Annotated in this window: 54 protein-coding genes (1 of these 54 only partly in view); 27 read left to right on the forward strand and 27 right to left on the reverse strand. The window is 74.7% G+C overall.

Going from position 1 to position 55,045, the window contains the following annotated elements:
* Positions 1-119 precede the first annotated feature (119 nt).
* The 6 genes from efeB to ACFV61_RS02215 all read right to left on the reverse strand — a co-directional run bounded on the left by efeB (position 120) and on the right by ACFV61_RS02215 (position 8,153).
* On the reverse strand, positions 120-1,373 hold the full coding sequence (gene efeB / locus ACFV61_RS02190) for an iron uptake transporter deferrochelatase/peroxidase subunit (protein ID WP_380424889.1): 1,254 nt from the start codon (positions 1,371-1,373) through the stop codon (positions 120-122).
* A gap of 173 nt (positions 1,374-1,546) precedes the next feature.
* Positions 1,547-3,490: an FtsX-like permease family protein gene (locus tag ACFV61_RS02195; RefSeq protein WP_380489580.1), complete on the reverse strand. Its 1,944-nt coding sequence runs from the start codon at positions 3,488-3,490 to the stop codon at positions 1,547-1,549.
* A gap of 73 nt (positions 3,491-3,563) precedes the next feature.
* Positions 3,564-4,304, reverse strand: coding sequence for an ABC transporter ATP-binding protein (locus ACFV61_RS02200; RefSeq protein WP_380489582.1), 741 nt, complete (start codon positions 4,302-4,304; stop codon positions 3,564-3,566).
* A 91-nt stretch (positions 4,305-4,395) separates the two neighbouring features.
* Complete coding sequence (locus ACFV61_RS02205; protein WP_380337872.1) at positions 4,396-4,851, reverse strand: GNAT family N-acetyltransferase; 456 nt, start codon at positions 4,849-4,851, stop codon at positions 4,396-4,398.
* A 121-nt stretch (positions 4,852-4,972) separates the two neighbouring features.
* Entirely contained in the window at positions 4,973-6,532 is a 1,560-nt protein-coding gene (locus tag ACFV61_RS02210; RefSeq protein WP_380489584.1) for a carboxylesterase/lipase family protein, read from the reverse strand.
* Positions 6,533-6,878: 346 nt separating this feature from the next.
* The gene (locus ACFV61_RS02215; RefSeq protein WP_380424896.1) at positions 6,879-8,153 is read right to left on the reverse strand and encodes an SAV2148 family HEPN domain-containing protein; all 1,275 of its coding nucleotides are present in this window, start codon (positions 8,151-8,153) and stop codon (positions 6,879-6,881) included.
* A 445-nt stretch (positions 8,154-8,598) separates the two neighbouring features.
* Between ACFV61_RS02215 and glgX the strand changes: the two genes are divergently transcribed.
* From glgX to treZ, 3 genes are all read left to right on the forward strand, one after another.
* Positions 8,599-10,836, forward strand: coding sequence for a glycogen debranching protein GlgX (glgX, locus tag ACFV61_RS02220; protein WP_380489586.1), 2,238 nt, complete (start codon positions 8,599-8,601; stop codon positions 10,834-10,836).
* Positions 10,837-10,906: 70 nt separating this feature from the next.
* On the forward strand, positions 10,907-13,432 hold the full coding sequence (gene treY / locus ACFV61_RS02225) for a malto-oligosyltrehalose synthase (protein ID WP_380489588.1): 2,526 nt from the start codon (positions 10,907-10,909) through the stop codon (positions 13,430-13,432).
* 8 nt (positions 13,433-13,440) lie between these two features.
* On the forward strand, positions 13,441-15,198 hold the full coding sequence (gene treZ / locus ACFV61_RS02230; protein ID WP_380489638.1) for a malto-oligosyltrehalose trehalohydrolase: 1,758 nt from the start codon (positions 13,441-13,443) through the stop codon (positions 15,196-15,198).
* A gap of 13 nt (positions 15,199-15,211) precedes the next feature.
* On the opposite strand, the gene ACFV61_RS02235 is transcribed toward treZ, so the two are convergent.
* Positions 15,212-16,105 carry a transketolase family protein gene (locus tag ACFV61_RS02235; RefSeq protein WP_380489590.1) on the reverse strand — a complete coding sequence of 298 codons (894 nt, stop codon included), beginning with the start codon at positions 16,103-16,105 and terminating at the stop codon, positions 15,212-15,214.
* 106 nt (positions 16,106-16,211) lie between these two features.
* Positions 16,212-16,925 carry a transketolase gene (locus tag ACFV61_RS02240; RefSeq protein WP_380489592.1) on the reverse strand — a complete coding sequence of 238 codons (714 nt, stop codon included), beginning with the start codon at positions 16,923-16,925 and terminating at the stop codon, positions 16,212-16,214.
* A 57-nt stretch (positions 16,926-16,982) separates the two neighbouring features.
* Here ACFV61_RS02240 and soxR point away from each other — a divergent pair, with 57 nt between their 5' ends.
* Positions 16,983-17,522, forward strand: a complete 540-nt coding sequence (gene soxR, locus ACFV61_RS02245; protein WP_363368653.1) for a redox-sensitive transcriptional activator SoxR — start codon at positions 16,983-16,985, stop codon at positions 17,520-17,522.
* Positions 17,523-17,628: 106 nt separating this feature from the next.
* Here the strand turns inward: soxR and ACFV61_RS02250 are convergent, their stop codons facing one another.
* Together ACFV61_RS02250 and ACFV61_RS02255 are read right to left on the reverse strand one after the other, a co-directional pair.
* Positions 17,629-18,150, reverse strand: a complete 522-nt coding sequence (locus ACFV61_RS02250; protein ID WP_380489594.1) for a GNAT family N-acetyltransferase — start codon at positions 18,148-18,150, stop codon at positions 17,629-17,631.
* Between the two features lie 66 nt (positions 18,151-18,216).
* Positions 18,217-18,861, reverse strand: a complete 645-nt coding sequence (locus ACFV61_RS02255; RefSeq protein ID WP_380489596.1) for a formylglycine-generating enzyme family protein — start codon at positions 18,859-18,861, stop codon at positions 18,217-18,219.
* A 76-nt stretch (positions 18,862-18,937) separates the two neighbouring features.
* Between ACFV61_RS02255 and ACFV61_RS02260 the strand changes: the two genes are divergently transcribed.
* The gene (locus tag ACFV61_RS02260; protein ID WP_063347118.1) at positions 18,938-19,582 is read left to right on the forward strand and encodes a CatB-related O-acetyltransferase; all 645 of its coding nucleotides are present in this window, start codon (positions 18,938-18,940) and stop codon (positions 19,580-19,582) included.
* Positions 19,583-19,677: 95 nt separating this feature from the next.
* The gene (locus tag ACFV61_RS02265; RefSeq protein WP_380424906.1) at positions 19,678-20,109 is read left to right on the forward strand and encodes an SRPBCC family protein; all 432 of its coding nucleotides are present in this window, start codon (positions 19,678-19,680) and stop codon (positions 20,107-20,109) included.
* 22 nt (positions 20,110-20,131) lie between these two features.
* Here ACFV61_RS02265 and ACFV61_RS02270 read toward each other — a convergent pair whose 3' ends face one another.
* The 3 genes from ACFV61_RS02270 to ACFV61_RS02280 form a co-directional block, all read right to left on the reverse strand.
* The gene (locus ACFV61_RS02270; RefSeq protein WP_380480585.1) at positions 20,132-20,593 is read right to left on the reverse strand and encodes a hypothetical protein; all 462 of its coding nucleotides are present in this window, start codon (positions 20,591-20,593) and stop codon (positions 20,132-20,134) included.
* A 92-nt stretch (positions 20,594-20,685) separates the two neighbouring features.
* Entirely contained in the window at positions 20,686-20,973 is a 288-nt protein-coding gene (locus tag ACFV61_RS02275; protein WP_380489598.1) for a hypothetical protein, read from the reverse strand.
* Entirely contained in the window at positions 20,970-21,419 is a 450-nt protein-coding gene (locus ACFV61_RS02280; RefSeq protein ID WP_380489600.1) for an ATP-binding protein, read from the reverse strand. The genes ACFV61_RS02275 and ACFV61_RS02280 overlap by 4 nt, the downstream gene beginning before the upstream one ends.
* Positions 21,420-21,738: 319 nt before the next feature.
* Here ACFV61_RS02280 and ACFV61_RS02285 point away from each other — a divergent pair, with 319 nt between their 5' ends.
* The 3 genes from ACFV61_RS02285 (at position 21,739) to ACFV61_RS02295 (ending at position 24,232) form a co-directional block, all read left to right on the forward strand.
* A complete protein-coding gene (locus tag ACFV61_RS02285; protein ID WP_363368636.1) occupies positions 21,739-22,584 on the forward strand; it encodes a helix-turn-helix transcriptional regulator in 846 nt (281 codons plus the stop codon).
* Positions 22,581-22,802: a DUF397 domain-containing protein gene (locus ACFV61_RS02290; RefSeq protein WP_380372504.1), complete on the forward strand. Its 222-nt coding sequence runs from the start codon at positions 22,581-22,583 to the stop codon at positions 22,800-22,802. Before ACFV61_RS02285 ends, ACFV61_RS02290 begins: the two co-directional genes overlap by 4 nt.
* Before the next feature lie 170 nt (positions 22,803-22,972).
* Positions 22,973-24,232, forward strand: a complete 1,260-nt coding sequence (locus ACFV61_RS02295; RefSeq protein ID WP_380489603.1) for an alpha/beta hydrolase — start codon at positions 22,973-22,975, stop codon at positions 24,230-24,232.
* A 722-nt stretch (positions 24,233-24,954) separates the two neighbouring features.
* On the opposite strand, the gene ACFV61_RS02300 is transcribed toward ACFV61_RS02295, so the two are convergent.
* Both ACFV61_RS02300 and ACFV61_RS02305 read right to left on the reverse strand, forming a co-directional pair.
* On the reverse strand, positions 24,955-25,509 hold the full coding sequence (locus ACFV61_RS02300) for a hypothetical protein (protein ID WP_380337910.1): 555 nt from the start codon (positions 25,507-25,509) through the stop codon (positions 24,955-24,957).
* A gap of 156 nt (positions 25,510-25,665) precedes the next feature.
* Complete coding sequence (locus tag ACFV61_RS02305) at positions 25,666-26,562, reverse strand: LysR family transcriptional regulator (protein WP_380489605.1); 897 nt, start codon at positions 26,560-26,562, stop codon at positions 25,666-25,668.
* A gap of 70 nt (positions 26,563-26,632) precedes the next feature.
* Between ACFV61_RS02305 and ACFV61_RS02310 the strand changes: the two genes are divergently transcribed.
* Complete coding sequence (locus ACFV61_RS02310; protein ID WP_380489607.1) at positions 26,633-27,418, forward strand: hypothetical protein; 786 nt, start codon at positions 26,633-26,635, stop codon at positions 27,416-27,418.
* Positions 27,415-28,056 (forward strand): HD domain-containing protein, encoded by a 642-nt coding sequence (locus tag ACFV61_RS02315; protein WP_063347128.1) that lies wholly within the window; start codon positions 27,415-27,417, stop codon positions 28,054-28,056. Before ACFV61_RS02310 ends, ACFV61_RS02315 begins: the two co-directional genes overlap by 4 nt.
* A 59-nt stretch (positions 28,057-28,115) precedes the next feature.
* Here ACFV61_RS02315 and ACFV61_RS02320 read toward each other — a convergent pair whose 3' ends face one another.
* Complete coding sequence (locus tag ACFV61_RS02320; protein ID WP_380486528.1) at positions 28,116-28,655, reverse strand: GNAT family N-acetyltransferase; 540 nt, start codon at positions 28,653-28,655, stop codon at positions 28,116-28,118.
* 101 nt (positions 28,656-28,756) lie between these two features.
* On the opposite strand from ACFV61_RS02320, the gene ACFV61_RS02325 reads away from it, so the two are divergent.
* The gene (locus tag ACFV61_RS02325; protein WP_380489609.1) at positions 28,757-30,043 is read left to right on the forward strand and encodes a sensor histidine kinase; all 1,287 of its coding nucleotides are present in this window, start codon (positions 28,757-28,759) and stop codon (positions 30,041-30,043) included.
* 3 nt (positions 30,044-30,046) lie between these two features.
* Here ACFV61_RS02325 and coaE read toward each other — a convergent pair whose 3' ends face one another.
* On the reverse strand, positions 30,047-30,649 hold the full coding sequence (gene coaE / locus ACFV61_RS02330) for a dephospho-CoA kinase (protein ID WP_063347131.1): 603 nt from the start codon (positions 30,647-30,649) through the stop codon (positions 30,047-30,049).
* Positions 30,650-30,703: 54 nt separating this feature from the next.
* On the reverse strand, positions 30,704-31,345 hold the full coding sequence (locus ACFV61_RS02335; protein ID WP_380489611.1) for an MBL fold metallo-hydrolase: 642 nt from the start codon (positions 31,343-31,345) through the stop codon (positions 30,704-30,706).
* 62 nt (positions 31,346-31,407) lie between these two features.
* On the opposite strand from ACFV61_RS02335, the gene ACFV61_RS02340 reads away from it, so the two are divergent.
* Positions 31,408-31,833, forward strand: coding sequence for a MarR family winged helix-turn-helix transcriptional regulator (locus tag ACFV61_RS02340; RefSeq protein ID WP_380486521.1), 426 nt, complete (start codon positions 31,408-31,410; stop codon positions 31,831-31,833).
* Here the strand turns inward: ACFV61_RS02340 and ACFV61_RS02345 are convergent.
* Positions 31,813-34,074: an MMPL family transporter gene (locus ACFV61_RS02345; RefSeq protein WP_380489614.1), complete on the reverse strand. Its 2,262-nt coding sequence runs from the start codon at positions 34,072-34,074 to the stop codon at positions 31,813-31,815. The genes ACFV61_RS02340 and ACFV61_RS02345 overlap by 21 nt on opposite strands.
* Before the next feature lie 230 nt (positions 34,075-34,304).
* Positions 34,305-35,186 carry a DUF3027 domain-containing protein gene (locus ACFV61_RS02350; protein ID WP_063348204.1) on the reverse strand — a complete coding sequence of 294 codons (882 nt, stop codon included), beginning with the start codon at positions 35,184-35,186 and terminating at the stop codon, positions 34,305-34,307.
* Positions 35,187-35,768: 582 nt separating this feature from the next.
* On the opposite strand from ACFV61_RS02350, the gene ACFV61_RS02355 reads away from it, so the two are divergent.
* From ACFV61_RS02355 to ACFV61_RS02370, 4 genes are all read left to right on the forward strand, one after another.
* A complete protein-coding gene (locus tag ACFV61_RS02355; RefSeq protein WP_380489640.1) occupies positions 35,769-37,136 on the forward strand; it encodes an MFS transporter in 1,368 nt (455 codons plus the stop codon).
* A 72-nt stretch (positions 37,137-37,208) separates the two neighbouring features.
* Positions 37,209-37,739: a hypothetical protein gene (locus tag ACFV61_RS02360; protein ID WP_063348205.1), complete on the forward strand. Its 531-nt coding sequence runs from the start codon at positions 37,209-37,211 to the stop codon at positions 37,737-37,739.
* Between the two features lie 10 nt (positions 37,740-37,749).
* Positions 37,750-38,514, forward strand: coding sequence for a futalosine hydrolase (locus ACFV61_RS02365; protein WP_380489616.1), 765 nt, complete (start codon positions 37,750-37,752; stop codon positions 38,512-38,514).
* Positions 38,507-39,358: a 1,4-dihydroxy-6-naphthoate synthase gene (locus tag ACFV61_RS02370; RefSeq protein ID WP_380489618.1), complete on the forward strand. Its 852-nt coding sequence runs from the start codon at positions 38,507-38,509 to the stop codon at positions 39,356-39,358. Before ACFV61_RS02365 ends, ACFV61_RS02370 begins: the two co-directional genes overlap by 8 nt.
* A gap of 10 nt (positions 39,359-39,368) precedes the next feature.
* Here the strand turns inward: ACFV61_RS02370 and ACFV61_RS02375 are convergent, their stop codons facing one another.
* Entirely contained in the window at positions 39,369-39,752 is a 384-nt protein-coding gene (locus ACFV61_RS02375; protein ID WP_063348207.1) for a cold-shock protein, read from the reverse strand.
* A 472-nt stretch (positions 39,753-40,224) separates the two neighbouring features.
* Here ACFV61_RS02375 and ACFV61_RS02380 point away from each other — a divergent pair, with 472 nt between their 5' ends.
* On the forward strand, positions 40,225-40,467 hold the full coding sequence (locus ACFV61_RS02380) for a hypothetical protein (protein WP_063348208.1): 243 nt from the start codon (positions 40,225-40,227) through the stop codon (positions 40,465-40,467).
* A 47-nt stretch (positions 40,468-40,514) separates the two neighbouring features.
* On the opposite strand, the gene ACFV61_RS02385 is transcribed toward ACFV61_RS02380, so the two are convergent.
* Entirely contained in the window at positions 40,515-41,141 is a 627-nt protein-coding gene (locus ACFV61_RS02385) for an HAD family hydrolase (protein ID WP_380489620.1), read from the reverse strand.
* Between the two features lie 100 nt (positions 41,142-41,241).
* Between ACFV61_RS02385 and ACFV61_RS02390 the strand changes: the two genes are divergently transcribed.
* The 4 genes from ACFV61_RS02390 (at position 41,242) to ACFV61_RS02405 (ending at position 45,218) form a co-directional block, all read left to right on the forward strand.
* Positions 41,242-42,273, forward strand: a complete 1,032-nt coding sequence (locus ACFV61_RS02390; RefSeq protein ID WP_363377332.1) for an iron ABC transporter permease — start codon at positions 41,242-41,244, stop codon at positions 42,271-42,273.
* Positions 42,270-43,373: a FecCD family ABC transporter permease gene (locus tag ACFV61_RS02395; protein WP_380489622.1), complete on the forward strand. Its 1,104-nt coding sequence runs from the start codon at positions 42,270-42,272 to the stop codon at positions 43,371-43,373. Before ACFV61_RS02390 ends, ACFV61_RS02395 begins: the two co-directional genes overlap by 4 nt.
* Entirely contained in the window at positions 43,373-44,179 is an 807-nt protein-coding gene (locus ACFV61_RS02400) for an ABC transporter ATP-binding protein (protein ID WP_063348212.1), read from the forward strand. The genes ACFV61_RS02395 and ACFV61_RS02400 overlap by 1 nt, the downstream gene beginning before the upstream one ends.
* A 67-nt stretch (positions 44,180-44,246) precedes the next feature.
* Positions 44,247-45,218, forward strand: a complete 972-nt coding sequence (locus ACFV61_RS02405) for an ABC transporter substrate-binding protein (RefSeq protein ID WP_380341668.1) — start codon at positions 44,247-44,249, stop codon at positions 45,216-45,218.
* On the opposite strand, the gene ACFV61_RS02410 is transcribed toward ACFV61_RS02405, so the two are convergent.
* On the reverse strand, positions 45,181-46,014 hold the full coding sequence (locus tag ACFV61_RS02410; protein WP_380489624.1) for a DUF6597 domain-containing transcriptional factor: 834 nt from the start codon (positions 46,012-46,014) through the stop codon (positions 45,181-45,183). The two genes, ACFV61_RS02405 and ACFV61_RS02410, sit on opposite strands and share 38 nt — an antisense overlap.
* Positions 46,015-46,115: 101 nt before the next feature.
* On the opposite strand from ACFV61_RS02410, the gene ACFV61_RS02415 reads away from it, so the two are divergent.
* On the forward strand, positions 46,116-46,559 hold the full coding sequence (locus ACFV61_RS02415) for a MarR family winged helix-turn-helix transcriptional regulator (RefSeq protein WP_079135691.1): 444 nt from the start codon (positions 46,116-46,118) through the stop codon (positions 46,557-46,559).
* On the opposite strand, the gene ACFV61_RS02420 is transcribed toward ACFV61_RS02415, so the two are convergent.
* Positions 46,556-47,965 carry an MFS transporter gene (locus tag ACFV61_RS02420; RefSeq protein WP_380489626.1) on the reverse strand — a complete coding sequence of 470 codons (1,410 nt, stop codon included), beginning with the start codon at positions 47,963-47,965 and terminating at the stop codon, positions 46,556-46,558. The two genes, ACFV61_RS02415 and ACFV61_RS02420, sit on opposite strands and share 4 nt — an antisense overlap.
* Before the next feature lie 235 nt (positions 47,966-48,200).
* On the opposite strand from ACFV61_RS02420, the gene ACFV61_RS02425 reads away from it, so the two are divergent.
* Positions 48,201-48,824 carry a TIGR03086 family metal-binding protein gene (locus ACFV61_RS02425; protein WP_380489628.1) on the forward strand — a complete coding sequence of 208 codons (624 nt, stop codon included), beginning with the start codon at positions 48,201-48,203 and terminating at the stop codon, positions 48,822-48,824.
* Positions 48,825-48,892: 68 nt separating this feature from the next.
* Here the strand turns inward: ACFV61_RS02425 and ACFV61_RS02430 are convergent, their stop codons facing one another.
* Entirely contained in the window at positions 48,893-49,771 is an 879-nt protein-coding gene (locus tag ACFV61_RS02430) for a LysR family transcriptional regulator (protein WP_063348217.1), read from the reverse strand.
* Positions 49,772-49,841: 70 nt separating this feature from the next.
* Here ACFV61_RS02430 and ACFV61_RS02435 point away from each other — a divergent pair, with 70 nt between their 5' ends.
* Positions 49,842-50,204, forward strand: a complete 363-nt coding sequence (locus ACFV61_RS02435; protein ID WP_380341650.1) for a nuclear transport factor 2 family protein — start codon at positions 49,842-49,844, stop codon at positions 50,202-50,204.
* Between the two features lie 153 nt (positions 50,205-50,357).
* On the opposite strand, the gene ACFV61_RS02440 is transcribed toward ACFV61_RS02435, so the two are convergent.
* Positions 50,358-51,008 carry a hypothetical protein gene (locus ACFV61_RS02440; protein ID WP_380423876.1) on the reverse strand — a complete coding sequence of 217 codons (651 nt, stop codon included), beginning with the start codon at positions 51,006-51,008 and terminating at the stop codon, positions 50,358-50,360.
* 102 nt (positions 51,009-51,110) lie between these two features.
* Here ACFV61_RS02440 and ACFV61_RS02445 point away from each other — a divergent pair, with 102 nt between their 5' ends.
* The gene (locus ACFV61_RS02445) at positions 51,111-51,845 is read left to right on the forward strand and encodes a TetR/AcrR family transcriptional regulator (protein WP_380341644.1); all 735 of its coding nucleotides are present in this window, start codon (positions 51,111-51,113) and stop codon (positions 51,843-51,845) included.
* On the opposite strand, the gene ACFV61_RS02450 is transcribed toward ACFV61_RS02445, so the two are convergent.
* Complete coding sequence (locus ACFV61_RS02450) at positions 51,742-52,575, reverse strand: hypothetical protein (RefSeq protein ID WP_380423877.1); 834 nt, start codon at positions 52,573-52,575, stop codon at positions 51,742-51,744. The two genes, ACFV61_RS02445 and ACFV61_RS02450, sit on opposite strands and share 104 nt — an antisense overlap.
* 343 nt (positions 52,576-52,918) lie before the next feature.
* Here ACFV61_RS02450 and ACFV61_RS02455 point away from each other — a divergent pair.
* Positions 52,919-55,045 carry part of the coding region annotated (locus tag ACFV61_RS02455; RefSeq protein ID WP_380489630.1) for a helicase-associated domain-containing protein on the forward strand (this coding region is incomplete at its 3' end). Its footprint extends 377 nt past the window's final position, so 2,127 of the 2,504 annotated nt are shown.

The following is a 55,045-nucleotide window of genomic DNA, read 5'->3' on the forward strand; positions in this document are numbered from 1 at the left end:
GCGCTACGCTAAACCATCGCGCCCGCAGGGGGGGTTGGTGGCTCCCCCGGGGGTTTTAGGGGGGGGGTGTCCGTTTTGCGCCCGGGTCCGCTCGGGCGGACCGGGGCGAACACGGGCGTTCAGGTGGTGGTGAGGAGGGTGCGGCCGAGCCAGTCGGTGGTGTCGTGGGCGCCGGGGAGGACGTAGAAGTAGCCGCCGCCGGTGGGGCGGAGGTGGCGGGCGAGGGGTTCGGCGTTGAGGCGGGTCTGGACGGCTTCGAACTGGCGGGCCACGTCCTGCTGGTAGCAGCAGAAGGCGAGGCCGAGGTCGGGTTCGCCGTCGGGGTCGAGGCCGCGGTCGTAGTTGAAGGCGCGGCGCAGGATGCGGCTGTCGCGGGTGCCGTCGGTGCGGGGGTTGGCGAGGCGGATGTGGGAGTCGAGGGGGATGACGGCGCCGTCGGGGTCGTTGCGGTAGTCGGGGGTGTCGGTCTCGCCGGCGGCGCCGAGCGGGGCGCCGTCGTTCTTGCGCCGGCCGATCAGGCGTTCCTGCTGCTGGAGCGGCACCTCGTCCCAGCCGGCGACGAGGGTGCGGATGGCGCGGATGACCTGGTAGCTGCCGCCGGCGGCCCAGCGCGGTTCGTCGCCGCCCTCGCCGACCCAGACGAGGGCGTCCAGTTCGCGGGCGTTCGCGGTGTCGGGGTTCTCGATGCCGTCCTTGAAGCCGAGCAGGTTGCGGGCGGCGCCGGTGGGGCGGGAGCGGTTCTGGAAGCCGTCGAGCTGCCAGCGCGGGCGGATCAGGCCGTGGGTGCTGCGCAGCAGGTCGCGGATGGTGTGCTGGACGGTGTCGCGGTTCTCGGCGCAGATCTGGAGCGAGAGGTCGCCGTGGCATTCGGCGGGGCGCAGCGCGTCGACGGGGAAGGGGCGCATGGCGGTGAGCCGGCGGGGGCGGTGGCGGGTGAGGCCGTAGCGGGTGTCGAAGAGGGAGGCGCCGACGGCGACGGTGACGGTGAGGTCGTCGGTGGGCAGGTCGGGGCCGAGGGTGCCGCTGTCGGAGGGGGCGGTGGCGGGGCCGAGGTCGGGCGGGGTGCCGCCGGTGGTGAGGAAGCGGATGCGGTCGGTGAGGGTGCGCAGGAGGGTTTCGAGGGCCTTACGGTCGCGGGCCTTGACGTCGAGGGCGAGGAAGGTGCCGTAGCCGGGGGGCGGGTTGGTGATGCCGGCCTGGTGGCGGCCGTGGAAGTCGATGCGCCGGGTGGCGGGGCGGGGCTCGGCCTGGGCTGGGTGGGCGCCGGTGAGGGTGAGGGCTCCGGCGGTGGTGGCGCCGAGGGCGGTGCGCAGGAGGCCGCGGCGGGTGGCGCGGGGGTGTTCGGAGCCGGTGGAGTGCGGGCTGTCGATCATGGACGGGACGCTAACAAGCGGTCGGGCCCGGTGCTCGGGTGAGCGCCGCGCCCGACCGCCGGTCACCATCCGTCCGGCCTACTCCCCTCACCCGGGCGAGGGTCACCCGGGTGAGGGCCGCTGAGCGAACGTCACCAGGAGACCGCCACCGGGCGAAGGTCACCGGGCGAACGTCACCGGGCGCGGGCGAGGGCGATCCGGCTGGGCAGCACGCTGGCGGCGACGGCCAGGGCGAGGCAGACGGCCGCGGCGGCGCCGAGCGGGAGCCAGGGCAGCTGCGGGTCGATGGCGGCCTGGCCGGCCAGGATGCGGTGGTTGAGCAGGGCGGTGGTGCCGTACTGGGTGAGGGCGGTGACGGCGAGGGCCAGGACGGCGGCGGTGGCGACGACCAGGACGGCTTCCAGGGCGACCATGTGCAGCACCTGGCGGCGCAGGGTGCCGGCCAGCCGCAGGACGGTGAAGTCGCGTCGGCGGTCGGCGGCGGACATCACCATGGTGTTGGCGATCGCGATGAGCGCGTACAGCAGGGCGGGGCCGAGGATGGTCGTGGTGGCGATCCACGCGTAGTGGGCGCCGGGGTCGGGGCCGGGGGCGCGGGCGTCGATGAGTTCGCCGCCGAGCCGGTCGGCGGCCGGAGGTTCGGCGGAGAGGTGGACGGCGCCGGGGTGGGCGCCGGCCAGGTGGGCGGTGGTGGCGTCGCCGCTGAGCAGGATCTCGTCGAGGCCCAGCTGGGTGCGGTAGACGAGGGCGAGGCGCAGGGTGGTGACGGTGCCGTCGGCGAGGCGCAGGTGGACCTGGTCGCCGAGGGTCCAGCCGTGGCCGCGGGCCTGGTCGGTGGAGGCGGCGAGGGTGGCGCCGTGCAGGTCGGCGGCGGCGCCCTGGACGACGGGCAGGGTCCAGGCGGTGGCGAGGTCGCCGTCGACGACGGTGGCGGCGGAGGGGGCGGAGGCGGGTGAGTCCTCGCCGGGGTCGGCGAAGTCGGCGGGGGCGGCGCCGAGGCCGGTGACCACGGTGGGGGTGGTGGCGGTGGCGCGCAGGCCGGGCCGGTCGGCGGTGAGCCGGTGTGCGGCGTCGTCGGGCAGCGGGGTGGCGCCGGGGCGCAGCACGTACCGGGCGGCGGTGGTGGCCCGGTTCTGGGCGGTCATGGCGTCGGCGAAGGCGGCGGTGGAGCCGATGACGGTGCCGGTGAGGGCGATGGTGAGGAAGGCGGGGGTGGCGGTGGAGACGGTGCGGCGGACGGCGGTGAGCGCGTTCTGCCGGGCGAGCAGGGGTGCGGCGCCGACGGCGCGGGCCAGTGGCGCGCTGAGCGCCCGGACCAGGGGCGGGACGATCAGCGGGGCGAACAGGGCGAGGGCGGTGATCGTCAGCAGGTCGGCGCCGAGGACCCACTGGGAGGCGAGCTGCGGGTCGGCCGGCTGGTCGCCGGGGGCGGCGGGCATGGTCGGGGCGGCCAGGTAGTAGCCGACGGTGCCGGCCAGGGCGAGCAGTCCGGCGAGGGCGCAGGCCCAGCGCACGGGCGTCATGACCGTGCGGTCGACGGCGGCGTCGCCGAGTGCCTCGACGGCCCGGACCCGGCCGGCGCGCAGGGCGGCGGTGACGGCGCCGAGCAGGGCGACGAGCAGGCCGACGGCGGCGGCGGTGAGCAGCGGGGCGGGGGCCGGGTGCGCCGCGAAGCCGTCCGGGGCGGCGCCGCGGGCGACCAGCCAGGCGGCGAGGGCGGGCGCGCCGGGCAGGGCGAGCAGGCAGCCGGTGACGGCGGCGGCGAGGGCGACGACGGCGGCCTCGCCGGTGATCAGCCCGACGACCTGGCGGGGGGTGGCGCCGACGGCGCGCAGCATCGCGATCTCCTGGCGGCGCTGGGCGACGGCGAAGGCGAAGGTGCCGGCGACGACGAAGACCGCGACGAAGGCGGCCATCGCGGCGCTGAACAGGAGCACCTTGTGGAGGGAGGGCGCGCCGAGCGGGGAGTCGTCGCCGGCGGTGTTGTCGAGCAGGGTACCGGTGGTGGCGACCAGGGTGACGCCGAGGGTCAGGGCGAGGTAGGAGCCGGCGAAGGCGGCCTTGCGGCGGCGCAGTGCGGCGGCGGCGACGGGCAGCAGGGTGACGAGGGAACTCATGCGCCCACCTCGCTGCGCTCGGCGGGGGCGTTCGCCCACGCGCACCTCTCGATGATGAACTCGCTCCGCTCGTTCATGCCGCCGTCTCCAGGGCGGTCATCCGCTCGGCGATCTGCGGGGCGGTGGGGTGGTCGAGGTCGGCGACGAGGCGGCCGTCGGCGAGGAAGAGCACGCGGTCGGCGTAGGAGGCGGCGACCGGGTCGTGGGTGACCATGACGGTGCTCTGGCCGTCGCGGTCGACGAGTTCGCGCAGCAGGGCGAGGACGTCGCGGCTGCTGGCGCTGTCGAGGGCGCCGGTGGGCTCGTCGGCGAAGAGCACCTGCGGGCGGGTGATCAGGGCGCGGGCGATGGCGACGCGCTGCTGCTGGCCGCCGGAGAGCTGGGAGGGCAGGTGTCCGGTGCGTTCGCCGAGGCCGACCTGGGCGAGGGCGCGGTGGACGTCGGCGCGGTCGGGGCGGCGCCCGGCCAGGCGCAGCGGCAGGCCGACGTTCTGTTCGGCGGTCAGCGAGCCGACCAGGTTGAAGGCCTGGAAGACGAAGCCGAGCTTCTCGCGCCGCAGGACGGTCAGCCGGCTCTCGGTGAGTGCGGCGAGGTCGGCCCCGTCGAGGACGACCCGGCCGCCGTCGGGCCGGTCGAGCCCGGCGGCGCACTGGAGCAGGGTGCTCTTGCCGGAGCCGGAGGGGCCCATGACGGCGGTGAAGGTGCCGCGGGCGAAGTCGACGTCCACTCCCCTGAGCGCGTGGACGGCCTCCGGCCCGGTCCCGTAGGTGCGGCGCAGTTGTTCGAGGCGCAGTACGGCCCCGTCATCCCCCATGATCATCACGGGGGCTATGACTACCACGGCCGCCCCTGCTCCGACCAGCCCTGACCGCCGGGGCGGGCCCGGTTCAGGCGGCGGGCCCGGTTCAGGCGGCGGGCTCGCGGACCAGGTAGACGTCGATCGGGTCCTCGTGGTCGAGGACGAAGCCGTGGCGTTCGTAGAGGCGGCGGGCGGGGCTGCCCTGGAGGACGTCGAGGCGCACGGGCTCGCCGGCGGCGTCGGCCTGGGCGAGGAGGTGGCGCAGGACGGCGCTGCCGAGGCCGCGGCCCTGGTGGGCGGGGGCTAGGTAGAAGTGCTCGATCCAGCGGCCGCCCTGCTCGGCGGGGCGGACGGTGACGGAGCCGGCGAAGGCGCCGTCGACGAGGATGACGGAGCTGTGGCGGCTGGAGAAGCCCGCCCGCAGGCGCCGGCGGACCCGGTCGTCGTCGTAGCGGCCGAGGCGTTCGAGGTCGGCGCGCAGCACGACGGCCTTGAGTTCGGCGACGGGTTCGACGTCGGCGGCGGTGGCGGGGCGCAGGGTCCAGGCGGGGAGGCTGTTCACGGCCCGCAGTGTGGCAGCGGCCGCACCGGCCTGGCCAGCGGGTTTCGGGGGCCGGACGCCGGGGCGGGGCGCGCCGAGGGGCCGGGCGGTGGCCCGGCCCCCTCTTCCGACGGCGGTTCGGCTAGCGGGTGCCGAGGTCCAGGGCGGGGAAGGAGTAGTCGTCCCAGAGGGCGCGTTCGTCGTCGTGCGGGGCGTACTGGACGCCGGGGTTCAGGTCCCAGATCCGGGTGGCCCGCGCGTCGGCGGTGTAGGACGGCCAGCCCGGGTCGCCCTGGCGGGCGAAGGAGGCCCAGGCGTCGGCCACCCGCTCGGACAGCCGGGTGAGTTCGGGCCGCTGGGCGGCGACGGTCTGCGCGCCGCGCGGGATCGCGCCGAGGTCCAGGCCGCCGAAGACGAAGGGCAGTTCCAGGGTGTGCATGGCGCCCAGGTTCTGGGCGGCGGGCAGGCCGGGGACGTAGGGCACGTGCCAGTCGAACTGGTAGACGTAGGTGGGCCGCCAGCGGGACTGGGCCTCGGCCAGGCGCAGGGTGGGGATCCGCTCGGTCTGGTCGGTGAGCATCGCGTTCACCACCCGGCCCTCGGTGGCCCCGGGGCGGTCGGCGGCGTACCGGTCGTACATCTGCTGTTTGCGGTCGGCGAGCACCGGGGGCAGGGTGCGGTAGGCGCTCAGCGGGAGGTCGGGCAGCGTGGGGTCGAACAGCGCCCAGTAGTCGGTCTCGTTCTCGGTGGTGCCGGTCATCACGTCGACGTCGCGGGCGCTGCCGGCGGCGATCCGTTCGACGACCGGGCCGGGTACCAGCGCCCCGTCGATGGAGGGGCCGAAGAAGACCGCGGAGGACAGCCCGGAGAGCCCGTGCTGGACCTGTTCCTGGAGTTCGAGGACCTGTTGGGTGCTCAGCCGGTCGAGGTCCGCGACGGTGTGGATGCCGCCGGTGGCGAAGACCTTTCCGGCGGTGGCCTGCGCGGCGGCCGCGGTGTGCACCAGGTAGCCGGGCCCGCTCTCGACGATGGCGCGCTGGAAGAGCTGCTCGGGGTGGTCGCCGGCCAGCAGGGCGCTGATCGAGATCGCGCCGGCCGACTGGCCGAAGACGGTGACGTTGCCCGGGTCGCCGCCGAAGGCGCCGGCGTGCCGGCGCACCCAGGCCAGCGCGGCGCTCTCGTCGCGCAGCCCGTTGTTGCCTGAGCCGGCGTAGGACGGGTCGAGCGCGCCGAGTTCCGTCCAGCCCAGGATGCCGAGCCGGTAGTCCAGGTTCACCACGACGGCGTCGCCGCGCTCGGCCAGCAGGCCGCCGTCGAAGACGGGCTGGCCGGCGGCGCCGAGTTCGTCCGCGCCGCCGTGCAGGAAGACCATGACGGGTTTGCGGGCGCCGCCGCCGTGCGCCGACCACACGTTGAGGTACAGGCAGTCCTCGGTGCCGCCGCCGCCCGCGCTCAGGTCCTGCGGGCAGCCGGGGCGGGCCCGGGTGGCGCGCAGCGTTGCGGGCCAGGGCGCGGCCGGCTGCGGCGGGCGGAACCGGCGCTCGCCGGTGGGCGGCGCCGCGTACGGGACGCCCAGGTAGGCGCACCGGCCGTCCTGGGACACCCCCTGGAGGCGGCCGACGGAGGTCGCCGTACGGCAGCCGCCCGTCTCCCGGGCCTCGGCGGGGACGGCCGGCAGCAGGCCCAGCAGGGCCGCCGCCACACCGGCCAGTGCGAGCGGCCAGCGCGGGGGGACGGTTCGGCGGGCCTTGCCCGGCCGCCTTGCGCGCAACCCCGCCCCGGGCCCTTCGCGCAGCCTTCCGCGCGCGTCCCCCCATGCTGTTCCGCGCACTGTCCCGCGCTTTGTCCCGCGCTTCGTCCCGCGCTTCGTCCCGTACACCACGGCGCACTCCCCTCGGCATCGTCGCGCCGCTCGTGCGGCCGCGACCCCGCCTCCAGCTTGCGCGGCCCGGCCCGGGGGTGTCGCCGCCGCACGGATGGATTTCCGGGCCTCCACCCGGGGGTGGAGAAGGGAAATTGACGGTCCATCAGGAACGGGGGGTGCGGGTTCAGGACACCGGCCGGGAGTCGCCCCAGGCGCCCTCGAACTCCTCGCGGTAGACCTCCAGCAGGCCCTGTTCGCTGCCGCCGGGCTGCTGGCCGGCGCCGCCGCGCAGCACCAGGGCCGGGGACTCCATGCCCCGGGCGCGGCGCAGGTAGGGCTGGATGACGCCGAGGTCGCGGCTCTGGCGGCGGCCGCCGACCTGGCCGGTCGGGCGGGGGCCCTCGACGAGGTAGGCGGTGAAGCGCGGGGTCTCGTCGAAGACCCGGATCTCGAAGCCGCCCTGGTCGCGCAGCCGGGCCCGCACCCGGCGCACGTGCATGATGTTCATCTCGATGGAGCGCGACAACTCGCCGCGCCCGAGGCCGAGTTCGCGTTCGCGGCGGCGGACGGCGCTGCTCGCCGGGTTGAGGAAGAGCAGGCGGACCCGGCAGCCGTCGCCGGCCAGGCGCACCAGCCGCTTGCCGGTGTAGTTCTGGCAGAGCATGCCGAGGCCGATGCCGAGCGCGTCCAGGCGCCGGGCGCCGTCCAGCAGGTCCTCGACGGGCAGGTCGCGCTGGAGGCGGACGCGGTCGGCGTGCACGGCGACGACGTCCGCGTACCGGCCGGCCACCAGCGACTCGACGACGTCGGCGGGCACGCCGCCGGCGCCGCCGTCCAGGACGGCGAGCAGGCGGGCGGCGGCGCGTTCGGTCTGGGCGAGGACGGTCTGGGTGAGCACCCGGTTGCGGGAGACCACGTGCCGGGCCACCTCCAGTTCGTCCAGGGCGAGTTCGATCTCGCGCCGGTCGGACAGGTAGGGCTCGAAGCAGGGCCAGTGCTGGACCATCAGCTCGCGCAGCTGGGGCAGGGTGAGGAAGACCAGCGGGTCGTCGTCGGCCGGGTCGAGCAGGTAGCCCTTGCGGCGGCTGACCTCGCGGACGGCTCCGGCCCGGTGCGCCCACTCCTCGCCGGCGGGGCCGGCGGCGGCGGTGACCCAGTCCTCGCCGTGGGCGGGGGCGTAGATGGGGTGCAGCACCTCGTCGACGAGGGAGCGCAGCCGCTGCTCGACGAGGTTGAGCCAGACGTAGGCGCGGCCGGACATGCGGACCCGCTGGTAGGCGTCCTCCCATTCGGCGGCGGACCAGGCGAGGGCGGGGATCTCGACCGGGCCGCCCTGGGCGGGCACCAGGGGGCGGCCGGACAGGGTGGGGCGCATGACGACCGTGGGCGCCTCGCTGCGGGCGCCGCCCCGGTCGGGGCCGTCGGGCCCCGGGCCGCGGCCGCCGGCGGGGAACACCATGCGCCACCTCACCTGGTCTGCTGTTCTACGCTCCGCCCCTGCGCGGCTGATGGAGCGCCACCGGCCCGGGGGCGGCCGGACGATCAAGGGTACTGCCCGCCGCGAGCGGTGCGCAGCCGGATGGCCCCCGGGGCCCGGCACCACCACCAGGCCCACCCTTCACAGACCCGCGCCCATCGCAAGCCCCGCCCATCGCCGGCCCCGCCCGCCGCGAGCCCGGCCCCGCTTATCACAGGAATCCCGGCTGGACACCCGTTCGGGCGAACCGGCCGCACATGTCCCAGCCGCCGGGGGAAGGCTCGGGGAGTATGCGCACTGTGCCGTGCGTCACGGCGCGCGAGCGCCGCACATGCCCGGCCGCCCGGCCGGGAAGAGAGCGTCCGGGTCCGGGCACGTTATCGGACTACACGTCAGTTTCCGTTGAGTGCAAGGAAGTTGAGGACTCATGCAGGTCTGGCCCGGTAAGCCCTACCCCCTCGGCGCCACCTACGACGGGGCCGGCACCAACTTCGCGGTGTTCTCCGAGAGTGCCGACCGGATCGAGCTGTGCCTGATCGACGAGGACGGCTCGGAGACGGCCGTCGAACTGCGCGAGACGGACGCCTTCGTCCGGCACGCCTACCTCCCCGGCGTCCAGCCCGGCCAGCGCTACGGCTTCCGCGTCCACGGCCCGTACAACCCCGGCCTCGGCCAGCGCCACAACAGCGCCAAACTGCTGCTGGACCCGTACGCCAAGGCGATGAGCGGGCACATCGACTGGGACGAGGCCGTCTACGGCTACCACTTCGGCGCGCCCGAGCGCCGCAACGACCTCGACTCCGCCCCGCACACCATGCACTCGGTCGTGATCAACCCGTACTTCGACTGGGGCACCGACCACCCGCCGCGCACCGACTACCACCGCACCGTCATCTACGAGGCGCACGTCAAGGGCCTCACCCGGCTGCACCCGGGCATCCCCGAGGAGATCCGCGGCACCTACGCGGGCCTGGCCCACCCGGCGGTGATCGAGCACCTGGCCAAGCTCGGCGTCACCGCGATCGAGCTGATGCCGGTGCACCAGTTCGTCCGCGACCACCGGCTGCGCGACCTGGGCCTGTCCAACTACTGGGGCTACAACACCATCGGCTTCTTCGCCCCGCACTCCTCCTACGCCTCCAGCGGCGACCGGGGCCAGCAGGTGCAGGAGTTCAAGTCGATGGTCAAGGCGCTGCACGCGGCCGGGATCGAGGTGATCCTGGACGTCGTCTACAACCACACCGCCGAGGGCAACCACCTCGGGCCGACGCTGTCCCTGCGCGGGCTGGACAACGTCTCCTACTACCGCCTCGCCCGGGACCAGCGCTTCTACGAGGACACCACCGGCACCGGCAACAGCCTGCTGATGCGCAGCCCGCACGTGCTCCAGCTGATCATGGACTCGCTGCGCTACTGGGTCACCGAGATGCACGTCGACGGCTTCCGCTTCGACCTCGCCGCCACCCTGGCCCGGCAGTTCCACGAGGTCGACCGGCTCTCCTCCTTCTTCGACCTCGTCCAGCAGGACCCGGTGGTCTCCCAGGCCAAGCTGATCGCCGAACCCTGGGACCTCGGCGAGGGCGGCTACCAGGTCGGCAACTTCCCGCCGCTGTGGACCGAGTGGAACGGCATGTACCGGGACACCGTGCGCGACCTGTGGCGCGGCGAGACCGCCGCCCTCGCCGAGTTCGGCTCCCGGCTCACCGGCTCCTCCGACCTCTACCAGGACGACGGCCGCCGCCCCATCGCCTCCATCAACTTCGTGACCTGCCACGACGGTTTCACCCTGCGCGACCTCGTCTCCTACAACGACAAGCACAACGAGGCCAACGGCGAGGACAACCGCGACGGCGAGTCCTTCAACCGCTCCTGGAACTGCGGCGTCGAGGGCCCTTGCACCGACCCGGCCGTCGAGGAGCTCAGAGCCCGCCAGCAGCGCAACCTCATCGCCACCCTGATGCTCTCCCAGGGCGTGCCGATGCTCTCCCACGGCGACGAACTCGGCCGCACCCAGCAGGGCAACAACAACGCCTACTGCCAGGACAACGAACTCACCTGGGTGCACTGGCCGGACGGCGACGGGCCCGAGGCGCGGCTGCTGGAGTTCACCCAGGGGATGATCTGGCTGCGCCGCGACCACCCGGTGTTCCGGCGGCGGCGCTTCTTCCACGGGCGGCCGGTCCCCGGGCGCCCCGGGCCGGGGACGCTCGCCGCCGGCGGCCGCCCCTCCGGCGGTCACGCCTCCGGCCGTCACCCCTCGGGCGGTCACCCCTCAAACAACCATCCCTCGGGCGGCTACGACTCCGGCGGCTACGACGACCTCACCGACATCGCCTGGTTCACCCCCGGCGGGGAGGAGATGACCAAGCGCAACTGGGGCGCCAGCTACGCCAAGTCGCTGACCGTCTTCCTCAACGGCTACGCCATCTCCGAGCCGGACCGGCGCGGCGGGCGGATCGTCGACGACTCCTTCCTGCTGATGTTCAACGCGCACTTCGAGCCGCTGGAGTTCACCCTGCCCGCCGACCACGGGCAGGAATGGCAGGTCGTGGTCGACACCGCACAGGCCCGGCTGCCCGCCCCGGGCGCGGGCGCGCGGGTCAAGGCCGGGGACGCGCTGTGGCTCACCGACCGCTCGCTGATGGTGCTCCAGCGGCCGGCCTGACACCCCGCGCTCACCTGTTCGGACCAGCAGCGGGTCTTGGCGGCGGGCTCCCCCGGGTACTCATGGACCTATGACCTCCGCCGCCGAGCCCGCACCGCCCCGCCCGGCCGCCGCCTCCCCCTCATCCGCCACCGCTACCGCCACGGCCCCCACGGCCAGCTACCGCCTCCAGCTGCAACCCGGCTTCACCCTCCACGACGCCGCCGCCGCCGTCCCCTACCTCGCCGCCCTCGGCGTCTCCCACCTGCACCTGTCCCCGCTGCTGGAGGCCGCCCCCGGCTCCACCCACGGCTACGACACCGTCGACCACGGCCGGGTCAGCGAGCAGCTCGGCGGCGAGGGCGCCCTGCGCGCGCTGGCCGCCGCCGCCCACCGGCACGGCCTGCGGCTGCTCGTCGACGTGGTGCCCAACCACATGGCGGTGCCCGTCCCCGAGCGGCTCAACCAGCCGCTGTGGCAGGTGCTGCGCGACGGCCCCGACTCGCCGTACGCGCGCTGGTTCGACATCGACTGGGCGGCCCAGCCCGGCCCCGTCGACGCCCCCGCGCGCGGCCGGGTGCTGCTGCCGCTGCTCGGCGACCGGCTCGGCGCCGTGCTCGACCAGCTGGTGGTGGACGGCGAGGTGCTGCGCTACCACGACCACGAGCTGCCGCTGCGGCCCGGCACCTCGGGGCTGCCGCTCGACGAGCTGCTCGCCCGCCAGTGGTACCGGCTCGCCTGGTGGCGGCTGGCCCGCACCGAACTGAACTACCGGCGCTTCTTCACCGTCAACGAGCTGATCGCCGTCCGGGTCGAGGAGCCCGAGGTGTTCGCCGCCACCCACGCCACCCTGCTGCGGCTGCACGCCGACGGCGTCGTCGACGGCTTCCGGATCGACCACCCCGACGGGCTCGCCGACCCGCGCGGCTACCTGCGCCGCCTCGCCGGCGCCACCGGCGGGGCGTACACCGTCGTCGAGAAGATCCTCACCGGCGACGAGCGGCTGCCCGCGGACTGGCCGGTCGCCGGGACGACCGGCTACGACGCGCTGCGCCGCATCGACGGCGTGCTCACCGACCACGCGGGCGCCTGCCGGCTGGCCGGGGCGTACGCGGCGTTCCTGGCCGGCTCCGCGCCGGACGGCCAACCCTGCGCCGACCCCCACCCGGCGGTCGCCGCCGCCCGGCGCGGGCGGGCCGACATGACCGCGCCGCACGGCGAGCTGGCCGCCGAGGTCGACCGGCTGGTGCGGATCGCGCTGCGGATCGGCGCCGCCGAGCCCGCGCACTCCGACCACGCGCCCTGGCAGCTGCGCGCGGCGCTGCGCCGGCTGTTCACCGGCTACCCGGCGTACCGGCCGTACGCCCGGCCCGGGGAGCCGGTGCCGCCGGCCTCCGCCGAGCAGCTGCGCGCGGCGCTGGGCGGCTCGGCCGACCCGACGGACCGGCTGGTCGCCGCCCTGGCGCTCGGGGAGCTGGGGAGCGGGCCGCAGAAGGACGAGTTCTGCGAGCGCTTCGCGCAGACCGCCGCCGCCGTCGCCGCCAAGGGCGTCGAGGACACCGCCTTCTACCGGTGGAACGCGCTGCCCGGCCTCAACGAGGTCGGCGGCGAGCCCGGCCGGCCGGGGCTGCCCCCGGCCCGGTTCCACGACTGGTGCCGCTACCTGGAGCGCGCCTGGCCGCACAGCATGACCGTGCTGTCCACCCACGACACCAAGCGCAGCGCCGACGCCCGCGCCCGGCTCGCCGTCCTCGCCGAGCAGCCCGAGGCCTGGGCCGCCGAGGCCGCCGCCTGGTCCACCGCCGCCGGGCCGGGCCCCCGCGGCGATCACGACCGCGAAGGCCGCCACGACGGCGAAAGCGGCCCCGACCCCGGTGCCCGCGACGGCGACTGGCTGCTCTGGCACACCCTCGTCGCCGCCTGGCCGATCGACCCCGACCGGCTCGTCGCCGCCCTCCTCAAGGCCGCCCGCGAGGCCAAGCTGCACACCTCCTGGACCACCCCCGACGCCCGCTTCGAGCAGGCGCTCACCGCGCGCGCCCGCGCCGTCCACACCAACCCCGGACTGCTGCCCCGGATCGAGGGCCTGGTGCACGCCCTCGCCCCGTACGCCCGCGCCAACACCCTCGCCGCCGCGCTGCTGCACCTCACCGTCCCGGGCGTGCCCGACCTCTACCAGGGCAGCGAGGAGCCGCTGTACACCCTCGTCGACCCGGACAACCGGGGCGTGGTGGACCTCGGCGCACTCGCCGTCCGGCTCACCGACGCGGCCGCCCCGCGCCCCGGCGACCTCGCCCGCGAGAAGCTGCACCTCACCAGGGCGGCGCTGCACCTGCGGCGCGACCGCCCGCTCGGGCCCTACCGGCCGCTGAGCGCCGCCGGCCCCGCCGCCGACCACCTGCTGGCCTTCGCCCGCGGCGCCGACGTGGTCACCGCCGTCACCCGGCTCCCGTACGGGCTGGACCGCGCCGGCGGCTGGCGCGGCACCGTCCTGGAGCTGCCCGGGGGCGGGCCCTGGACGGACCAGCTGACGCTGCGGACCCACCCGGCGGGCCCGGTGCCCGTCGCGCGGCTGCTGGCGGACCGGCCGGTGGCGCTGCTGACGAGGAGGAGCTGAGCGTGCGGATCTACGAGGTGTGGGCGCCCCTGGCCACCGACCGGGTCGAGGTCGAGGTCGACGGCTCCGCCCATCCGCTGGCCCGGTGCCCGGACCGCCCGGGCTGGTGGACCGGCGGCGCCCCGGCCGGCGACTACGCCTTCCGCCTCGACGGCGGGCCGCCGCTGCCCGACCCGCGCTCCCCCTGGCAGCCGCACGGGCCCGACGGACCCAGCCGCCCGGTCGACCACGCCGCGTTCCGCTGGTCGCAGACCGGCTGGCGCGGCCGCGCGCTGCCCGGAGCCGTACTGTACGAGCTGCACATCGGCACCTTCACCCCCCGCGGCACCTTCGACGCCGCCGCCGAACACCTCGACCACCTCGTCGAGTTGGGCGTCGACTTCGTCGAACTGATGCCGGTCTGCCCGTTCCCCGGCCGGCACGGCTGGGGCTACGACGGGGTCTCGCCGTGGGCCGTGCACGAGCCGTACGGCGGGCCCGAAGGGCTGAAGCGCTTCGTCGACGCCGCCCACCGCAAGGGCCTCGGCGTGGTGCTGGACGTCGTCCACAACCACCTCGGCCCCTCCGGCAACCACCTTCCCGCGTACGGCCCGTACTTCACCGACCGGCACCACACGCCGTGGGGGGCGGCGGTCAACCTGGACGCCCCCGGCTCCGACGAGGTGCGCCGCTACCTGATCGGCAGCGCGCTCGGCTGGCTGCGCGACTACCGGATCGACGGCCTGCGGCTGGACGCCGTGCACGCCCTCGCGGACGACCGGGCCGTCCACTTCCTGGAGGAACTGTCCCACCAGGTCGATAAGTTGGCCGTCGCGACCAACCGCCCGCTGTTCCTGATCGCCGAATCCGACCTCAACACCCCGCACACCACCGCCCCGCGCGCGGCCGGCGGCCAGGGCCTCACCGCGCAGTGGAGCGACGACTTCCACCACGCCCTGCACTGCGCGCTCACCGGCGAATCCCAGGGCTACTACGGCGACTTCGCGCGCCACCCGCTCGCCGCCCTCGCCAAGACGCTCACCCGCGGCTTCTTCCACGACGGCACCTGGTCCGGCTTCCGCGGCCGCGGCCACGGCCGCCCCTTCCCGCCGGACGGCGGACACCGGCTGCTCGGCTACCTCCAGACCCACGACCAGATCGGCAACCGGGCCCTCGGGGACCGCATCTCCACCTGCCTCACCACCGGCCGGCTCGCCTGCGGCGCCGCGCTGGTGCTCACCTCGCCGTTCACCCCGATGCTGTTCATGGGCGAGGAGTGGGGCGCGGCCACCCCCTGGCAGTACTTCACCGACCACACCGACCCGCAGCTCGCCGAGGCCGTCCGGCAGGGCAGGCGCCGGGAGTTCACCGACCACGGCTGGGCCGCCGAGTCCGTCCCCGACCCACAGGAGCCCGCCACCGTCCTGCGCTCCGTCCTCGACTGGACCGAACCCCGGCGCGCCCCGCACGCCGAACTCCTCACCTGGCACCGGACGTTGATCCGGCTGCGCCGCGACCGGCCGGAGCTGTCCGACCCCGGCCTCGGCGCGGTACGGGTGGCCTACGACGAGGCGGCGCGCTGGCTGGTGGTGCACCGGGGCCCGTACCGGATCGCCGTCAACCTCGGCCCCACCGAAGCCGCCCTGCCACTGGACGGGACCGGGCGCGAACTGGTCGCGGCCTTCGGGACGGCGGCACTGGACGGGACGGCGGTACTGGACGGGACGGCGGTACGGCTGGGGGCGGACGCGGTGGCCATCGTCGCGGTGGCGGTCGGCGCGGTCTGACCCGCCACGCGCGTCACCAGAGGAAGGTGCCGATCCGCTCCCGCAGCGAGGCCGCGTCCAAGCCGTAGGCGCTCAGGTGCTCCGCGATCGAGCCGTAGTGCCGGTGCTCCTCGCGCGGCACGCCCAGGCCCAGCACCCGGTGCGGGCGGTCGGCCAGGGCGGCGTGCGCCTCGTTCGCCGAGGTGCCCGCCAGGTACGGCTCCACCAGCACCACGTCCGCCCGCTCCCCCGCCGCCGCCCGCAGCCCGGCCGCGTCGAAGGGGCGCACCGTCGCCGCGTACAGCACGGTGGCGTCCAGGCCCTCGGTGGCCGCGAGCACCGCGTCCAGCATCGGCCCGACCGCGAGGACCACGCCGCGCGAGCCCTGCCGCACAGTGGTGAACCGGCCCGCCTCGACCGGCAGGGCCTGCGCGTTCTGGTGCGCCGAGAGGCGGACGTAGACGTTGCGGTCGCCGTCCGCGACGGCGTGGCGCAGCAACTGCTCGGCCTCGTCCGGGTGGCCCGGCACGTGGACCGTCCAGTCCGGCAGGGTGTCCAGCAGGGCGACGTCACCCGGGGACATGTGGGTGCGGCCGCCGGCCGGCCAGTCGTAGGAGCCGGCCGCGCTCACCAGGACGGCGCCGACGCCCTGGTGGACGAGGTCCAACTTGACCTGCTCAAAAGGCCGTTCGATCAGGAAGCTGGCGAAGGTGTGGGCGATCGGACGCATCCCGGTCAGCGCCAGGCCGCCGGCCGCGCCGATCAACAGTTGCTCGCGGATGCCGACGTTGACCACCCGGTCCGGGTGGCGCTGCTGGGCCGGGGCGAAGGCGGCCGCGGTGATGTCGGCGAGCACCACGGCCAGCCGGGGGTCCTCGTCCAGCAGGCGGCTGGTGACGTCGATGAAGCGGTCGCGCATGGTGTCCATCGGTGAAGTGCCTTTCGGTTCGTGCTGGTTGGCGCGTGCGTGCTGGCTTGGCGCTTGCGTGAGGGCTCGCGGGCCCAGGAGGCCTCGGGCTCAGGAGGTCTCGGGCTCAGGAGTCCTTGGGCTCGACCCGGGCGACCACCACGTGCGGGCGGCCCGGGTGCTCGGCGGTGTAGGCGCGGTACAGCGCCTCGTGGTCGCGGCCGTCCACCGTCGCGGTGGACCAGCCCTCGGCCGCGAACCGGGCCGCGATGCCGCCGTGCCAGCCGTGCGTGGCCGAGGAGTTGTCGATCACCACCACGTGCAGCCGCTCCAGCCCGTACGCACCGGCGAAGGCCACCGCCTCGTGGTTGGAGCCCTCGTCGAACTCGGCGTCGCCGACCAGCACCCACACCGCCGGGTCGGTCAGGCCCTGCGCCCGCAACCCGAGCACCATGCCGACGCCCAGCGGCAGGCCGTGCCCGAGCGAGCCGGAGGCGATCTCCACCCCGGGGACGAGCATCCGGTCCGGGTGGTGGCCGAGCGGAGAGTCGTAACCGCCGAAGCTCGGCAGCACCCCGGGGTCGATGAAGCCCTTGGCCGCGAGCACCGCGTAGTACGCCATCGGGCCGTGGCCCTTGGAGAGCAGGAAGCGGTCCCGGTCCTGCGCCCCGGCCCGCTCCGGGCTCACCCGCAGGACCCGGTCGTAGAGCACCCAGAGCGCGTCCAGGGTGGAGGTGGCGGCCGGGCCGTGCTTCTCGTCGCCGGTCATCAGGCCCATCAGCGCCGACAGGTCCTCGAAACGGGTGGTTTCCGCGAGGTCCGCGGTTGCGTTCGTCGTCATGACCACGATGGTGCAACTTAAAGTCGACTTGAGGTCAAGCGGCTAGAGTGGGTGCCCATGACCGCGACCCCGGACCACGGCCGAGCACCCGGCCCGCACCGCGACGACCTGCTCACCATCGGCCAACTCGGCCACCGCAGCGGCCTCGCCGCCTCCGCCCTGCGCTACTACGAGAGCCTCGGCCTCATCCACGCCACCCGCACCGCCGGCGGCCAGCGCCGCTACCCCCGCGGCACGCTGCGCCGGATCGCCTTCGTCCGCGCCGCCCAGCGCGTCGGCCTCTCCCTCGACGAGGCCCGCGTCGCCCTCGACCGGCTCCCCGAGCGCCCCGCCCCCAGCGGCGCCGAGTGGGACCGGGTCGCCGAATCCTGGCAGAGCCGCATCGACGAGCAGATCGCCGAGCTCCAGCGCCTCAAGGCCAAGCTGACCGGCTGCATCGGCTGCGGCTGCCTCTCCCTCTCCCGCTGCTCCCTCTACAACGCCGCCGACCGCGCCGCCGACACCGGCCCCGGCGCCCGCTACCTGCTCACCCGCGACCCGGCCGGCGGCCCGGAACCCCTCTCCCCCGCCGCCACCGACGCCTGCGGGCCCCACTGAACCGCTCCGGCGCGGGGCGCTTCCCTCATCCCGACCCACCTCGGCGGGAGTTGAAGCCCTCCGCGCGGACGCTGGACGCCCTCGCGGAGGAGTGGTTCGGGATCGCCTAGGTCCGGTCGGAAAGCGGCCGGGGGTCGGTGCGCAGCAGGCTGTAGCGGACCACGTCACGCCACTGGCCGTCCCGGAAGCCCATGCTGCGCTGGACGCCCTCACGGACGAAGCCGCACTTCTCCAGCGCGCGCTGCTCGGCGAGGTTGGTGTCCTCGGTGTCCGCCTCCAGCCGCATCACCACGGTGTGGGCGAACAGGTAGTCCACCAGCAGTTGTTGGGCCCGCGTGCCGATGCCCCGGCCGCGCGCCTCCGGGCGGATCATGATGCCGAGGTTCCAGTACGGCGCCAAGTCCGGCCGGCCGACCTGTCGCCAGGCGACGAACCCGGCGAACTCGCCCCCCACGAGCACCGCGAGCATCGACTGCTCGGGCGCCAGCAGGCCGTTCTCCGCCCAGAGGCGCCGGGTCCGCCCGGGGTCGCGCCACCCGAACCACTGGAACGGGCCCGACGCCCTGGGGTCGTTCAGCAGTGCTTCGAGCGGGGCGAGGTCGGCTTCGCCGATCGGTCTGAGGGACACCGGTGCATCGTTCATGCAGGGCCCAACGGTCCGTGACCGGGCCCGGGTTCCCCGCGGCGCGCGCCTTCAGGCGGTGATCGACCGGGCGAGCCGGAAGCCGACGTCGTCGATCCGCAGGGTGGGGTGGCTGCGGCGGCGGACGGAGGCGCGGCAGCTCCAGTGCTCGTCGAACCAGCCGCCGCCGCGCAACACGCGGTAGCCGCCGTACACCTCGGCGTCGTACACGTCCCAGCACCACTCCCACACGTTGCCGAGCAGGTCGTACAGGCCGAAGCCGTTGGGGCGCAGGCCGCCCACCGGGTGCGGGCGCTCGTCCGAGTTGCCGCGGTGCCACGCGATCTCGTCGAGCGGCCCGTAGCGGGGGCCGTCCGTTCCGGCGCGGCAGGCGTGCTCCCACTCGGCCTCGGTGGGCAGCCGGTAGCCGTCGGCGGCGCGGTCCCAGGTGACGGACTCGCCGTCGAGCCGGTAGGCCGGCGCCAGCCCGTCCCGCCGGGACAGGTCGTTGCAGTAGCGGACGGCGTCGTACCAGGAGACGCTGTCGGCGGGGAGCCGGTCGCCGGCCCCGGCGCCGTACTGCTCGCGGGTGACGGGACAGGCCGCCAGCTCGTAGGGGGCGAGCTCGACGGTCCAGCTCCGCTGCGTACGGCGGTCCGACAGCGTGACACGGCCGGGCGGGACGGCGATCAGGTCGGTTCGGGTGCTCGCATCCATGGGCCGCGATCCTAGCCCGTGGGATGATCAATGTCCTTTCCGCTCTTCACACCTGACGATCAGGAGTGGCACCGCCATGAGTTCCGTCCCGCCGGACCCTTCGACTCTCCACCCGGTGGCCGGGCAGCCGCGCGTGGTGCTCCTCAAGCCGTTGGTGACGTCCCCGCTGATCGACGTCGGCGACTACTCCTACTACGACGACCCGGACGACGCGACCGCGTTCGAGACGCGCAACGTGCTCTACCACTACGGCCCGGAGCGGCTGGTCATCGGGAAGTTCTGCGCGCTGGGTACGGGGGTCCGGTTCATCATGAACGGGGCGAACCACCGCATGGACGGCCCCTCGACCTTCCCGTTCCCCATCATGGGCGGAAGCTGGGCCGAGCACTTCGACCTGGTCACCGGCCTCGCCGGCCGCGGGGACACGGTGGTCGGCAACGACGTCTGGATCGGCTACGGCGCCATGGTGATGCCCGGCGTGCGCATCGGCCACGGCGCGATCATCGCCTCCGGCGCCGTCGTCGTCGACGACGTCCCCGACTACGGGATCGTCGGCGGCAACCCGGCCAAGCTCATCCGCACCCGCTACGCCGAGGCGGACATCGCCCGCCTGCTCGCCCTCGCCTGGTGGGACTGGCCGACGGACCACCTCACCCGCCACCTGCGCACCGTCATGTCCGGCACCGTCGACGACCTCGAAGCGGCCGCGCCGGGACGGTGACGCCCTGGCGCTCGCCGCCGGGCCCCCTGGCGCCCGCCACGCGCCGGCCCGAGGATGGTGTCCGTCCGTACGAAGGCCGGCGAAAGGCGACGACGATGGCGGGTACGAAGGTCAGTACGGTCGTGGAGGCTCCGGCCGAACAGGTGTGGGAGCTGCTGGGGGACTTCCACAACCTCGGCGGCTGGCACCCGGGCCTGCCGGCCAGCAGCCTCGGCAACGAGCTGACGGGCAACGCGATCGGGTCGGTCCGGGTGTTCGAGATCGACGGCGCTGCGCTGCGCGAGACGCTGCTCGCCTACGACGAGGACGCCCGCAGCTACACCTACAGCTTCCCCGAAGGGGCGTTCGAGCTGTACGGCTACCGGGCGACGCTGCGGGTCACCCCGGTCACCGCGCTCGACGCCAGCTTCGTGGAGTGGGGCGCCACGTACGACGTCGAGGCCGAGCACCGCAAGGACTCCGCCGACCGCCTCCACGGGGTGTTCACGGCCGGCCTGGCGGCCCTGCGCGAGCGGTTCGCCGGCTGACGACGGCGGGCCGTCCGGGAGTTCAGCGCCCCATCACCGCGTAGAGCGCGACCAGCGACCAGCCCAGCAGCGACAGCACCCCCACGGTCCACCCGAGGACGGCCGCCGTCTGGCCGTACTCGGGGCCGCGGGCGCGCTGGAACGCGGCCACCAGCGCGGGGATCGCGGCGACCGGCAGGAACAGGAAGGCCGCCAGCATGAGCCACGCGCCGAACCCGATCACGAACCAGATGCCCACGAACAGCAGCGGCACCGAGGCGACCGCCACCACCGCGCCCGCCGCCGCACAGGCGGTCCGGAACGGGCCGAGCTCCCGGTAGCACACCGGCACGGCGGCGGCCGCAGCGCTGACCAGCGCGATCACGTGCAGGAACGAGAACGGGCCGCCCAGGCCGAACGCCACCGCCACGAGCGCCAGCGGGAGCAGACACACCGCGGCCGCCAGCCCCGCCAGCACCCTCGCACTCCCCGGCACCACGGCCACGGCTCCCCCTTGCGCCCACTTATTTGAACGCGTTCAAAGCTAGCACGCACCACGCCGGGAGGAGCGACAGGGCCGGCCCGGCGCGCGACGGCTCACCATTCGCCTCCGGAGGGCGTCCAGCCGAGACGCAGGTGGTGGAGGGAGCCGGGGAGGACGACAGGGAGGTCGAGCGGGCCCGCACTGGCGAGGTGACCGGCGACGAAGCGGTCGGCGGACGGGCCGGTGAGGTAGCGCTCGAACCAGAGCCACTGGGGGCGGCTCATGGGCTGGAACTGGAGGGAACGCCAGAGGGCGTCGAGCGCCTTGGGGAGGAGGGCGTAGATCGTCGGCGGCATCAGACCGCCGGTGATCTCGGCGGTGACCAGGCGGTCCTCGTTCACGCCACACGCTCCACGGGGGCGGAGGAGGCGGCGGCGGAACCGATCTCCGACCACACGATCTTGCCGATGGGCACGCGCGGGCAGCAACCCCAGCGCTCGGACAGGAGCTTGACGAGGAGAAGGCCCCGCCCGGACTCGTCTTCGGCGGACGCAGGGCGAAGGAGCGGCGCGCGGTCACGGCGCGCGTCGTGCACCTCGATGCGCAGTCGCGAGGGGATGAGGGAGAGGGAGAGCCACAGCCGGTTGCCGATCGGAGTGCCATGCACGACGGCATTGGTGACGAGCTCGGAGACCACCAACAGCCCGGAGTCCGCGAAGAGTTCACCGGAGGGGGTCGAGTCGAGGAGCCGCAAGAGCACCTGCCGGGCCTTCGCCGGCGACCGCCGACTGCGCAGCAGCCAGCAGCTGGACACGAACTCGGGGGGATTGTCAGGCGATTCGAACATGGCGAAGCCACCTTCGGGAGCGAGTGGAGAAGATCCAAGGCCGAGCTGCCGACTCGGCGGGCTTCCACGACCAGCGCAGCACCCAGCACGAGGCGCCGGAATGCGCGCCCACCGACCTGCACAGGTGTTCACAGTCAGCTAGCACTCCGTTACTCAAAGCATGATGCACGCCACATCGGAAGCGCAAGGCAAGTCGAGCAAATATGAAAACTTTCACCTTGAACGGCAAGGCGTCGCCCTTAGACTCCCCGAAGGTGGTGGCGAAGCATCACATACGCCGTGCACACTGGTTCTTGGAAGCTTTGAAGGGGTCACATAGATGGCGGTCGCAGTACCAGCCGTGCGATACCGGCGCATCGCAGCCGAGCTCAGGCGACTTCGCGAGCTCAAGAACCTGTCGGCCGAAGAGGTGGCGGCCCAGGTCGACGGCGTCAACCTGGTGAAGCTCAGCAGATACGAGAACGCCCGCGTCCAGCTCAAGCCGGACGTCGTCCGCGCGCTGCTCGACTTCTACGAGTGCGACGAGGAGCTCAAAGAGGTCCTCGTCGAGATCCTTCGAGACAAGCGGCGTCCCGGCTGGATCGCGGGCTACGAGCAGTTGAACCCGCTCTACACGGATCTGATCCGCCTCGAAGAAACCGCAGTGGGTAACAAGTCATATCAGTCTGCCTACATCCCTGGCCTGCTCCAGACGCGCCAGTACGCTCACGCCATCATCTCCAGCGGCGTCATAGAGAAGCCCAGCGTCGAAGAGCGAGTCGAAGTCCGGATCAACAGGCAGTCCGTCCTGACTCGATCCGAGAACCCGCTGAAGCTATGGGCCGTGATCCACGAGTCGGCCCTGACCATGAGCGCCGCACCAGGCGTGATGGCTGACCAGCTGGACAAGCTGCTGCAGTTCAGCCGGCTCCCCAACATCAGGATCCAGGTCATGCCGGCCATGGCTCCGCCGCACCCCGGCATGACCGGGCCGTTCGCACTCCTGGAGTTTCGGCAACGCGATCTCGACCTGGTTCTGCTCAGCGGAATGCTCAGCAGCGACTGGGTCGAGGACCCGGACCAAGTCGATGTCTATCGAGCGGCGTTCGACGAAATCATGGCAACCGCCTTGGCCCTCGACGAGTCGCGTAGCCTCATCACACAGAAGAGAGACATGCTCAAGTGACCCACTTCCCTGTCGCCTCCGCACTCCCCGTCCAGTGGAGGAAGGCAAGCGCCAGTAACCCGAACGACGACTGCGTCGAAGTCGCCGACGGCTTCACCGGCGTCGTCCCGGTCCGCGACAGCAAGGACCCGCACGGCCCGGCCCTCAGCTTCAGCCCCGAGGCCTGGCAGTCCTTCATCGCCGCCGTCCAGGCGGGCGAGCTCCCGGCAGCTCGCTAGCCTCAACTGTCCTGGGCGGCCCCATGCCGAGCACGGGGCCGCCCCCGGATTGACGTCCACACCCGGTCCACGACACCGTTCCAAGTGCATCGACTCGCGCTCCCAGCCTTCTTCCAGCGGCCTGCCAGCCTCTCATCGACTTCTCATCCGGCACCCCTAGCCTCCGCCAGATGAACGTCTCCCTGCTCGGCGGCTGGTTCCCCTGGGCCGCCCAGGCCGTGGCCCTCGCCCTGTTCCTGGCCGCGCTCGGCTGGCGGGACCGGGCCTGGCGGCTGAAGTGGGGCCCGGTCGCCCTCGGGACGGCGCTGCTGCTCACCGCCCTCGCCGCCGTCGGGGTGCTCACGCTCGCCGGGATCACCGATCCGATCCCGTTCGGGGTGTGGCTGTGGGGCGGGGTCGCGGTCGCGGCGGTCAGCGCGCTCGGGTTCGGCTGGCGGGGCGCCCGCTGGTGGCGCCGGGCGCTCGCGCCGCCGGCCGCGCTGCTCGCCCTGTTCTGCGCCGCCAACAGCGTGAACATCGCCACCGGCTACTACCCGACCCTCGACGACGCGATCGGCGAACTGAGCGGGCAGCCGCTGCCGGAGCAGATCACGCTCGCCGAACTCGGCTCCCTGCACGGGAAGACGAAGACCGGCCGCATCGTCCAGGTGGACATCCCGAGCACGGCCAGCGGCTTCACCCACCGCCAGGAGCTCGTCTACCTGCCGCCCGCGTGGTTCCGCAGCCAGAACCGGCCGAAGCTGCCGGCGCTGGAGCTGATCGGCGGCGAGTTCGCCGCGCCCGACAACTGGATCCGCTCCGGCAACGCCGTGAGGACCGCGGACGACTTCGCCGCGAAGCACAACGGTTTCGCGCCGATCCTCGTCTTCGTCGACGCGACCGGCGGCTTCCGGGTCGACACCGAGTGCGTCGACGGCCCGCACGGCAACTCCGAGAGCCACCTGCTCAAGGACGTCCCGCCGTTCGTCCAGAAGACCTTCAACGCCGCCACCGACCCGCACAAGTGGGGCGTGGCCGGCTGGTCCATGGGCGGCACCTGCGCCGTCGGCCTCACCGTCGAACACCCCAACGTCTTCACCCACTTCGGCGACTTCTCCGGCGACAAGGGCCCCTCCACCGGCGACAAGGACCACACCGTCCAGGAGCTGTACGGCGGCGACGCGGCCGCCTGGGCCGCCCACGACCCGCTGACCGTCCTCGCCCACCACCCCAAGTACCAGGGCGTCTCCGGCTACTTCGGGCAGGGCGACGAGGAGCACGGCCAGATCGAGTCCGCCAGGGCCCTCAACGACGCCGCCCGGAAGGACGGCATCCGCACCACCACCGCCGTCGGCTCCGGCAAGCACACCTGGCAGACCGGCGCCGCCACCTTCGCCCAGGCCCTCCCCTGGCTCGCCCAGCAGCTCGGCGTCCCCGGCACCCACGCCTGATCCGCCACCGGTCCGGGGGCGCACCGTGCCGGGCCGGGCCAGGCGGGCCGCCCGGCGGGAGGGCGGCGGATCCGGTCGGGGGAAAGCCTTGGCATCAGTCGTCCGCCGCGACCGGCCGCGGGCCCGCACGGGCGGGTCGGCCGGGGCTGCGGCCGACCGGCAAACCCCCGCCCGACAGGGGGAATCCGCGACCGCGCGCCGTCCCGCCGACCGGTCGGGCGCCGAGGGCCCGCCATACCTTCCGACACGCCCGCACACACGTTCACCACCAACGCCCCCGCAGCGGCCGGGGAAGGCGGCCTACCCGCCGGTATCCCGCTTTGCTCCCGGCGGCCCGGTGGCATAAGTTTCGACCGCCGTCGACGCAGCCGACCCCGACCGCCCCTCGGAACAGAGGAGCGCAGCGGGCCGGCGGCCGGGCGGCAGAACGTACGGGGGAAGGGAACAGCCATGCCGAGTGCCGGCATCCGCGAGGCGACCGGGCAACGGGAACGGGCGGACGGCGCCGCGCACACACGGCCCGGGACCACCGCGGGCCCGGCCCCGGGCCACTCGGCCCGCTCGGGCCGCTGACCCGGCGCCACGCCCCGACCACCACCACAGAACCACCACAGACGGCCCCGCGCACCGCCGAGGCGGCGCACGGGGCGGACGGCAGGTCGGCCCGTCCGGCACAGGGGACCGGACGGACCGACCGCCGCACCAGCACAAAAACCAAAGGGTCAGAGGCCGAGGCTGCTGAGCGCGGTGGTCCAGTCGGTCACGATGGCGCTGCGGGCGTCGTCGAGGCCGACCGTGCCCTTGCAGACCGCGTTCTTCAGCTTGGTCTCGACGCCGTCCTTGCCGGTCGCGGTCTGGCTGCCGTAGCGGGGCTCGGGCCAGAGGTTGCGCGGGTCGCGCGGGGCGCCGCCGAGCTCCAGCGGGACGAAGTGGTCCTCCTCGTAGTCGGACAGGTTGGTGTCCGCGTAGCCGTACTGCGCGATCTGCTGCGCCTTCAGCGCGTTGGTGTAGCTGGTCGGCGGGCGGACGGTGGAGGTCCAGCCGGAGACGCAGATGGTCTGGCCGATGGTGGCCTGGGTGACGTCCGGGTTGTAGGCGCCCGGCGTGCAGGACGGGTCGGGCAGCGGCAGGTAGGCCTGCGAACAACTCGCCGCGAGCGGACGGATCTTGACGGGTGAGCCCTTCGCGGGGGCGGCCTGCGCGGTGCCGGCCGCGAGCCCGGCGGCGGCGAGGACGGCCGCCGCGGCGACGACGGTGAGACGCTGACGGAGCATCATGTGGGGAGATCTCCTAGGCCTTGCCCGGCCTCTCGCCGGACGACTGTGCCCATGACAGCACCACCCATGCGACCACCGTCAGTCCCAGGACGTGAACGACCGGTGATCGCGCCTCCACAAACACCGCGGGCGCCCGGCGCGATCCGGGGAGCGGGCTCAGGGCGTGCCCGACAGCAGCCGCGCCAGCAGCGCGGCCGGCCCCTCCGGCAGGCTGCCGTGCACCAGTTCGGTGCGGTGCACCAGCCGCGGGGCGGCGATCGGCACGGACGCGACGCCGGGCGCCCCGGCGAGGACGGACGCCGGGAGGAGGCTGAGCCCGTGTCCGGTGGCGACCAGGGCGAGCAGCCCGTGCACGTCGGTGCCCCGGTAGCGGGTGGCGGGGCGGAAGCCGTCGACGCCGGCGGCGGCGCGCAGCCGGGCGGCGGTCGGGGTGAGGTCGGGGGCGTCGAGCCAGCGGGCGGCGGAGAGGTCGGCGAGCGCGACGCCGGTGCGGCCCGCGAGGGGGTGGCCGGCCGGGAGGGCGACGGCGACGGGCTGCTCGTCGACGGCGACGGTGGTGAGCGGGCCGACGTCGGGCAGCGGCAGCGGGTCGCTGGGGGCGGCGAGGCCGTCGATCAGGGCGAGGTCGACCTCGCCGGTGGCGACCTGGGCGGGCAGCGCGTCCTGGGCGAGGACCCGGACGACGAGGTCGGCCGCCGGGTGGGCCCGGCGCACCTCGCCGAGTGCGCGCCCCAGGGTCGCTCCGACTGCCAGCGGGGTGGCGCCGAGCACCAGCCGGGCGCTCGGGGCGCCGGCCAGGCGTGCGACATCGGCGCGCGCCGCCGCCAGTCGGACCAGCAGGGGCGCCGCGTGCTCCAGCAGCCGCAGGCCGGCCTCGGTCGGGCCGACCGGGCGGCGGCTGAGCAGGCCGGTCCCGAGGTCGGCCTCCAGGGCGGCGATCTGCTGGGAGACCGCGGACTGGGTGTAGCCGAGTTCCCGCGCGGCCTCGGAGAAGGAGCCGAGGCGGGTGACGGTGACGAAGGTGCGCAGCTGCTGCGGATCCACGGCAGTCATCAACTCTTCTGATCGAGGGGTAAGAAATCATCGTTGGCGCTGATCTCGGGTGCGGGGTCAGGATAGTCCCATGACCTACCTCACCCCGCGGATCGCCCTGGTCGGCGACCGCTCCCCCGCCGTCCGCTCGCACGCCCGCATCCCCGGCCTGCTCGACGCCCTCGCCGAGCGCGAGCAGCTCGTCCTGGACGCCTACTGGATCCCCACCGAGGACGCCGGGGCGCCCGGCGCCCTGGACGGCTTCGACGCCGTCTGGCTGCTCCCCGGCAGCCCCTACCGCAGCGAGGCGGGCGCGCTGGCCGCCGTCCGGACCGCCCGCGAGCGCGGCATCCCCTTCCTCGGCACCTGCGCCGGGTTCCAGCACGCGGTGCTGGAGTACGCCCGCAACGTCTGCGGCCTCGGCGGGGCCGTCCACGGCGAGGAGCACCCGGAGCGGGACGAGCAGGTGATCGTGCCGCTGGCCTGCTCCCTGGTCGGCCACGAGGGGGAGGTCGCGATCACCCCCGGCACGCTCGCCGAGCGCGTCCTCGGCACCACCCGCACCCTGGAGCGTTACCACTGCGCGTACGGCCTCAACGCCGACTACCTGGACCGGCTGCGCGCGCACGGGCTGCGGTTCAGCGGCGCGGACGGCGCGGGCGAGGTGCGCGTCCTGGAACTGCCGGACCACCCGTTCTTCCTCGCCTCGCTGTTCCAGCCGGAGCTGTCCGGCGACGGCACCCGGGCGCACGCCATGATCCGCGCGCTGGCCGGCGCCGCCGTCGCCCACGCGGCGGGCTCGCCGACCCCTGCCGACCGAACCGCCACCATCCCGGGCACCGACCCGGGCACCACCACTCTGGAGGCCACCGCATGACCGCCACCGAGATCGCCGGAGTCCGGATCCCCGACAGCCGCCTCGCCACCGAGGCCACCGAGCTGGTCCGGGACGCCACCACCGAGCTGCTGTACCACCACTCCCGCCGGGTCTACCTGTTCGGCGCCCTCCAGGGCCGCCGCCGGGGGCTCGACTTCGATCTCGAACTGCTGTACCTGGCCGCGATGTTCCACGATCTCGGCCTGGGCCCCGAGCACCACGCCTCCGGTCGGCGCTTCGAGGTGGACGGCGCCGAGGCCGCCGCCGCGTTCCTGCGCGGGCACGGGGTGGACGAGCGGCGGGTGCGCCTGGTGTGGGAGGCGATCGCCCTGCACACCACGCCCGGCATCCCGGAGTTCCTGGAGCCGGAGATCGCGCTGACCACCGCCGGGGTGGAGCTGGACGTGCTCGGCATCGGGTACGCAGACCTCGCCGCCGCCGACCGGGACGCGGTGGTCGCCGCCCATCCGCGCCCGGACTTCAAGCGCGGCATCCTGCGCGCCTTCCACGACGGCGTCGCGCCCAAGCCGGAGACCGCCTTCGGCAACGTCAAGGCGGACGTCCTCGCCCACTTCGACCCGGACTTCGAGCGGACCGACTTCGTCGCCGTGATCGAGAACTCCGCCTGGCCGGAGTGACCCCGCCCGGCCCCGCGCCCGCCCAACCCCCGCCCCCACTCCCACCCCCACAGGGCACGTCACATCGGCAGCGAGCGCAACCGCACCGGCCCCTCCGGCCACCCGGCGCCCTCCGCCAGCGGCGCCCACATGGTGCGCAGCGGCATCACCGCCAGCCGCCCCTCGGGCTGCTCCACCGTCACCTCCTCCGCGACCTCGCGGAATCCGAGCCCCCGGTAGAACGTGGCCAGCGGCGGGCGGCAGAACAGCAGCGCGTGCCGGTGGCCGAGGGTGCGGGCGTGGCCGAGGGCGGCCCGGACCAAGGCCTGCGCGAGGCCGGCGCCGCGCCGGTCGGGGGCGACGGCGACGCCGCCGACGCCGACCGCCGTCAGGTCGGTGCCGCCGACGGTGAGCGGGAGCGGCAGCAGCCCGGTGTGCGCGACGAGCCGGCCGTCGGCGGCCCGGACGCCGAAGTGGATGTCCTTGGGCAGCCAGGCCAGTCCGGTGTAGGCGACGCCGTACGGGTCGTCGCCGGGGCCGAGGATCTCGTCCTGGTCGGCGCGGGTGTACTGCGGCAGCCGGACGACGGTCGGCGGCTCGGGAGAGAAACGATCATCCATCCGACCATGATCCCTTCCGGGGAAGGCGAATTCCAGGCTGTTCCCGGCCACTGCGGCCCGCTCGCCACCCCGGGCCGGACGGGGTGTGCGAGCATGCCCCCATGCGCCAGCCCACCCAGCAGCGGCCCCGACTCCGGCGCCCCACCGGCCGGTTGGACCCCACCCGTCACCAGCACCACCCGTCCACCGACCAGCCCCACGCCGCCCACCACACCGACGCCGCCGACCAGTTGGACTCCGCCCTCGCCGCGGTGCCGCTGCCGGGCCCGCCGCTTCGCCTGCCCGGCCCGGTCGTCGCACTCGGGCCGACCGGCCTGGTGCTGCTGGTGCTCGTCCCGCTCGCCGCGGGCGACCCCGACATCGGGCCGACCACCTCGGCGCCGGTCAACGCGGGCCTGGTGGCGGCCGGCGCGCTCGCCCTCGCCGTCCGCCGTCGGTACCCGGCGGCCGTCGCCGCCGTCACCCTGCTGGGCGGCCAACTCCCGCTCGCCGTCGCCCTCTACGGGCTGGCCACACGGCGCGGCGCCACCCGGGTGCTGGCCGTCCTGGCCGCGCTGGCCGGGGTGCGCCTGCTCGTCCCCATGGACCTCGGGGACGTCAGCAGCCTCTCCGCCCTCGCCAACCTGGCCGAGGACCCGCTGGTCTTCGGCGCAGTCCCGCTCGCGCTCGGCCTCACCGCCCACCAGCGCGCCCGCGCCGTCGCCGCGCTCGCCGAACGCAACCGACTGCTGGAGGCGGCCCGCCGGTACGCCGAGGAGCGCGCCGCCGCCGCCGAACGCGCCCGGCTCGCCCGGGAGATGCACGACGTCGTCTCCAACCGCGTCTCCCTCATCACCCTGCACGCCGGCGCCTGCCAGGTCGCGGCCGCCGACGACCCGACGGCCGTCCGGGAGACCCTCGGCCTGATCCGCGCCCTCGGCCTCCAGGCCCTCACCGAACTGCGCGGCCTGCTCGGCGTCCTCACCCCGGCCTCCGACCAGGGCCCCTCACTGCACGGACTGCCCGCCCTGGTCGAGGAGTCCCGCCAGGCCGGACTCGCCGTCGACCTCACCCTCACCGGCCCCGCCGAAGGACTGCCCGCCCCCGGACCGGCCGTGCAGTACGCCACCTACCGGATCGTCCAGGAAGCCCTGACCAACGCCCACAAGCACGCCCCGGCCGCCGAGGTCGCCGTCACCGTCGAGGTCCACCCGGACGGGCTGCGCCTGGACATCGTCAACTCCCCCGCCACGGCAGCCGACCCGGACGGGCCTCAACTGCCCTCCGGCGGCCACGGCCTGGACGGCATGCGCACCCGCGCCGACGACCTCGGCGGCACCCTGCACGCCGGCCCCACCACCGAGGGCGGCTTCGCCGTCCGGGCCCGCCTACCGCTGACCGCCGCCTGAACCTCAGGCAGCGGCGACGCGCTTCACCAGCTCCGCCCACACCTCGTCGACCCGGGGCGCGAGCGCCTCCAGCGGCCCGCCGTTGTCGATCACCACGTCGGCGATCGCCAGCCGGTCCGCCCGCGAGGCCTGGGCGGCCATCCGGGCCCGGGCCTCCTCCTCGGCCATCCCGCGCAGCCGCACCAGCCGCTCCACCCGCACGTCGTCGGCCGCGTCGACCACCACGACCAGGTCGTACAGCGGGGCGAGGCCGTTCTCCGCGAGCAGCGGCACGTCGTGCACCACCACCGCGTCGGGCGCGGCCGCGGCCTCCAGTTCGGCGGACCGGGCGCGCACCAGCGGGTGGACGATCGCGTTCAGCGCCTGGAGCCGCGCCGGGTCGGCGAACACGATCGCGCCGAGGGCCGGGCGGTCGAGCGCACCGTCCTCGCGCAGCACCTGCGGCCCGAACTCGGCGGCCACGGCGGCCAGACCGTCCGTCCCGGGCGCGACCACCTCGCGGGCGATCACGTCGGAGTCCACGATCACCGCGCCGTGGGCGGCGAGGAGCCGGGACACCTCGCTCTTGCCGGCGCCGATGCCACCCGTCAGTCCGATCTTCAGCATGGCGTCAGGCTACCGGCGCCCGGACCGCCGACGCCATGGACCGGCCACCCGTCGTCAGCCCAGCTCCAGGCTCTCGCCCTCCCCCAGCACGGTCAGCTCCGCGCCGGTGCCCGGCCCGTCGGGCCCGAGCAGCCGGGTGGCGATCATGTGCCCGATCGGGCTGAGGGTCGCCTCGTGCACCGGCACCGCCACGCGCGGGGCCGCCTCCCGGACGTAGTCGACGACCTCACCGGCCTTGCTCCACGGCGCCGCGAGCGGCAGCAGCAGGGTGTCCACCGCGTGCGGCGGCACGGTGAAGGCGTCGCCGGGGTGGAACAGCCGGCCGTCGAAGAGGAAGCCGATGTTCTTCACCTGCGGGATGTCCCGGTGGATGACCGCGTGCCATTCGCCGTGCACGCTCACCCCGACCCCGCCGACCTCGAAGGCGTCGCCCTCGCCGACCACGGCGACGCGCTGCGCCACGCCGTCCAGTTGGGCGGCCACCGCGCTGTTGGTCCACACCAGCAGGGCCGGGTCGGCCTCCAGGGCGGCGCGCAGCCGGGCCTCCTCGAAGTGGTCCATGTGCTCGTGGGTGATCAGGACGGCGTCGGCCCCGGTCAGCGCGGCGGGGTCGGTGAACGCCCCGGGGTCGACGACGACGGTCGTCCCGTCGTGCTCCAGGCGTACGCAGGCGTGTCCGAACTTGGTGATCCTCATGCGGCCGACCATACAGCAGGACTGCACAGTTTTGCTGTGGAGATTCCCGGTAGGCTTCTCCCATGAACAGTCCGGCTCCCGAAACCCTCGAACTCGCCGCCGAGCTGCGCGCCGCCATCGGCGACCTGGTCCGCTCCCTGCGCCCGGGCGACGAGCTGCCGCAGAACCAGGCCGGCGTCCTCGGCGTCCTCGTCCGCGACGAACGCGCCTGCACCGTCGCCGAACTCGCCGAGCACCAGCGCGTCCGCCACCAGTCGATGGCCCGCACCGTCGCCCTGCTGACCGAGGCCGGGCTCGTCACCCAGCAGCCCCACCCCACCGACGGCCGGAAACTGCTGGTCACCGCGACCGGAGCGGGCCGCGCCGCCCTGCTGGAGCAGCGCGCCCGCCGGGAGGAGCGGATCGCCACCGCCATCGAGGCCCGCCTCACCCCCGAGGAGCGGCTGGCCCTGAGGGCGGGCGTCGACCTACTGCGCCGACTGCGCTGAGCCCACCAGGTCCCTGGCCTCCGGCCGCGGGGCCGGGACGGCCGCCTCGCCGACGGACGCCTCGCCCACGGCCGCCTCGCCCACGGCCGCCTCGCCGACGGTCGGCAGTTCGACGTGCTCGCTCAGCCCGAAGCGCCGGTGCAGGCGCCGCAGCGGGGCGGGCGCCCACCAGTTGAACTCGCCGAACAGGCTCATCGCGGCGGGCACCAGCAGGCAGCGCACCAGGGTGGCGTCCACGGCGACGGCGACGGCCAACGCGATGCCCATCTGCTTGACCATGAGCATGTCCCCGAGGGCGAACCCGGCGAACACGATCACCATCAGCAGCGCCGCCGAGGTGATGATCCGGCCACTTCGCTGGACCCCGAGCTCCACCGCCCGGGTGCAGCTGTGCCCCTTGTCCCGCAGTTCCTTGATCCGGGCGAGCAGGAACACCTCGTAGTCCATGGACAGCCCGAACGCGAAGGCGAAGACCAGCACCGGGATGAAGGTCTCCAGCCCGCCGGTGGGGCTGAAGCCGAGCAGCCCGCTGAAGTAGCCGTCCTGGAACACCAGGGTGAGCGCGCCGAGCGAGGCGCCCAGCGACAGCAGGTTCATCAGCAGCGCCTTGACCGGCATCACCACCGAGCCGGTCATCAGGAAGAGCAGCACCAGTGTGCCGACCGCGACCAGTCCGAGCGCCCAGGGGCCCCGCGACATCAGCTCGTCCTTGAAGTCGACGACCGAGGCCGCGCCGCCGGTGACGTAGGTCTTCAGCCCGCCGCGGTCGTCCCGCAGTTCCTGGACGACCTGCTTGGCCTGGTGGCCCTGCGGGTCGCCGTGGACGAGCACGTCGACGGTGGACACCGAGTCGCTCACCGGGTTCACCGCCCGCACCCCGGCGACCCCGGGCAGCTTGGCGACGACGTCGTCCGCGTACGCCTGGGCGACGGGCGCGCCGCCCTCGACGACGACGGTGATCGGCGCGGCCGCGGCCTGCGGGAAGCGCTGGTCGACGGCGTCGGCGACCTGCCGCCCGGCCGAGGAGGCGGGCAGCACGGCGGCGCCGGAGTTGCGCATGTCGGCGTGCAGGAAGGGCGCGCCGGCGGCCATCAGCAGGGCGACGCAGGCGAGCGCGACCGGCACCGCCCGCTTGCCGACCCGGCGGACGGTCCGGCTGAAGAAGCCCTCGTCGGGGACGGGCGCGGCGGGCGCCTTGATCCGGGAGCCGGCGAAGCCGAGCAGCGCGGGGATCAGGGTCAGCGCGGCGGCGACCGCGATCACCACCACGCTCACCCCGGCGGCGGCGACCGCGCCGAGCACCGGGCTGGTGAAGACGAACAGGCCGGAGAGCGCGACGGCGACGGTGAGGCCGGAGAAGGCGACGGTGCGCCCGGCGGTCGCGGCGGTGCGTTCGACGGCGGCGGCGATGCCCGCGCCGTGCCCGCGTTCCTCCCGGAAGCGGTTCACCATGAGCAGCGCGTAGTCGATCGAGAGTCCGAGCCCGAGCACGGTGGCGATCGGCAGCACGCTGGTGTCGATGTCCATGATCCGGCTGAAACCGAACATGGCCAGCAGCGCGCCGCCCACCGAGGCGACCGCGCCGATCACCGGCAGGCTGGCCGCGGCGAGGCCGCCGAAGACCAGCACCATGACGACCAGGGTGAGCGGCAGCGTCACCATCTCGCCGAAGCGGGTGTCCTGTTCGGTCTGCTTCTTGACCTCGTCCTGGAGCACCAGGTCCCCGCCGACGGTGACGTGGGCGCCGGCCTCGCCGTTCAGGGCGGCGAGGCGCTGGGTGACGGCGTCGGTCTGGGCGGAGGTGCTGGTGTCGGCCATCCGTACGGTGACCAGGCTCGCGGTGCCGTCGGCGGAGCGCAGTGCGGCGGGCGCCGGGCCGGCGCCGTAGGCGTCGAGCGCGGAGGAGACGCCGGGGAGGGCGGCGAGGTCGGCGGTGGCCTTGGTGACGGCGGCCCGTACGGCCGGGTCGTCGACCGGTTTCCCGTCCACTACGGCGGTGACGGTGCCGCGGGCCGGGTCGGTCGCGGCGACCACCGCGCTGCCCCGGTCGGCTTCGGCGGTGGCGGAGGAGGCGCCGGCCACCGTTCCTTCGAAGACCCGGCCGCCGATCAGCACGCCCACGACCAGGACGACGGCCCAGAGGCCGAGCACCCAGCGGCGGTGGCGGAAGCAGAACCGGCCGAGGGCGGCGAGCCGCCCGGGGACCGCGGGGTCGCCGGCAGCGGTGGGAGCGTTGCGCATGAAGGAGGCCTTTCGGGCAGCTCCCCTCAATGTAGGTGCAACCCGGTGTTCGACCTATAGACGGACAATGAGCCACATCTCACATAATTCCTTCACATAAACCACAAATAAGTGAAGGCGAAAAACGAAAGAACGTGAAGCAAAAGGCCCCGGCCAAAGGCGAAAAAAGAAAATGGGGGGCGCCCCCCACGGTGTGGGGGGGGGGGGGCCGCGAGCGAGGACAGGTCCGGTCAGGAGTGCCCGAGCTCCTCCGCCGGGGCGTCCGGCTCGACCGAGCCGGAGGTGCGGTCCGGGTGCAGCTGCATCGGCTCGACCACCAGCTCGTCCAGGATCAGCTCGGACGGCGCCGGCGGGGCCGGGATGACGGCCGCCTCGGAGTGCCCGCCGCAGCCGTACGCGAAGGAGACGATCTGCCCGTCCGCCGGCCCGAACTCGTTGCCGCACACGCCGAAGGCCTGTCCGAGCGAGCCGCCGATCGGGATCAGGAAGCCGCAGCTGCCGCACGCGGCGGGCGCGGCCTGCGCCATCGGCGTCTGCGAGCCGTGCGCCTTCTCCCAGCGGTCGGCGGCCAGGTGCAGGCCGAGCCGGGAGAGCACCCGGCTGCGGCCCATGCCGAGCTCCTCGGCGACGGCGTTGATCCGGGCCCGGGCCGGGGCGGGCTGGATGCCCGGGTCGGTGACGACCACGTCCTCCTCGGCCGCGAGGGCGACCGCGGAGTTCGGGGCCGGCTCGTCCTCGCCGCTCCAGCCGGGTTCCAGGCGCGCGTCGTCGGCGTCGGTGGGCAGCAGGTCGCCCGGGCCCATGTCACCGGGGCGCAGCCGCTCGCTCCACGGCACCCACTGGGGGGCGAGGACGGCGTCGGCGCCGGGCAGCAGGACGACCTCGTCGAGGGTGACGTTCTTCGCGCGCGGGGCACGGGCGACGGTGACCGCCCAGTGCCAGCCACGGTAGGCGGCGTCCAGGCACTCGAAGGTGTGGGTGACGACGCGGTCGGCGTCCGCCTGGGCGCCGAGATGTGGTCCGACGGTCTCCGGGCCGACGGCCTCCTCGGCCGCCTTCCGGGCGAGTTCGACGGCCTCGGCACAGAGCCGATCGGGGGTACGGCTTCGCATCGCAGCACTCACGGCGTCGATTCTCTCCCAGTTCTTCTGTCGCCCACGGCGTGTTGCCTGTTCCGTCGCGGCTCGATAGTCCCTTGTCCATTCTGCGCGACCAGAGGCCGCCGCGGATACCGGCCGCGCCGCTCGTCCGGGCCTGCCGGCGCCCCGGCGCTCGGCGCGCGGCCCTTGGGCAGGCTACCCGCCGGTCGGCGCCCCAGCACAGTCCGGGGCGGTGGCGGCCGTTCCGGGGCCGCGCCGAGGGGGGTGGATTCCCGCGTCACTGCGGCGATTCTGGGGCAGGATGGGCATGTGGCGGACGAGGACCCGTCGCAGCACGCACTGCACGCCTCGCAGGCCGGCAGCCCCGACCAGGCGGACGCCGTGCCGCGACAGCAGTCTCCGGCCCCCACTGCGGGCGAACCGCAGCCGGGGGGCGATTTCGAGTCGCCCGCCGCCCCCGTGAGCCTCGTCAAGACCGGCGCCGCGATCGCCACCGCGACCGGCACCGGCGCGGATCCGGCCGTCCACGCCCGGCAGCTCGCCGCCCTGGACGGGGACCCTGGCGAAGAGGACCCCGAGCCGAGCCGCAACGTCCTGGTCCGGACCGCCTCCGCCGCCGGCGCCCGCACCGGCCGGGTGGTGCACGGCACCGGCCGCCGGATCCGCAAGGCCACCTCCGCGGAGGGCGCGGGCGAATCCGGCCTGGCGAAGCTGATCGAACTGCACGCGCTGAACTCCTTCGGCGACATGCTGATCACCGTCGCGCTGGCCTCGACCATCTTCTTCTCCGTGCCCACCGGCGAGGCCCGCGGCCGGGTGTCGCTGTACCTGCTGATCACAATGGCCCCGTTCGCCCTGCTGGCCCCGGTGATCGGCCCGCTGCTGGACCGGCTGCCGCACGGCCGCCGGGCGGCGATGGCGATGTCGATGCTGGCCCGGGCGGTGCTGGCCTGGACGATGGCCGGGGTGATCACCGGCGGCGGTCTGGCGCTGTACCCGGAGGCGCTGGGCGTGCTGGTGGCGTCCAAGGCGTACGGGGTGGTGCGCAGCGTGGTGGTGCCGCGGCTGCTGCCGAGCCGGCTGTCGCTGGTGAAGGCGAACTCCCGGGTCACCCTGGCCGGGCTGCTGGCCACCGGGGTGGCGGCCGGGGTGGGCGGTCTGCTGCACCTGATCGGGCCGGGCTGGCCGCTGCGCGGCGCGTTCCTGGTCTTCGTGATCGGCACCCTGATGGCCTTCCACCTGCCGCACGCGGTGGACTCCGCCAAGGGCGAGCAGCGCGCCGTCCTGCACGCCGAGGTCCACGGCGAGGTCCACGACGGGGTGCACGGCGAGCGGGCGCCGGAGGACGCCCGGGCCCCGAAGGCCTCGCTGCGCACCGTCGGCCCCTCGGTGATCCTGGCGCTGCGGGCGATGTCGGCGCTGCGCTGGCTGGTCGGCTTCCTGGTGATGTTCCTGGCGTTCCTGCTGCGCGAAGAGCCGATCGGGGGCCTGCGGCCGACGCTGGCACTGGGCCTGGTGGCGCTGGCGGCGGGGACGGGCAACGCGCTGGGTTCGGTGCTGGGCTCCTGGCTGCGCACCCGGGGCCCGGAGGCGACGGTCACCGCGATGCTGCTGCTGGCGACCGGCGCGACGGCGGCGGCCGCGCTCTGGTACGGCGTGGTGACGGTGGTCCTGGTCGCCGGCGTGGCCGGGGTGGCGGCCTCGCTGGGCAAGCTGTCGCTGGACGCGCTGATCCAGCGGGACGTCCCGGAGGCGGTGCGGACCTCGGCGTTCGCGCGGTCGGAGACGCTGCTCCAGCTGTCCTGGGTGGCCGGCGGCGCGGTCGGCATCCTGCTGCCGCTGAACGGCGTGCTGGGTCTGTCGGTGGCCGCCGGGGTGGTGGGCCTGATGCTGCTGTGGACGGTCCGCACGCTGTTCCGGGTGGGCCTGCGGCGGCGCCCGGCGGCGCCCAGGGTGGCCTGAACCGGCCACGGGCAACACGCGGTGGCCGACCCCCGCGTAGCGTGATCGGCGAAGCCCGGTAGATTCTGACGCATGAGCCTCAATACCCGTGCCATCGCCGCCCTCGGCGCCGTCGTCGTGGTCGGTGCTGCCACGGTCGGCACGTCCGTCGCCATCGCGAGCGGCCAGACCGAGCACAGCTCCCACCGCGCGACCCTGACGGTCGGCAACTCCTCGATCGTCGCGGACCCGCTGTGCTTCAACGGCGGCAGCCCGATCACGGAGGACCTGCAGCAGGAGTGCCAGCAGAAGGCCACCCAGGCCCTCGCGGAGGGCACCCTCCCGACCTCCGACGTCGTGGTGAGCGACCGGGTCGGCGTCGGCGTCTCCCCGAACGTGGCCGACAAGGGCTGGTGGGCCTTCACCAACGGCGGCTCGCAGGGCCAGGGCGGGCGCTTCAGCCTGTTCTCCTACGCCAAGGGCCCGACCTTCTCCGGCTCCCAGCCGGCGAGCCAGGTGCTGAACGCCTCCGGCAAGACCCTGGTCACCGTGGTCGAGGGCGACAAGAACTCGGACAACCCGGTCGCCGTCTGGTACTTCCAGCTGAACACCCAGGACAGCTGACGCTCCCGCGATGACCGCACACGCCGTCGCGGACGAGCGCAGCGAGCAGTCGGGCCCCGACCGGGCCCGACTGCTCGTCGTCGTCGCGGTGCCCGCCGAGGCCGAGGCCGTCCTGCGCGGCCTGCCCGGCCCGGCCACCGTGCTGCCGTTGCCCGGCGGTGCGCTGCACCGGGCCGCGGGCGCCCCGGTGGACGTCCTGGCGGGCGGGGTCGGCCCGGCCGCCGCCGCGGCCGCCACCTCCGCCGCGCTGGGCGCGCAGCCGGCCTCGGGGGGCCGCTACGGCCTGGTCGTCTCGGCCGGGATCGCCGGCGGGTTCGCCCCGCACGCCCCGGTCGGCACCACCGTGCTGGCCGACGCGATCGTCACCGCCGACCTCGGCGCCGAGACCCCCGAGGGCTTCGCCGACGTCACCGAACTGGGCTTCGGCACCGTCCGGCACAACCCTCCCCCGGCCGCCGTCGCGCTGGCCGCCCGGGCCCTGGGCGCCGCCACCGGCCCGGTGCTGACCGTCTCCACCGTCACCGGCAGCGCCGAGCGGGCCGCCGCGCTGGCCGCCCGCCACCCGGGCGCCCTGGCCGAGGCGATGGAGGGCTTCGGCGTGGCCGAGGCCGCCGCCCGGTACGGCGTGCCGGTGCTCGAACTGCGGACCGTCTCCAATCCGGTCGGCCCGCGCGACCGAGCCGCCTGGCGGATCGGCGAGGCGCTGGCCGCCCTGGAGCGGGCCTTCGCCGCACTGCCCGTCCACGAACTGATCGAGGAGGCCGGCCGTGGCTGAACGGCTGAGCATCGCGTACTCGCCCTGCCCGAACGACACCTTCGTCTTCCACGCCTGGGCGCACGGCCTGGTGCCCGGGGCGGACGCCCCCGAGGTGACCTTCGCGGACATCGACGTCACCAACGGCCTGGCCGAGCGCGGCGAACTGGACGTCCTGAAGATCAGCTACGGCGCGCTGCCCTGGGTCCTGGACGAGTACACCCTGCTGCCCTGCGGCGGCGCGCTCGGGCGCGGCTGCGGCCCGCTGGTGCTCACCCGGCCGGGCACGGACGCCCCCGCGGACCTCACCGGGAAGACGGTGGCGGTGCCGTCCGAGCGCTCCACCGCCTACCTGCTGTTCCGGCTCTGGGCCGCGAAGGCGGTGCCGGGCGGCTTCGGCGAGATCGTCGTCCTGCCGTTCCACGAGATCATGCCCGCCGTCCGGGACGGCCGGGTGGACGCCGGCCTGGTGATCCACGAGGCCCGGTTCACGTACCGGCAGTACGGCCTGCACAGCCTGGCCGACATGGGCGAGGCCTGGGAGCAGGAGACCGGCCTGCCGATCCCGCTCGGCGCGATCGTCGCCCGGCGCTCGCTCGGCGCCGAACGGCTGCGCGCGCTCACCGACGCCGTCCGCGCCTCCGTCCGGCAGGCCTGGGCGGACCCGAGCGCCAGCCGGGAGTACGTGCTGGCGCACGCCCAGGAGATGGACCCGGCCGTCGCCGACCAGCACATCGCCCTGTACGTGAACGAGTTCACCGCGGACCTCGGCGAGGAGGGCTACGCGGCCGTCCGCGCGCTGCTCACCCGGGCCGCCGCGGAGGGGCTGGTGCCCCCGCTCGACCCGGGTGCGCTGGCGCTCTGATCCCCCTCGGTCAGACGTCGAACTGGTCGGCCACCGCGCGCAGCAGGCCGGCCAGCTTCTGGCCGGTCGCCTTGGCCGGGTAGCGGCCGTGCTGGAGGCCCGGCAGCACCGCGTCCAACGTGGTGATCAGGTCCTGGACGATCGGCGCCATGTCGTCGGCGCTCTTGCGCTGGGCGGCGGCCACCGACGGCAGTGCGTCCAGCAGTTGCACGGCCATCGCCTGGTCGCCGCGGTGGCCGGCGACCACGCCGAACTCGACCCGCTGGCCCGGCTTCAGCACGGTGACACCGGCGGGCAGCGCCTTGGTGTGGACGAAGACGTCGCCGCCGTCGTCGCGTGACAGGAAGCCGAAGCCCTTCGTCTCGTTGAACCACTTGACCTGGCCGGTGGGCATCTCGACAGTCCTCGAATGGGTGTGAGGGATCCCGGCCCTGGCCGGGGATCACTGGGTGGTGGGGAAGGCAGCCGACCTCGGCTCGGCGCCCGCGGGCGCTCATGGTCAGCACGCTGTCAGGAGCAGACTAACGGTCCGTCACTGCCTCATCCGCGTTCCGCGAAAGATCCGCGTTCCAAGGCCCGTTGGGGGCGGTACGGGCGCGGCGTTCTCGCGATCACGGGCGACCCGGTACTGGCACAGCCGGGGCGCGGCTCAGCACGGTCCATCGGCTCACACCCCCGGGTCTGAGGAAACGGGGCGCACGTGTCGCACCCCTCGGCACCCCCTGCATACCCCCGCCCAGCAGGGATCAAAACGTTCAGCTTCCGAGAAACTGCGCAACGTGACCGGACCGCTCCGGTGACGGGGGCCGGCGGCCGCTCTGCCAGACTGGACCGACCGCCCGACCAGCCCCGAGGAGCGAGCAGACGTGAGCAGCCAGAGCGCCGACCCCGGCGACGTGTACGTCAAGGCCGGGACGATCGTCTTCGGTCTGGGCGCGCTCGCCACCCTGGTCACCTTCGTCCCGCTGTTCCTGCACCTGACGCCGCTGCCGACGGCCGCGTACTGGCTGAGCATGCTGATGCCGGCGGGCTTCCTGGCCGCGCTGACCGGGCTGTTCCTGAACGCGCGGGCCCAGCGCCGCCGGGTGGAGTCCGCGGCCGCGTCCTAGAACGCGACCCCGGGACCCGGCCCCAGGGCGTGCCCCGGGGCCGCGGCTCAGCCGGCCAGGTGGGCGTCGAGCCAGGCCGGGAACCCGGTGAGGTCCGCCAGCACCACGTCCGCCCCGGCCGCGCGCAGTTCGTCCGCGCTGTACGGGCCGGTGGCCACGCACACCGCGACGGCGTCCGCGTGCCGGGCGCCCCGGATGTCGCCGAGGTGGTCGCCGACGTAGACGCTCGCGCCGTACTCGCGCAGCGCCTCGCCCTTGGTCTCCGCCCAGAGGTCGCCGACCAGCGCGTCCGCGTGCAGCCCGGCGTGCTCCAGGTGCAGGCGGGCGTTCGGCTCGTACTTGCCGGTGATCACCGCGACCCGGCCGCCGTGGTCGCGGACCGCCTCGACGGCGGCGTGCGCGCCGGGGAGGGCGACGGTCGGGGCGAAGGCGAGGTCGCGGTAGAGCTCGCGGTAGCGGGTCGCGGCGCGCGCCACCTCGTCCTCCGGGAACCAGTTGCGGATCTCGTCCAGCAGCGGCGGGCCGAGCCGGGTGACCACCAGGTCGGCGTCGATGCGGGCGCCGGTCTCGGCCGCGAGCGCCAGGTAGGTGGCGTGGATCCCCGGCCGGGTGTCCAGCAGCGTCATGTCGAGGTCGAAGCCGACGGTGAGCGGGGCGGTGCGGGTCTCGGGCATGCCGCCAGGCTATCCAACGGGCGGTGCGGGGGGCCGGGACAATTTGCCCCGGCTTCCGACGGGAACTTAGGTTTACCTGAGTTGTCTGCGGAGAGGGCCCATGACCGACACCACCGCGCCACCCGGCGCGCGACGGACAGCGCGCCGCCGAATACTGTGGCTCGCCGCCGCGCTGGCCGTCCTGGCCGCCGCGGTGCTGCTGAGCCTGGCGGTCGGCAGCCGCACCATCCCCTTCGGCGACACCCTCGACGCCCTGCTGCACGGCGGCGACACGGCCAACGCCGTCGTCGTCCGCGAGCTGCGGGTGCCGCGCACCGTCGTCGGGCTGGCCGTCGGCGCGGCGCTCGGCCTCGCCGGGGCCGTCATGCAGGGCCTCACCCGCAACCCGATCGCCGACCCCGGCATCCTCGGCGTCTCCCAGGGCGCGGCGGCCGGCGTGGTCCTCGCCATCTCCGGCTTCGGCGTCTCCACCCTCACCGGCTACGTCTGGTTCGGCTTCGCGGGCGCCGTGATCGCCACCGTGCTCGTGTACGGCCTGGCCGGGCGCGGCCGGGGCGGGGCCACGCCGATCAAGCTGGCGCTGGCCGGCTCGGCGATGTCCGCGTTCATCGCCTCGCTCAACACCATGGTGCTGACGACCGACGCGGCCACCATGGACCAGTTCCGCTTCTGGCACGTCGGCTCGCTCTCCGGGCGGACCTCGGACGTGGCCTGGCAGCTGCTGCCGTTCCTCGCCGTCGGCACGGTGCTGGTGGTCGCGGTGGCCCGCGGCCTGGACGCGCTCGCGCTCGGCGAGGACACCGCCAAGGGCCTCGGTGCCAAGACCGGCCTGGTCCGGGCGGTCGGCGCGCTCGGCGCGACGGTGCTGACCGGCTCGGCCGTCGCGGCCGCCGGGCCGATCGCCTTCGTCGGCCTCGCCGTCCCGCACGCGGCGCGGGCCGTCGCCGGCGCGGACCACCGCTGGGTGCTCGCCTTCTCCGCCGTCCTCGGCCCCGCCCTGCTGCTGCTCGCCGACACCCTGGGGCGGGTCCTCTTCCCGCCGTCGGAGGTCCCGGCGGGCGTGATGACGGCGCTCGTCGGCGTCCCGGTCCTGGTCGCGCTGGTGCGCCGCCGGAAGGTGGTCGCGTCATGAGCGCGCAGGGCGGGCGAACCGTCGGGCGCGGCGCCGTCTCCCCGCGCGGGTACGCCGTGCTGCGGGCCGGGCGGGCGTCCGTGCTGCTGCACCGCCGGTCGGCGGTGGTGGCGCTGGGCCTGCTGGTCGCGCTGGCCGGGACGGTCGTCGCCTCGCTCTGCCTGGGCGAGTCGGCCGTGTCGCCGGTCGAGGTGGTGAAGGTGGTGCTCGGGCAGCCGAGCCCGCACGAGCTGGTGGTCGGCGAGTTCCGGCTGCCCCGGGTGGTCGTGGGCCTGCTGGTCGGCACGGCGCTGGGGCTGGCCGGGGCACTGATCCAGACCGTCGCCCGCAATCCGCTGGCCAGCCCCGACGTGGTGGGCGTGACCTGGGGCGCGACCGCCACCGTCGTCGGGCTGATGGCGTACGGCGTGGTCGGCTCGACCGGTCAGGCCCCGTACGCGGCGGTCGCGGGCGGGCTGGTGGCCGGGCTGCTGGTGTACGCGCTGGCATGGCGGCGCGGCCTGCACGCGCAGCGCTTCGTGCTGATCGGGATCGGGATCAGCGTGGCCCTGTCCTCGCTGACCTCCGTGTTCCTGACCAAGGGCGACGGCTTCCAGGCGCAGGCCGCGAAGGTCTGGATGACGGGCAGCCTGAACGGCGCCGGCTACGACCAGGCCGGCTGGCTGGCCTGGGTGCTGCTCGCCGCCGTGCCCGTCGTCCTGTGGGCGGCGCGGGCGCAGCGCACGATCTCCTTCGACGACGCGACGGCCGTCGGTCTGGGCCTGCGGCTGGACCGGATCCGCCTCGGCATGGCGCTGCTGGGCATCGTGCTGGCCTCGTGCGCGGCGGGCGCCGCCGGGCCGGTGGACTTCGTGGCGCTGATGGCGCCGCAGATCGCGCTGCGGCTGGTCCGGTCCGCGCAGGTCCCGCTGTTCTGCTCGGCGCTGACGGGCGCGCTGGTGGTCGTGCTGGCCGATCTGATCGCCCGGCGACTGATGGCGCCGACCGAACTGCCGGTGGGCGTGGTGACCGGCATGGTCGGCGCGCCGTACTTGATGTGGCTGCTGATCCTCCCCCGAACTCCGTTCGGGGGTACCCCCATCCGTCGTGGAGGTTCCTGATGTCCGCTCACCGACTGGAGGCCCGGGGCCTCACCCTGGCCTACGAGGCGCGCACGGTCGTCGAGGGCCTGGACGTCGGCATCCCGGACGGGCGGGTGACGGTGATCGTCGGCCCGAACGCCTGCGGCAAGTCGACGCTGCTGCGGGCCCTGGGGCGCCTGCTGAAGCCGGTCCGGGGCGCGGTGCTGCTGGACGGCGAGGAGCTGGCGCGGATCCCGACGAAGCGGATCGCCCAGCGGCTGGGCCTGCTGCCGCAGTCGCCGACGGCGCCGGAGGGCATCTCGGTGGCGGACCTGGTCTCGCGGGGCCGCCAGCCGCACCAGAGCTGGTGGCAGCAGTGGTCGCCGGAGGACGAGGCGGCGGTGACGGAGGCGCTGGAGCGGACGTCCACGGCGGAGCTGGCCGAGCGCAGCATGGACGAGCTGTCCGGCGGCCAGCGGCAGCGGGCGTGGATCGCGATGGCGCTGGCGCAGGGCACGGACATCCTGCTGCTGGACGAGCCGACCACCTACCTGGACATCGCGCACCAGGTGGAGGTGCTGGACCTGGTCCGCCGGCTGAACGTCGAGCGCGGCCGCACGGTGGTGGCGGTGCTGCACGACCTCAACCAGGCGGCCCGGTACGCGGACCACCTGGTGGCGATGCGGGACGGCCGGGTGGTGGCGCAGGGCGCGCCGACCGAGGTGGTGACGGCGGAGCTGGTGCGGGAGGTGTTCGGGCTGGAGTCGGTGGTGGTGCCGGACCCGGTGACGGGCACGCCGTTGGTCGTTCCGGGGGCCCCGTGGGCGGCGGCCGTGGACGCCTGACGGCAATTCCACACCAAACCGGACATAATCGGCGCGCCCCCGAAACCTCACCGCCTGAGGACCGCCGATGCACCGGATCGCCCGCCGTTCGTTCCTCGCCGGTCTCGGCGGGGCCGCGCTCGCGGCCTGCACCACCCGGCGGCCGGCGCCGCCGACCGCCGACGGCCTGGGCGCGGCCGCCTCGCCCACCCCGGTGCCGCCGGTCACGGTGGACACGGCCACCGGGCCGGTGCTGGTGCCGGGCGAGCCGCTGCGAGTGGTCGTCCTCGACACGGACGTGCTGGACTCGGCGCTGACCCTCGGCATCACCCCGGTCGGCGCCGCGCTGCCGGCCGCCGACATCCGGTTCCCGAGCTACTGGCCGGCCTCCCGGGTCGCCGGGATCCACCGGGTCGGCCTGGCCGGCGCCCCGGACCTGGTCGCGATCCGGGCCCTGCGGCCGGACCTGATCCTCTCCAACCAGGCGCGCGACGGCGACCGCTACGACCAACTGCGGGAGATCGCGCCGACCGTACTCACCCAGACCACCGGCGCGCCGTGGAAGGCCGACTTCCAGGTGCACGCCCAGGCGTTGAGCCGGGAGGCCGCGGCGGCGGCCTTCGTCTCCTCGTACCAGCGGCACGCCAACCAGGTGGTGCAGGCCCTGTCGGCGGCGAAGGCGTCCGGCCGGAAGGTGAGCCTGGTGCGGTTCGTGGAGGGCGGCGGGATCCGGCTGTTCGGGAAGCAGAGCTTCCCCGGGATCGTACTGTCGGACGCCCAGGTGGGGCGGCCGGACGCACAGAACGTCGACCAGTCCGACGTCGAGATCCCGCTGGACCAGATCGCGAAGGCGGACGGCGACCTGCTGCTGTACGCCACCTCCGGCGACCCGGCCCTGGCCGGCACCGACGCCGCGCTGGAGAGCCCGGGCTGGCAGGCGCTGGGGGCGGTCAAGGCGCACCGGGCGTTCCCGGTGGACGACCAGCTGTGGTTCCAGGGGATCGGGTACACCGGCGCCAACTTCATGCTGGCCGAGCTGCAGCGCTTCCTGGAGGCGTGACCCGCCGCGCGGCGTCGGCGTAGCGGGCCGGGGAGGTGCCGACGGCGGCCGTGAAGTCGCGGGTGAGATGGGCCTGATCCGCGTACCCGAGTTCGGCCGCGAGCGCCGCCAGGTCCAACGCGCCGCCCGCGTCGGCGCGTTCGGCGGCCTCGTGGAGGCGGGCGCGGCGCAGCACCCACTTCGGGGAGGCGCCGACGTACTCGGCGAACAGCCGCTGGAGCCGGCGGACGGTGAGGCCCAGCTCCCGCGCCAGGTCGTCGACCCGGCACAGGTCGGGGGTGCCGGTGATCCGCTCCACCATGGCGGCGACCTCCTGCGCGACCGGGTCGGGCGCGGGCAGCCGGGGCAGCAGGAAGGCGTCCGCGAGGGCGGCCTGGTCCCGCGGCCGTTCACCGAGCACGTCCTCGTTGAGCCGGTCCACCTCGGGGCCGAAGTAGGCGGCCGCGGGCACCGACCGGTCCGCGAGCCCGGCCACCGGGTGCCCGGCGAACGAACGGAACGCGCCCGGCCGGAACTTCACTCCCAGCACGTGCCCGGCGCCCTCCAGGCGGCGGACGAAGAGCGACCGGTCGACCCCGTAGACGCGAGCCCTCGGGGCCTCGAAGACCAGGTGCACGTTCGGGTGGGCGAGCACCTTCTGCTCGTACGGGGGCCGGCCGCGCCGGTCCCAGCGGACCAGCCAGTAGAACTCGACGAAGCGCGCCACGGCGGGGGCGGGCGCGCGCCGCTCCACCCTGATCGCCTCCGCCGCGCGGGCGGGGTGGAGCACGCCGCGTCCGAGGTCGGGAGAGTCCATACCCGCCAGGCTAGGCCTTGTCCGGTATGGACTCTCCGGGCCCGCGACGCCCGGGTTCCGGCGCCGGTCGGGGTGGCTGCACCCTGCCATAAGCTGGCACGGTGAGTAGCGAACCGGCCCCGCCCGAGGACACCGCCGTCGAGCTGATGCGCGCGATGACGCGGCTGCGGGCACGGCTGCGCACCGAGGCCCCGATCGACGACCTGCCGTGGAACTGGTCGCACCTGACCACCCTGCACCGCGTCGTGCAGCAGGGCCCGACGACCGTGACCGAACTCGCCCAGGCCGAGCACGTGCGCCGCCAGTCCATGGCGGAGACCGTGGCCGCGCTGCGGGCCGGCGGCCTGGTCAGCGCCGCCAAGGACCCGAACGACGGGCGCAAGTCCCTCTTCAGCGCGACCCCGGCCGGAGCCGACCTGTGCGAGCGGATCCCGGCGGCGCGGGAGGCGTGGCTGGCCGAGGTGATCGGCTCCACCCTCCGGGCCGGCGAGCGCAAGACGCTCGACCGGGCCGCCGAGATCATGAACCGCCTGGCGGACAGCTAGGACTCGGCGAGTCGCCGGTCGCAGACGGTCAGGGCGATGAGGAGGGCGGAGATCGCGACCAGCACCCAGGCGATGGAGTGCAGGCCGCCGTCGTCCACCCGGTCGTGGAAGGCGGTGCCGGTGATCGCCGCCGAGGCGATGGAGCCGAGGTAGCCGAAGGTGCGCAGCAGCCCGGAGGCGGTGCCGACCGTGGCGGCGGGGGCCTCCTGGTAGAGGACGGTCTGGTTGGCGACCGTCCCGGCGCCGGAGGTCAGTCCGAACACCGCGCTGACGGCGACGACCGCCGCCATCGGGGTGCCGCCGCCCACGAACAGCACGGCCACGGCGCCGAACAGCAGCAGCACCGAGCAGACGATCAACGGCAGCCGCACGCCCGTCCGTTGGGCCACCACCCGGGCGGCCACGGCGCTCAGGACGCCCATCGGCATCAGCGCCAGGCCGGCCTGGTAGGCGGACAGCCCGCGGGCCGCCTCCAGCCACTGGGTGAGCCCGTAGAGGATCACGTACGTCCCCATCAGCGTCAGGCCGTTGCGCACGTAGGTGCGGGTCAGGGCCCCGTTGGAGGCGAGCAGCCGGACGTCGAGGAACGGGTGGGCGGCGCACAGTTCCCAGCCGACCAGCACGGCGGCGAGGACGAGGGCGGCGGCGAGCGCGGGCCAGTCCGGGCGCGGCAGGGCGGAGAGGAAGACCATCAGGGCGGTCAGCGAGCCGCCGAAGCCCAGCATGCCGGGCAGGTCGAGGCGGGAGGCGAGGGCGCGGGGTGAACCGGGGCGCACCGGGTCGGGGTCCGGCGCGATCCCGACCACCGCCAGGACCAGGGCGACGGCGGCGACCGGAATGTTGATCCAGAAGGCGGTCTGCCAGCCGAACCAGCCCACCAGCAGCCCACCGAGGGCGGGGCCTACGGCGACGGTGGCGGCGCCGGTGATCGCCAGGCCGCCGAGCACCCCGCGCGGCGGGGCCTGGTAGCCGGCCTGTTCGGCGCGGCGGCGGATCAGCAGCATCGCGGCCGGGTAGCCGGCCGAGGTGCCCGCGCCGATCAGCACCCGGGCCGCGATCAGGGCGGCCATCGAGTGGGCCAGCGTGCCGACGATCCCGGCCGCGAACACCAGCACGATGCCGGCGATGAAGATCCGCCGGGGCCCGAACTCCTCGGCGAGCCGCCCGGCGGCGGGCTGGGCCAGCGCGCTGGTGAGGTACAGGCAGGAGATCAGGACCGCGGTGTCCCCGACGGGGAGGTGCAGGGCGGCCGCGATGGCCACCAGTGCGGTCGCGATGATCGAGCTGTTGACCGGGTTGAGCGAGGCCCCCAGGTACAGCGGGACCACGAAGCGCGGGCCGAAGGGGTTTCCGGCGGGCGCCGGGGTCGTCTGCCGCGGGGTGCGGGTGTCGCCGGGGAGAGGCATGCCGGGTTCCTTCCGCTTCCTCCGGGACCTCTGCGACAGGGCGGGGCCTGCTGGGGAGATCCCGGCGGAGATAGGCAGGCTACCTGCTGAACATTAGCAGTCTGCCTGCCTATTTTGAACCGTTCGCCGCAGTCGGGGCGGGCCGCCGCGAGCCCCGGCCCGACGCTCCTGGCCAGGGCGCCGACCGTCGCGTTTCTTCAAGACCCGGCAGCCCCGACCGGCGCAGGATCGGGGCATGAACGATCACCCCACCCCGGACACCCACCCGCCGCACCCCCTGCACCCCCTGCACCCCCTGCTGGCCCGCGCCGCCGCGGCCGCCGCACGCGTCGCCGACGGCGTCCCGGCGGGCCACCCGCTGGACGGCCCGACGCCCTGCACGGACTTCGACACCCGCGCGCTCGCCAACCACTGGGTGCTCTACACCTCGCACGGCCTGGAGCACCGGGCCCGCCGCACCGAACTACCCAAGGCGCTGGTCGACCACGACTTCACCGCCGACCCCGGCTGGCCCGCCGCCTACGCGGCCCAGCTGGACCGCGCCGTCGCGGCCTGGGCCGACCCGGCCGCCTGGGCGGGGGACGTCGACCTCGGCGGCTCCCCGGCACCGGCGGAGGGCGTCGCCCGGATGCTGATCGCGGAGCTCGTCCTGCACGGCTGGGACGTCGCCCGGGCGACCGGCGGTCCGATCGGGATCGACGAGGAGCTCGCGCAGCTGGTGCTGGAGGTCGTCGGGGAGAACGCCGAGCTGTACCGCCAGTACGGCGGGTTCGCCGCCCCGGTGGCGGTGCCGGACGGCGCCCCGGCGCTGGACCGCGCGCTGGCCGCCTCCGGGCGCGATCCGCGCTGGAACGCGTGAGCGGCTGAGCGGCTGAGCGGCTGAGCGCTCAACCGGTTAGCCGGTCAGCCGGTCAGCCGGTCAGGCCCTCAGCCCGTCGCCCGCAGGGACGCGCGGAGCCGGGCGTGCAGCAGGCGCACGGCCGGCGAGTGCTGGCCGGGTCGGGCGACCAGGCCGAGGCGGGCCCGGACCGGCGCATCGGCGACGGGGACGGTCCGGAGGCCCTCGCCGGCGGCGGAGGAGGGGCTGAGGACGGCGACGCCGGCCCCGCGCTGGGCGAGCCGGAACAGCGTGGCCGGGGAGCTGGCGTCGATGTCCACCCGCGGTTCGAGGCCGAGTTGCAGGCAGGAGTGCTCGTAGGCGGCGCGGATGCCGGTGCCCGGGGAGAGGCAGAGGATCTTCTCGGACGCGAGGTCGGCGAGCCGGAGGGAGGGGCGGTCCAGGCGGTGGCCGGCGGGGACGATGGCGGCGATCGGCTCGTCGACGACGACGGTGACGTCCAGGCCGGGGTCGGCCTCCTTGGCGAAACCGATCAGCGCCAGGTCGAGGGCGCCGGAGAGGACCTGCGCCTGGAGCAGCTCGGAGTGGCCCTCGTGCAGGCTCAGTTCGATGCCGGGGTGGGTGCGGCCGAGGTCGGCGACGACGTCGAGGAACGGCGGGATCGCGCACCCCATGATCATCCCGAGCCGGACGCGGCCGCGGACGGCGTCGGCGAACTCGGCGGCGGTGTGCTGAATGGCTTCGAGCGTGGCGAGGGCGTCCTTGGCCAGCGGCAGGACGGCCTCGCCGGCGGGGGTGAGGCGGACCCGGCGGCCGGAACGGTCGAGGAGCAGCTGGCCCAACTCGCGTTCCAGCTTGCCGACCTGGGTGCTGATGCCGGACTGGCTGACGTGCAGGCGGGTCGCGGCGGCGGTGAAGGAGCCCTCGTCGACGACGGCCGCGAAGTAGCGCAGCTGGTGCATCTCCATAACCAATGATGATAGCCGGGATCTGATCCATCTGTTGGACGGATGGCGGAGTGCTCGGGAGGATGGAGGCATGACGACGACGAAGACTGCGCGTGAGATTTCCGAGACCTACTTCGCGGCCTGGCAGGCGGGCGACTTCGAGACGCTGCGGGGGCTGCTGGCGGAGGACGTCGACTTCGTGGGGCCGCTGGCCACGGTGTCGGGGGTGGAGAACGCCCTGGCCGGGCTGAAGGGGCTCGGGCAGGTCCTGGAGAAGATCGAGGTGCACGCCCGAGTGGTCGAGGGGGACGACGTGATCACCTGGTTCGACCTGCACACGAGCGTCGCACCGCCGGCGCCGACGGCGAACTGGAGCCACGTGGAGAACGGGCGGATCACCCGGATCCGGGTGACCTTCGACCCGCGGGAGCTGCTGGCGGGCTTCGCCCGCTGAGCGGCTGGGGCGCACCGCGCCACCGGGCTGAGGGACTGAGGGACTGAGGGACTGAGGGGCTGAGCGATCCGCCGCCGGGCCAAGCGGGGCCAAGCGGTCCGATCCGCCGGGCCGGATCGCCCAGCCCGGCGGGTCGGATCGCGGCGGCCCCGGCTACCGTCGCGCCAGCCGGCCGCGAACCGCCCAGGCCGCCGCGCCGAGGGCGAAGCCGTAGACCGCCACCAGGCCGTGCCCGTTGTCCTGGGCGAGCCACATGGCGAGGCCCAGCACCGGGACGCCGACGGCCAGGGCGCGCTCCTTGGGCAGGCGGGTGCGGGTGAGGAAGGCGAGGGCCAGGGTGGCGCCGAGGAAGTAGGTGGCGCCGGAGCTGCCGGCGAAGTTGCGGGGGTCGGTGCTGGGGCCGTCGCCGAAGCCGAGCAGGTCGTCGATCCGGCCGGGCAGCAGGATGCCCGCGAGGAAGAAGGCGAGGGTGAGCGGGCCGCCCCAGTACCACTGGGCGAGCGCGGCGACGGCGGCGAGGGTGGCGAGGTTCCACAGGCCGCCGCCGAGGCCGCCGTTCTGCAGGAAGACCGAGGTGAACTCGCGCCACCAGCCGGACTTGGCGGGGTCGGCGTCGAGCGCGTCCATGGCGCCGGACCAGAGCAGCTGGAGCAGCACGCCGCCGACGGCGAGCGTGGTCAGGGCGACTGCCGCCCACGGGATCGGCCGCCCCCGCAGCGTGTCCCGGCCGACCACGCCGAGCCCGCAGTTGACCATCATGACCATCAGCGCGGCCGTGGTCACGTTGAACAGGATCGCCCCCATGACTGCCCCTCCCCCATTGCATTCCAACACCGTTCGAAAACCGGGCAGGGCAAAGCTAGCACAGCTTTCGAACGGTGTTTGAAAACGTTGTACGGTGGAGCCATGAAGCTCACCAAGGAGCGCATCGTCGATGCGGGCATGGCCGTCTTCGCGGAGGTCGGCTACCACAACCTGTCCATGCGCCAGGTCGCCGACCGCCTCGACGCCCACGCCGGCAGCCTCTACTACCACGTGCGCGGCAAGGACGAGTTGCTCACCCTGATGGCCGACCGCGTCTGCCGGCAGGCCTACGACACCGGCACCGGAGCCCTCGCCGCCCTCGGCCCCGACGCCACCTGGCGGGACCGGGTCGAGGCCCAGGCCACCACCCTGCGCCGCAGCATCCAGCAACACCCCGGCGGCGCACTGCTCCTCGCCGAGAGCCCCGGCGTCCTCAGCTCCGGCGGCCTCTCCCTGATGGAACGCCTGCTGCGCACCCTCCTCGACGCCGGCCTGCCCACCGTCCACTGCGGCATCGCCGCCGACATCCTGCTCAGCCACGTCACCGGCTTCGTCCTCCAGGAACAGAACCAGCCACCGGCCCCACCACCCGTCAGCGCCGAGCTCTACGCCGACCTGTGCGCGCAGTTCCCGCTGATCATGGGCGAGTTGATCCCCCGGATCAGCCAGGACGAGAAGTTCACCCAGAGCATCCGGCTGCTCTGCACCGGCTTCGCCGCCCTCGTCCCGGGCCTCAGCCCTGCTGCGGCGGGCGACGGCGCAGGCTCAACAGCAGCAGCACCACCGCCGACAGCACCGCCGACAGGCGCAGCACGCCCGGGGCCGCCGACCAGCTGATCTGGCTGAACTGCGCACCGGCCTGCACGCCCGCGCCGCCCTGGGCGCCCGGCTTGGCCTGCATGGCGTGCAGGGTGGCCGCGCTCATCGTGATCAGCGGGATCCCGAGGATGACGAACTTGCGCATCAGATCGGAGAGTTGGCGGGACAGGTAGCCGAGGGCCCAGCCCACCAGCATGGCCGGGAAGAAGCTCATGGCGGCGCCGCCGATCAGCAGCCCGCAGGAGAGCAGGACCAGCAGGGACGGCCGCCGGGCCCCGACACCCGCGCTCGCGCCCGCACCCGCACCCGCACCCGCATCGGCACCGGCCTGGCCGACGGGGGCGGCCGGCTGCGCCTTCGCCTTCCCCGCGGCGGCCGCCCTCGCCTTGGCCTTGCGCTGCTTCTTACCCTTCCCCGCAGCCGCCGCAGCCGCCCCCGCCGCAGCTCCCGCCGGATCGGCAGCCTGCGCGCCCGCCGCACCCGCCCCGCCCCCGGCGCGCTGCTCAGGGATCGGCTTCGGCGGAGCCTGCGGCGAGTCCGAGAAGTTGAGCAACACCAGATCCCAGCCGTTCGCACCGGAGCTGTACACCTGGGGCGGCGGGATGGAGTCCGAATCGTCCTCGGGCCCGTCGAAACGCGACTTGTCCAGCTGTACGGGCGGCGCCCCGGCCCCCGGGGCGCGCGGCGTCCGGGGCGGATCCAGCGGCACCGACGGAGTCCCGCCGCCCGGCGCCGCCGTGTCGTACACGCTGTCCCCGTCGGAGGCGCCGGACGGACCGGAGGCCCCGGACCCACCCGACGGACCCGGACCGCCCGAACCGCCCTTGTCGCCGGCAGCACCGGCCCCGGCAGACCCGCCGGAGGCCCCCGCCCCGCCCCCCGAACGGCCGCTCCACGGCCCGCTCCTGCGCCACCACTCGCCGTCCGTCATCACCGACACCCCGCCTCGCGCCCGAACCCCGGCCCACCGAACCACCCTCGGCCGTGACGCTACCCACCCCGCCCCCGCCCGCGCGAGTCCTGAGGACCGGTCCACCACGGGCCGCCGCACGGACACCCCGCCGTCCGCCCGCCCGACTAACCTAGGTCGAATGACCACACAGCAGGGCCCTCAACGCCAGGGCAGGTCCGCCGCCGGCCCCCGCACCCTCGCCGAGGAGTTGCGCGCCCGCCCCGACGACGCGCTCGCCGCCCTGCTCCGCTCCCGCCCCGACCTGCTCAACCCCGTCCCCGGCGACCTCACCCAGCTGTCCGCCCGGCTCTCCTCCCGCGCCTCGGCGCTGCGCGCCCTGGAGCGCCTGGACCGCTTCACCCTGCAGGTCGCCGAGGTCCTGGCCACCGCCCCGGACGGCACCGGCCTGGCCACCGTCCGCACCCTGCTGACCGGCCCGGCCAAGGTCAAGCCGCACCCCGGCGCGACCCCGCTGACGCCCGCCGACCGGTCCGCCGTCGCCGCCGCCCTCCCCCGGGCGATCGCCACCCTGCGCGACCGGTCCCTGCTCTGGGGCCCGGACAACGGCCTGCGGCTGGTCCTCGCCGTCCGCGAGGCACTCGCCCCGACGGCCGCCAACCCCGGCCGCACCGGCCTCGGCCCGACCCTCTCCGACGCGACCGTCGGCATGTCCCCTGCCCGGCTGCAGCAGCTGCTCGCCTCCGCCGGGCAACCCGCCACCCCGGACCCGGTCACCGCCGTCGACGCGCTCGCCGCCCTGCTGAACGACCGCGCCCGCTGCGCGGCGCTGCTCGACACCGCCCCCGAGGCCGCGCTGCGGCTGCTGGAGCGGCTGGTCTGGGGGCCGCCGACCGGCACCGTCCCGGACGCCACCCGCCCGGTCACCGCCGAGGACGCGCAGAGCCCCGTCGAGTGGCTGCTCGCCCGCGGGCTGCTGCTGCCCAGCGGGCCGGGCAGCGTCGTCCTGCCGCGCGAACTGGCCCTGCACCTGCGCGGCGGCCGCACCCACCGCGCCGTCGAGCCGGTCCAGCCCGAGCCCGCCCCGGCCGCCGCCCCGCGCGATCCACAGGCTGTGGACGGCGCGGCGGCCGGCCAGGCCCACACCGCCGTCAAGACCGTCGAGGAACTCCTCGACACCTGGGGCCTCACCCCACCGCCCACACTGCGCGCCGGCGGCCTCGGCATCCGCGACCTCAAGCGCACCGCGCAGGCCCTGGAGACCACCGAGCAGCAGGCCGCCTTCTGGCTCGAACTCGCCTACGCCGCCGGGCTGCTGGCCCCCGACGGCGAGGCCGACGAACGCTGGGCCCCGACCCCGGCCTACGACGGCTGGCTCCAGCGGGACACCGCCGAACGCTGGTCCGTCCTCGCCGCCGCCTGGCTCGCCGCCACCCGCGTCCCCGCCCTCACCGGCACCCCGGACGGCAAGGGCAAGCCGCGCGCCGCCCTCGGGCCCGAGCTCGACCGCACCCTCGCCCCGTCCGTCCGCCGCGCCACCCTCGCGCTGCTCGCCGAACTCCCGCCCGGCACCCCCGCCACCGCCGCCGAGCTCCTGCCCACCCTGCGCTGGCAGCGCCCGCTGCGCGGCGGCCCGACCGGCCCGGACGGCCACGAGCTGCGCGACGACCTCACCGCCTGGACCCTCGCCGAGGCCGAACTCCTCGGCGTCACCGGCCGCGGCGCCCTCGCCGCCCCCGCCCGCGCCCTGCTCACCGCAGAATCCGACCCGACCGAGGTGCTCGCCCCGCTGCTGCCGCAGCCGCTCGACCACGTGATCCTGCAACCGGACCTCACCGCGATCGCCCCCGGCCCGCTGCTCACCCCGCTCGCCCAGGCCCTCGCGCTGTGCGCCGACATCGAGTCCAAGGGCGGCGCCACCGTCTACCGCTTCACCCCGGTGTCCGTGCGCCGCGCCCTCGACGCCGGACGCACCGCCGCCGACCTGCGGGCCTTCCTGGAGCAGCACTCCCGGACGCCCGTCCCGCAGCCGCTCGGCTACCTGATCGACGACGTCGCCCGCCGGCACGGCATCCTGCGGGTCGGCGCCGCCTCCTCCTACCTGCGCTGCGACGACCCGTCCCTGCTGAACGAGGTCCTCGCCGACCGCCGCTCCGCCGACCTGCGGCTGCGGCTGCTCGCCCCCACCGTCCTCGCCGCCCAGGCCGCCCCGGACGTCCTGCTCGCCGCCCTGCGCACGATGGGCTACGCCCCGGCCGCCGAGTCCGCCGAGGGCGACGTGCTGATCACCCGCCAGGACAGCCACCGC

This window comes from Kitasatospora sp. NPDC059817 (assembly GCF_042731835.1).
Lineage (GTDB): Bacteria > Actinomycetota > Actinomycetes > Streptomycetales > Streptomycetaceae > Kitasatospora.

Bases quoted from the DNA above. Each gene is read 5' to 3' on its own strand.
- efeB (WP_380424889.1), bottom strand. From the start codon at position 1,373: ATGATCGACAGCCCGCACTCCACCGGCTCCGAACACCCCCGCGCCACC.
- ACFV61_RS02195 (WP_380489580.1), bottom strand. From the start codon at position 3,490: ATGAGTTCCCTCGTCACCCTGCTGCCCGTCGCCGCCGCCGCACTGCGC.
- ACFV61_RS02200 (WP_380489582.1), bottom strand. From the start codon at position 4,304: ATGGGGGATGACGGGGCCGTACTGCGCCTCGAACAACTGCGCCGCACC.
- ACFV61_RS02215 (WP_380424896.1), bottom strand. From the start codon at position 8,153: ATGGTGTTCCCCGCCGGCGGCCGCGGCCCGGGGCCCGACGGCCCCGAC.
- glgX (WP_380489586.1), top strand. From the start codon at position 8,599: ATGCAGGTCTGGCCCGGTAAGCCCTACCCCCTCGGCGCCACCTACGAC.
- treY (WP_380489588.1), top strand. From the start codon at position 10,907: ATGACCTCCGCCGCCGAGCCCGCACCGCCCCGCCCGGCCGCCGCCTCC.
- ACFV61_RS02235 (WP_380489590.1), bottom strand. From the start codon at position 16,105: ATGGACACCATGCGCGACCGCTTCATCGACGTCACCAGCCGCCTGCTG.
- ACFV61_RS02240 (WP_380489592.1), bottom strand. From the start codon at position 16,925: ATGACGACGAACGCAACCGCGGACCTCGCGGAAACCACCCGTTTCGAG.
- soxR (WP_363368653.1), top strand. From the start codon at position 16,983: ATGACCGCGACCCCGGACCACGGCCGAGCACCCGGCCCGCACCGCGAC.
- ACFV61_RS02255 (WP_380489596.1), bottom strand. From the start codon at position 18,861: ATGGATGCGAGCACCCGAACCGACCTGATCGCCGTCCCGCCCGGCCGT.
- ACFV61_RS02260 (WP_063347118.1), top strand. From the start codon at position 18,938: ATGAGTTCCGTCCCGCCGGACCCTTCGACTCTCCACCCGGTGGCCGGG.
- ACFV61_RS02265 (WP_380424906.1), top strand. From the start codon at position 19,678: ATGGCGGGTACGAAGGTCAGTACGGTCGTGGAGGCTCCGGCCGAACAG.
- ACFV61_RS02280 (WP_380489600.1), bottom strand. From the start codon at position 21,419: ATGTTCGAATCGCCTGACAATCCCCCCGAGTTCGTGTCCAGCTGCTGG.
- ACFV61_RS02285 (WP_363368636.1), top strand. From the start codon at position 21,739: ATGGCGGTCGCAGTACCAGCCGTGCGATACCGGCGCATCGCAGCCGAG.
- ACFV61_RS02295 (WP_380489603.1), top strand. From the start codon at position 22,973: ATGAACGTCTCCCTGCTCGGCGGCTGGTTCCCCTGGGCCGCCCAGGCC.
- ACFV61_RS02300 (WP_380337910.1), bottom strand. From the start codon at position 25,509: ATGATGCTCCGTCAGCGTCTCACCGTCGTCGCCGCGGCGGCCGTCCTC.
- ACFV61_RS02305 (WP_380489605.1), bottom strand. From the start codon at position 26,562: ATGACTGCCGTGGATCCGCAGCAGCTGCGCACCTTCGTCACCGTCACC.
- ACFV61_RS02310 (WP_380489607.1), top strand. From the start codon at position 26,633: ATGACCTACCTCACCCCGCGGATCGCCCTGGTCGGCGACCGCTCCCCC.
- ACFV61_RS02315 (WP_063347128.1), top strand. From the start codon at position 27,415: ATGACCGCCACCGAGATCGCCGGAGTCCGGATCCCCGACAGCCGCCTC.
- ACFV61_RS02320 (WP_380486528.1), bottom strand. From the start codon at position 28,655: ATGGATGATCGTTTCTCTCCCGAGCCGCCGACCGTCGTCCGGCTGCCG.
- ACFV61_RS02325 (WP_380489609.1), top strand. From the start codon at position 28,757: ATGCGCCAGCCCACCCAGCAGCGGCCCCGACTCCGGCGCCCCACCGGC.
- coaE (WP_063347131.1), bottom strand. From the start codon at position 30,649: ATGCTGAAGATCGGACTGACGGGTGGCATCGGCGCCGGCAAGAGCGAG.
- ACFV61_RS02335 (WP_380489611.1), bottom strand. From the start codon at position 31,345: ATGAGGATCACCAAGTTCGGACACGCCTGCGTACGCCTGGAGCACGAC.
- ACFV61_RS02340 (WP_380486521.1), top strand. From the start codon at position 31,408: ATGAACAGTCCGGCTCCCGAAACCCTCGAACTCGCCGCCGAGCTGCGC.
- ACFV61_RS02345 (WP_380489614.1), bottom strand. From the start codon at position 34,074: ATGCGCAACGCTCCCACCGCTGCCGGCGACCCCGCGGTCCCCGGGCGG.
- ACFV61_RS02350 (WP_063348204.1), bottom strand. From the start codon at position 35,186: ATGCGAAGCCGTACCCCCGATCGGCTCTGTGCCGAGGCCGTCGAACTC.
- ACFV61_RS02360 (WP_063348205.1), top strand. From the start codon at position 37,209: ATGAGCCTCAATACCCGTGCCATCGCCGCCCTCGGCGCCGTCGTCGTG.
- ACFV61_RS02365 (WP_380489616.1), top strand. From the start codon at position 37,750: ATGACCGCACACGCCGTCGCGGACGAGCGCAGCGAGCAGTCGGGCCCC.
- ACFV61_RS02375 (WP_063348207.1), bottom strand. From the start codon at position 39,752: ATGCCCACCGGCCAGGTCAAGTGGTTCAACGAGACGAAGGGCTTCGGC.
- ACFV61_RS02385 (WP_380489620.1), bottom strand. From the start codon at position 41,141: ATGCCCGAGACCCGCACCGCCCCGCTCACCGTCGGCTTCGACCTCGAC.
- ACFV61_RS02390 (WP_363377332.1), top strand. From the start codon at position 41,242: ATGACCGACACCACCGCGCCACCCGGCGCGCGACGGACAGCGCGCCGC.
- ACFV61_RS02395 (WP_380489622.1), top strand. From the start codon at position 42,270: ATGAGCGCGCAGGGCGGGCGAACCGTCGGGCGCGGCGCCGTCTCCCCG.
- ACFV61_RS02400 (WP_063348212.1), top strand. From the start codon at position 43,373: ATGTCCGCTCACCGACTGGAGGCCCGGGGCCTCACCCTGGCCTACGAG.
- ACFV61_RS02405 (WP_380341668.1), top strand. From the start codon at position 44,247: ATGCACCGGATCGCCCGCCGTTCGTTCCTCGCCGGTCTCGGCGGGGCC.
- ACFV61_RS02410 (WP_380489624.1), bottom strand. From the start codon at position 46,014: ATGGACTCTCCCGACCTCGGACGCGGCGTGCTCCACCCCGCCCGCGCG.
- ACFV61_RS02420 (WP_380489626.1), bottom strand. From the start codon at position 47,965: ATGCCTCTCCCCGGCGACACCCGCACCCCGCGGCAGACGACCCCGGCG.
- ACFV61_RS02425 (WP_380489628.1), top strand. From the start codon at position 48,201: ATGAACGATCACCCCACCCCGGACACCCACCCGCCGCACCCCCTGCAC.
- ACFV61_RS02430 (WP_063348217.1), bottom strand. From the start codon at position 49,771: ATGGAGATGCACCAGCTGCGCTACTTCGCGGCCGTCGTCGACGAGGGC.
- ACFV61_RS02435 (WP_380341650.1), top strand. From the start codon at position 49,842: ATGACGACGACGAAGACTGCGCGTGAGATTTCCGAGACCTACTTCGCG.
- ACFV61_RS02440 (WP_380423876.1), bottom strand. From the start codon at position 51,008: ATGGGGGCGATCCTGTTCAACGTGACCACGGCCGCGCTGATGGTCATG.
- ACFV61_RS02445 (WP_380341644.1), top strand. From the start codon at position 51,111: ATGAAGCTCACCAAGGAGCGCATCGTCGATGCGGGCATGGCCGTCTTC.